Source organism: Comamonas koreensis, assembly GCF_021026195.1.
In the GTDB taxonomy this organism is placed as follows: Bacteria; Pseudomonadota; Gammaproteobacteria; order Burkholderiales; family Burkholderiaceae_C; genus Comamonas; species Comamonas koreensis.
Genome location: NZ_JAJNCT010000030.1, coordinates 56,709 through 113,136, shown reverse-complemented (window position 1 = coordinate 113,136; position 56,428 = coordinate 56,709). Strand labels below are relative to the sequence as shown.

The window sequence follows — 56,428 nt, the reverse complement described above, 5'->3', positions numbered from 1 at the left end:
CCGTGCTGCCGCAGGACCAGGAGGCCTCCCATGGTTAAGCAACTGGCCACCGAAGTAGTGGTGATCGGCGGCGGCATCATGGGCGCCAGCACGGCGCTGTTCCTGCGCCGGCGCGGTATCCAGGTGGTGGTGCTGGAGCGCGATCTCTGCGGCTCCCGCTCCAGCGGCGTCAACTTTGGCGGTGTGCGCCGCCAGGGCCGCTCGTTGGCGATGCTGCCGCTGTCCCAGCGCGCCCACCAGCACTGGGGGCGGCTGACCGAACTGATCGGCACCGAGGCCGAGTACGAGCGCTCGGGCCACTTCAAGATTGCCCGCTCGCAGGCGGACATGGAATCCCTCGTGCGCTATGCCGAGAAGACGCGCGACTGCGGGCTGGACCTGCAACTGCTCGACGGTGCGGCGCTGCACAAGCGCTTTCCGGTCGGTGGCGCCAAGGTGGTGGGCGGCTCCTTCTGCCCGGATGACGGCCAGGCCAATCCGCGCCTGCTGTCCCCGGCCTTTGCCACGGCGGCTGCGCGGGCCGGTGCCCACGTGTTCGAGCACACGCCGGTGCTGGAAGTGGCGCACAATGGCCAGCGCTTTGTGGTGCGCACGCCCGAGATGGAGATCCGTGCGAATGTGGTGGTCAACGCTGCAGGCGCCTGGGCCGGCCAGTTTGCCGAGCAGTGCGGCGAGCCGGTGCCCATGCGTATACGGCCGCCGGCGATGGGTGTGACCGAGCCCTTGCCCTTCTTCTTGCGCTGGAGCCTGGGCGTGGAGGGCGGCAGCATCTACTGCCGCCAGGTGCGCCGGGGCAATGTGGTGTTTGGTGGCGGGCCCGGCCTGGTGCTGGACGACACCCGCGCCCGCAACCGCCACACCACCGTCTGGGCACAGCTGCCGCAGCTGGTGGAGCTGCTGCCCCAGTTGAAGAACGCCCAGCTGATCCGCACCTGGAGCGGCAACGAAGGCGCCTTGCCCGACCACGAGCCCATCATCAGTGCCAGCAGCCGCCAGGCCGGCCTCTACCATGCCTTTGGTTTTGCCGGCGGCGGCTTCCAGCTGGGGCCGGGCGTGGGCGATGTGATGGCCGAGCTGATCGCCGAGGGCCGCAGCAGCACGCCGATTGACGCTTTCCGCATAGACCGATTTACCGACCCCGCATGTTCTACCTGAAAGGAATCCACATGTCTTCTTGGACGACGACCCTCAAAACCCCTGTGCGCGCCATCGCCCTGTTGGCCTCTGTGGTGGCTGCGGCCAGCGCGGTGCAGGCGCAGACCAAAACCATTTATATCGGCATGAATGGCGGCAACATGGAGCGCACCTACTCGCAGTTCGTGTTCCCCGCGTTCGAGAAGGCCAACAATGTCAAGGTGGTGGTGGTGCCGGGCACCTCGACCGACATCCTGGCCAAGGCCCAGGCCTCCAAGGACAAGGCCCAGATGCAGGTCATGACCCTGGATGACGGCGTGATGTACCGCGCCATCAGCATGGGCCTGTGTGAAAAGCTCAAGCCCGCTGCCAGCTACAGCGAGATTCCAGATATCGCCAAGATCAAGGACAGCGCGATTGGCCTGTCGATGGGCCTGACCGGCTTGGCCTACAACACCAAGATGTTTGCCGACAAGGGCTGGGCAGCACCCACCTCCTGGAACGATCTGGCCGACCCCAAGCTCAAGGGCAAGGTGGTCGTGCAATCGATGCCGGCATCGTCGTTTGGCCTGCATGCCTTCCTGATGTTCAACCGCCTGAAGGGCGGCACGGAGAAGAATGTGGACCCGGCCTTCAAGGCCTGGCCGACGACGATTGGCCCGAACGTGGTGGAGTACATCCCCAATTCGTCCAAGGTGGTGGAGATGATGCAGGCCGGTGATGCGGCCATCTTCCCCTACACCCTGACGCAGGCCGAGCTGATGAAGTCCAAGGGCATCCCCATGGAATATGTGGCGCCCAAGGAAGGCGCCGTCGTGCTGATGACCGCCATGTGCGTGCTCAACAACAACCCCGAGTCCGATCTGGCGCAAAAGCTGGTGGAATACCTAGTGAGCCCGGAAGCCCAGGCGCTGGCGATGGAAAACGGCAGCTACAACCCGGTGAACCCCAAGACCAAGCTGCAAGGCAAGCCGGCCGAAGAGCAGAACAAGATGAACGCCATCCTGAAGAACGCCGTGGCTGTGGATTGGGATGTGGTCAACGCCGACCGCCCCGAATGGAACAAGCGCTGGAACCGCACGGTGGAGCGTTGATAGCTGGCAGGTGCCTGGCGGCATAGCGCCAAGCATCTGGTGGGACCGATAGCAAAGCTGCCAACGCATGCCCTTCACCGGGTCGGCGTTGGCAGCTTTTTATTTTGTGCCCTGGCCCAGTGGCTGGCCGTTGACGGTCTGGCCGTAGAGCGAGAACGCGCTGTCGTGGAAGCGCTTGCGCGTGTCTGCGATATTGCCGGTAAAACGCGGGTCCTGCGGGCGCTCGTGGCTGTTGATGTAGGTGGCCACATCCCAGGCATCCTGGTCGCTGAGCGTATTGCCCTTGCCCAGCGGCATATTGGCCTGGATGAAGCCGGCCGCCTTGTCCACCTCATGCATGCCGGCGCCCCAGTTGTACGACTGCTTGCCCCAGAGGGGAGGGAAGACCTGCACATCGCCGCTGCGCTGGCCTTGGCCGTCATCGCCATGGCAGAGCGCGCACTGGGCGTTGAACACCTTCTGGCCGCGCGCATAGTCGGGCGCCTGGGCGGGTTTGGCCACCTTGGGGTAGCTGGCGCCGGGCAGCTTCTCCCCCACCGGCGCGCCCTTGGCCATCCAGTAGGCATAGGCCTCCAGTGCCACCAGCACCTCATCACCAGGGGGCGGGGCCTTGCCGTTCATGCTGTACATGAAGCAGCCGCGCAGCCGCTCGGAGAAGGTGTCCACGCTCTTGGTCTTGCTGCGGTAGGCGGGGTATTGGGTGTAGGCGCCCCACAGTGGCGCGGAGTGGGCGGCACGCCCTGCATCCAGGTGGCAGTTGACGCAGTTGAGCGTATTGCCGACAAAGGCCTTGGCCTGTGTGCTGGTGTGCAGAAAGATCTGCTCGCCCCGGCGGATCACATCGCCCATCGGGCCTTCGGGAATCGCATCGGCAGCGGGTGGGGCGAAGGCGGCAGGGCTGGCTGCAGCTGGCGCTTTGGCTGCGCTGGTGGCAGGCGTGGCAGCTGCGGGGGCTGGCTTGGCTGCATCCGCTGCGGCAGTAGCGGGTGTGGGGCTGGCGGGTACTGTTGCTGGTTTTTGCGCGGTCTGGGCGGGCGCTGCGGCGGGCCGCTCATTGACCAGCTCGCCCATGCTTTTGTTCACCTGCATGCCAAAGCTGATGGCGGCCACCAGCACGATGGCGACGACGACCACCACAAAGATCTTGAGGTACTGCCACTCGCTGCGCTGGACGCGGGCCTGCTCCTCGGGCGTTTCCACATGGTTGGGGCGCTGGTAATCCATGCTGTTCTCCGCTCAAGGCTTGGCGGCGCCCGAGGCACCGGCGTAATACTGGGCGATGGCGTTGACATCATCGCTGCTGAGCTTTTTGGCAATGCCTTCCATGAGGCCCAGCGGCCCGGGCGGGCGGCTGCCTTTTTTCCAGGCATCGATCTGCGCTTGCATATAGCTGGCGCTGAGCTTGGCAATGGCGGGGAAATGCGCACCCACCCCCGCGCCACCCGGCCCGTGGCAGCTGGCGCAGGCGGGAATGCCATCTTGCATGCGGCCACGTTCCACCAGCCAGACGCCCTTGTCTTTGGCATCGGCTTGGCCGGGAGTGGCTGCAATGCCCGATGGCAGGCTGGCAAAGTAAGCGACAACATCGGCACGCTGTTGCGAGGTCAAACCCTTGGCAATGGGCGCCATGATGGGGTTGCCACGCGAGCCATCGGCAAAGGCATCCAACTGGCTAGTCAGATAGCTGGTGCCCTGGCCGGCCAGCGGCGGGAAGGCGGCCATGCCCTGGCCTTTGGCCCCATGGCAACTGGCGCAGGAGGCCACGGTGGGCGGCAAGCCGTTGTTGGCGATCTGCTCGCCTTGCTGGGGGTTGGCCGTTTGGGCCTGGGCTGCGGCGCAGAGCAGCAGCGCCCAAGGCCAGGCAGCGCCAAGCCGGCGCAAAGGGCGTGTCGGGGTATGTCTCATCGTGTTATGGCTGTAGTTTGGCCCCATGGTAGGCAGGGATTGCCTGGGGCGGTGTCGGCCAATGTCGATGGTGTTACCCACCTTGCGCGCATGAAAAAAGCCGCTGGCGAGCGGCTTTTCTGGGGGCGGGTGGTGGCTGCGCTTAGATATTCAGCATCAGCTTGAGGTTTTGCACCGCAGCGCCGCTGGCGCCCTTGCCCAGGTTGTCCAGGCGGGCGATGACCACGGCTTGGCGCAACTGCTCGTTGCCGAACACGCGGATTTCCAGCTTGTTGGTCCCCGCCAGGGTATCGGCGGCCAGCTTGTTGTCGTCGGTGGGTGGCAGCACCTGCACCCATTTTTCGTCCTGGTTGGTCTTGGCGTAGTGGGCGGCCAGAGCGTTGTGCAGATCGCTCAGCAGCGGCTTGCCGGGGAGGTCATCCAGGTGCAGCGGCAGTTGCACCAGCATGCCCTGGGCAAAGTTGCCGACCGCAGGGATGAACACCGGGCGGCGGGTCAGGCCGGTGTACTTCAGGATTTCGGGGATGTGCTTGTGCGTCAGGCCCAGTGCATAGGCTTCATAAGGCGCGGCACCGCCGGCCTCGTAGGCTTCCATCATCTGGCGGCCGCCACCGGAGTAGCCGGACACCGAAGGCAGTGCCAGCGCGGCATCCGCAGGGATAAGGCCGGCATCGATCAGCGGGCGCAGGATGGCGATGGCACCAGTGGCATAGCAGCCGGGGTTGGAGACGCGCTTGGCCGCTTGCACGGCGCTTTTCTGACCGGCGCTCAGCTCGGGGAAGCCATAGACCCACTGGTCGTTGACGCGGTGGGCGGTGGAGGCATCGATGATGCGAATAGTGCGGCCGGTTTCCTGCTCGATGGCATCGACCATGGCCGTGGTGTCCTTGGCGGCATCGTCGTGCAGGCAGAGGATGACCAGATCCACGCCAGCGATCAGCGCGCGCTTGGCATCGGGGTCCTTGCGCAGCTCGGGCGCAATGCTTACCAACTCTACGCCAGGCATGTCCACCAGGCGTTCGCGAATTTGCAAACCGGTGGTGCCAGCTTCGCCGTCGATAAACACTTTTGCCATTGCCATCACTCCTGCTGTGCGTTGGCGCCTGCTGGGCAGCGGGCGCTGGGGTTCGGGAAAGCGCTTATTGTCATACAAAGCGGCGCCATGAGTGCAGGACAGTGGCAAATTTGCAGTCTGGTCTGACAAGGGCTTGCGCGATGCGGCGGATAGGCCGTTTTGGGGCCTGCGATGGCCGGGTGCTGGCCCAAAGCGCAGTGCGCACTAGCGCAAAAATGTGTCAGGACCGGGCGGTTGTGCCAAAAATCCTGCACTGCTCGGGTATTTATCGACATCTTTTGCGCCCGCCGCCGACAGGCCCTGGGCGCTTTGGCTGACAGACCGCCTGCACGGAGATGACTGCCCAACATGGCTGGTTAGCTATACAAATAATAGCTATAGGCATTCCGAGGGCCGCCAAACCCCGGACGGCGGTTGGGACTCCTGCGGGCGCTGCCTCGCATGGCGCAGTGCAGCATGGTAAATTCGCGGACTGCCAGGCCTTCTGCCTTGTTTGCGAGTTCTTTGTTCTGCGCGCTCGGCCGCCGGGTTTTTTCCCATTTTGTTTTACTGAGAGACATCATGAAAATTCATGAATACCAAGGCAAGGAAATCTTGCGTCAGTTCGGCGTGCCCGTTCCGCGCGGTATCCCCGCCTTCACTGTGCAAGAAGCAGTGGAAGCAGCACAGAAGCTGGGCGGCCCCGTGTGGGTGGTGAAGGCCCAGATTCACGCAGGTGGCCGCGGTAAGGGCGGTGGCGTGAAGGTTGCCAAGACCATCGACGACGTGAAGGCGCTGTCCGAGCAAATCCTCGGCATGCAGCTGGTGACCCACCAAACCGGCCCTGAAGGCCAGAAGGTGCGCCGCCTCTACATCGAAGACGGTGCCGACATCCAGCAGGAATACTACCTGTCTGCCGTGACCGACCGTGGCACGCAGAAGGTGGCCTTCATCGCTTCGAGCGAAGGCGGCATGGACATCGAGGAAGTTGCGCACAGCACGCCTGAAAAGATCATCACCGTGCTGGTCGACCCCATTGCTGGCTTCACGCAAGCCAATGGTGAAGAGCTGGCCAAGGGCATTGGCATGCCTGCTGATTCGGTGGCCCAGTTCATCGACATCTGCCAAAAGCTGTACAAGTGCTACATGGACACGGACGCATCGCTGGTTGAAATCAACCCGCTGAACCGTGACTCCAAGGGCAACGTGATTGCACTGGACTCCAAGTTCAACTTCGACCCCAACGCCCTGTTCCGTCACCCAGAACTGGTGGCCCTGCGCGATCTGGACGAAGAAGATCCCGCTGAAGTGGAAGCTTCCAAGTTCGACCTGGCCTACATCAGCCTGGACGGCAACATCGGCTGCCTGGTGAACGGCGCTGGCCTGGCCATGGCCACGATGGACACCATCAAGCTGTTCGGCGGCGAGCCTGCCAACTTCCTGGATGTGGGCGGCGGTGCCACCCCCGAGAAGGTCACCGAAGCCTTCAAGATCATGCTCAAGAACCCCAAGGTCAAGGGCATTCTGGTCAACATCTTCGGCGGCATCATGAAGTGCGACACCATCGCTACCGGCGTGATCACCGCTTGCAAGGCGGTGAACCTGAGCGTGCCACTGGTCGTGCGCATGAAGGGTACCAACGAAGAGCTGGGCAAGAAGATGCTGGCCGAATCGGGCCTGCCCATCATCTCGGCCGACACCATGGCCGAAGCCGCCACCAAGATCGTTGCCGCAGTGAAGTAAGCCCTGGAGAACACACATGTCTATCTATATCAATAAAGACACCAAAGTCATTACCCAAGGCATCACGGGCAAGACCGGCCAGTTCCACACTGAAAAGTGCCAGGAATACGCGAACGGCAAGAACTGCTTCGTCGCTGGCGTGAACCCCAAGAAGGCTGGCGAAAAGATTTTCGACATCCCCATCTACGGTTCGGTCAAGGACGCTGCCAAGGACACCGGTGCTACCGTGTCCGTGATCTATGTGCCACCAGCGGGCGCTGCTGCTGCCATCTGGGAAGCGGTGGAAGCCGATCTGGATCTGGCCATCTGCATCACCGAAGGCATCCCAGTGCGCGACATGCTGGAAGTGCGCAACAAGATGAAGGCCAAGGAAGCGGCTGGCGGCAAGAAGACCTTGCTGCTGGGCCCTAACTGCCCCGGTCTGATCACCCCCGGTGAAATCAAGATCGGCATCATGCCTGGTCACATCCACAAGCCAGGCCGCATCGGCGTGGTGAGCCGCTCCGGCACCCTGACCTATGAAGCCGTGGCACAGCTGACCGAACTGGGCATCGGCCAGTCTTCGGCTGTCGGTATCGGTGGCGACCCCATCAACGGTCTGAAGCACATCGACGTGATGAAGGCGTTCAACGACGACCCGAACACCGACGCTGTGATCATGATCGGCGAAATCGGCGGTCCAGACGAAGCGGAAGCCGCTCTCTGGTGCAAGGCCAACATGAAGAAGCCTGTGGTGGGCTTCATCGCTGGTGTGACTGCCCCTCCCGGCAAGCGCATGGGCCACGCTGGCGCGCTGATCTCCGGCGGCGCCGACACGGCAGATGCCAAGCTGGCCATCATGGAAGAGTGCGGTTTCACCATCACCCGCAACCCATCCGAAATGGGCCGCCTGCTGCAAGGCCTGCTGAAGTAAGCAAAATTACGCATGCCAGGGGCTGCGTGCCCCGCTAAACTGCGTACTCCATAAAAAGAAGACGCCAGATCGTTCAGGTCTGGCGTCTTTATTCATAACTACGGAGCGCAACATGGATTACGTCAATCATCCCGACTTCTGGATCGGGCTGGTCAAGATCATCTGGATCAACATTATTCTCTCGGGCGACAACGCCGTTGTCATCGCGCTCGCAGCGCGCTCCCTGCCCCCTGAACAACAAAGAAAAGCCATCATGTTTGGCTCCGGCGCCGCCGTGGTGCTGCGTATTTTGCTGACCGTAGTTGCGGCCAAGCTGCTGGAGCTGTCCTTCCTGCAGATCGTTGGCGGCTGCCTGCTGCTGTGGATTGGCCTGCAACTGCTGACCAGCCACGACGAAGAAGAGGGCGCGGGCAAGGGCACCGGCACAATGATGGCGGCCATTCGCACCATCCTGATCGCCGACCTGGTGATGAGCCTGGACAACGTGATTGCTGTAGCGGCTGCTGCTGGCGGCAATATGCTGCTGCTGATCCTGGGCTTGGCGATCTCGATCCCGCTGGTGATCTTCGGCTCCACCTTGATGATCAAGCTAATGGAGCGCTTCCCGGTCATCGTGATTCTGGGCGCCGGCCTCATCGGCTGGGTCGGTGGAGAGACCATCATGAACGACAAGCTGCTGCACGGCTTTGTCGCAGCCAACCCTGCATTGCACTACCTGGCTGCCGCTGCAGGCGCTGCGCTGGTGGTGGGCCTGGGGCTGTGGCTGCAAAAGCGCAATACAGCGCCTGCACACTGACCGGCTCATGCCATCATCCCAACACAAAGCGCCTTCGGGCGCTTTTTGCATTTCTGAACAGCGCCGTGGAAAGGAGCGTTTTTAGGAAGCCTAAAAGCTGCTGCAGCAGTCCAGGCATTGATCTGGATCAGCATTGAAGCGGAAGCAAGGGTAAACCCGTAACCAAAATCCGGTAGCACCCAACACATCGTGATCCTTTGTCAACCGCGTATCGAAAGTGTCATTCATATAGGTTAAGTGCATATAATCCGGTCGAGGTTTATCAATATGCCAAGACTCATAGTTTCGTTAGATGGGGTTGTGATTCAGGACTACATGCTGACCGAGTCCAGAGCCACCCTGGGGCGCCGTTCCACCAATGACATCGTGCTGACCGACATGGCGGTCAGCGGCGAGCATGTGGCGTTCACCTATGAGAAAAAGATCGGCATCGTCGTTGTCGAGGACCTGGGCAGCACCAACGGCACCAAGGTCAACGGAATCAAGGTACGCCGCCAGGTGCTGCAAAGCGGCGACCTGCTGGACATCGGCAAGTGCCGCATCCGATTTCTGATGAACTCGCTGGTGCCCGAAAGCCACTACCTGCACGCGAGCGAAGCCGGCAGCCTGACAGCCAAGCCCGCCCATGCCGACCACACCGAGGACAGCCCCACGGTTCCGGCCGACTTCCCCCCCGCAGAAGGGCAGCCCTACACCCCTAGCCCCTACCTGCGCGCCGTCAGCGGCGCCAGCGAAGACATCATCCTGTCCAAGGTCGTCACAACGGTGGGCCGCCCCGGTATCGCTGTCGCTGCACTGACCAAGCGCGGCAAGGGCTATGTTGCTACCAAGGTCGATGGATCGGCCGATGTGGTGCTGAACGGCCAGGCGCTGAATGGCGTGGCGTTGTCGATGCACAAGGGGGATCGGATTGAGCTGGCGGGGATGGCTTATGAGTTTTGGGCCTAGACGGGCCTAACGGTTTTAGGTTGGCTCACCTTAAACAATGGCACCTGCGGGTGCCATTTTTTGTTGGTTCTGCGCGGATCCATCGTACAGCGCTACTGATGGCGTGACAAAAATGGCAGAACAGGGCTGCGGCTGACATTTATGAACGTCTTCAACAATAAGTTAACAAAACGCCGCATTTTTGTCAGTCGAGGCCGCAAGATGCGTTGGCGCTAAAAGTTGGCACAGCACTTGCAATAAGTGATGCACGCCAAGTCGCTCGACAAGGCTACCTAATCACTGGTTACATAGAGAGGATTTAACATGCTGCGTAAGATGCAAAAGGGTTTCACCCTGATCGAACTGATGATCGTTGTGGCGATTATCGGTATTCTGGCTGCTGTGGCACTGCCTGCATATCAAGATTACACGGCGCGTGCTAAGATCTCTGAAGTAGTACTAGCTGCCTCTGCTTGCAAGACCAATATTCAGGAGGCTGCTGATTCTGGGTTGCCAACTACGCCTGTTGCGAATGGCTTCGGATGCGGTGAGAGCGGATCGACCAATCCAGTCGCTAGTAAGTATGTATCTTCGCTCACAACAGCTGCGAGTGGCGAAATTAAGGCTTTTGCACGAGCTATTAAGGCGACTGAAATTGACGGTAAGTATATCGTCTTGGTTCCTTACACCGACGCATCGGCTGCTACAGTGGCGGTGGCAGCGGACTACACGTCTGGCAGTAATAAACCTATTCGGGCTTGGAAGTGCAAGACTGATATGAATTTCAAATATGTTCCAGCAAACTGCCGCGAAGCCGGTTAATTTAATAATTATTTGATACAAAGGCGACCTTTTGGGTCGCCTTTTTGCTGAAGCGATTGCATGCAGTTGGAGGTGACATGAAATCGTGTAGTGAGGGGTTTACTCTAATCGAGGTTATGATTGCTGTAGCAATTGTAGGAGTTTTGGCTATGCTTGCCTTACCGCAATACCAGAACTATGCAGCGCGTACCAAAGTGAGCGAAGTATTGCTGGCTGCTATGATTTGTAAAACAACAGTACATGAAGCAGCACTGTCTGGATTGCCTAACACGCCGGCCGCTAACGGTTTCGGGTGCGGAGAGGCTGAAAGCAGCTCTTCCCAAGTCAGTCGCTACGTGGCTAAGGTTGAGACTACAGCCGAAGGGAAAATACGAATATTTGCTCGAAATATTCTCGCTTCTGAGGTAGATGGCCACTATCTTCAACTAGAGCCATATAGTGACGCTGAGGGTTTGATACCCATGACGAATACGGATTATACATTAGGATCACAAATCGCTATACGCAGTTGGCATTGCAAAACCGATATGAATTTTAAATTTGTCCCTGCAGCCTGCCGTAAAAAACCATAAATTAATTTTTGAAAATGGAACTTACTATTTTAATGCCTTGTTTAAATGAGGCACTTACTGTAGAGAAATGTGTGCGCAGTGCATTGGATTTTATTCAGCGCAGTGGTATTGACGGCGAAGTGCTGATTGCAGACAATGGTTCTTCGGATGGTTCGAAAATGTTGGCGAATCGTGCAGGAGCAAGGGTGGTTGATATATGTGAGCGCGGCTATGGTGCCGCCTTGCTGGGAGGAATAAAGTCAGCGCGCGGCAAATATATCATCATGGGCGATGCTGATGATAGTTACGATTTTTCTAATCTACAGGGGTTTGTGGCTGAGTTACGTGCTGGAGCTCAATTAGTGATGGGTAACCGCTTCAAAGGAGGCATTGAGCCCGGAGCAATGCCCTTTTTGCATCGCTGGCTGGGTAATCCTGTATTGAGTGCCCTGGGGCGCTTGTTTTTCCGCTTGCCTGTTGGCGATTTTCATTGTGGCTTGCGCGGTTTTGAAACGAAGGCCATTCGTGAAATCCATTTAACGGGTACAGGAATGGAGTTTGCGACTGAGATGGTGGCTAAGGCGGCCATGGCAGGCCTGCGCGTAGTTGAAGTAGCGACAACCTTGAAGCCGGATGGCAGAGACCGCCCTCCGCATCTGCGTACATGGCGCGATGGTTGGCGTCATCTGCGTTTTATGTTGCTGTTTAGTCCACTGTGGCTTTTTCTATTGCCCGGCGGCCTGTTGCTGATGCTCAGCGTAGTTGGTTTGTTGGCTCTATGGCAGGGGCCAGTGCGCTTGGGGCCATTGGGCTTGGATGTGCACACGATGATGTTCTGCAGTATAGGCACCATGCTGGGTTTTCTTGCCATTCAGTGGGGGAGCATGATCCAATGGCTAGGAGCGAAATCAGGTATGCGGCCACAGCCATCCAACCAATTAGTCAAAATGGTCAGTAGATTTTGTTCCATAGAAACAGGACTGTTTGCTGGATTAGCATTGTTTCTCCCAGGCCTATGGTGGGCTTTGGTACTGACCAATACATGGGCGCAGCAAGGATTTGGCACGATTTTCGAGGCAGATGTTCTACGTAATGTGATTCTTGCTGGAACGCTTATGGTGATTGGAGCGCAAACTATTGGAGGTAGCTTGTTCGCAGGTGCACTTCGGGCCGTAATTGACAGTGGATTCATGCGCTTACGCGCTGGTAACTAGGAATATCTCAAGGTAACATGTGTGTTCTTCTCGTTCAAATGTCATAAGATTTCCCATGTGGGAATTTTTTACTACCAGCTTGGTGTTCATGTTGGCCCCAATGTTCTGGTCTGCAATTCACGTCGGCGCAGTTACTTGGGATGCTTTTAATCACCATATTTATCTGGGCCGTCAAGCGATCGAAGGTTCTCGGCTCTCGTACGATTATTTTGCGACAGGTAGTATGTCGTGTCAATATCCTTTAGGATACGCTCCTTTGGTTTGGATGCTTGATAATGGTTGGCCCGGTAAATATATTTTTCAGGTTCTAGCATTTCTTGCCGCACTTAGTGCACCTGCAAGTTGGCTGATTATGTGGTCTGTGGTGCCAGGGCGTACTGCCTCAGCTGCAATGATAAGGATAGCTGCAACAGCATTGGCTATGAGTGGCGTTTTGTGGTGGAAGCTACAAGGACAAACTTCGAATGATGCACTGAGCATGTCTTTGGAAATTTGGGCCGTAGCACTTGCAATGCTCTGCGTGGAAGGCCAGAATGAAAAAAAGACCCGTTGGCAATTTATTTTTTGTGCTGTTGCAGGGAGCTTGGCTGGCCTAGGCTTTGTGATAAAACTTAGTCAATTTATTGGTATTGCTGCTGTGGCCTGCATTATTTTATTTATTAATGGAAAATGGGCCTATCGTTTCCAGCTTCTAAGTATATTTGGGTTGAGCGCATTGATCACCTTTGCGATAATGGGGGGAGCATGGGCGATTGCTTCATGGGATGCTTGCGGATCGCCAATATATCCATTTATGGTGGATTATTTTCGTAATTTATCTATGCCGTGGAGAATGTAATGAGCCGATTCTCACCGGATACCTGGCTGGATGCCGTACAATTGCCCTTCGCTATGGTGCAATTCGGCGGAAATGTATATGTGGAACCCATTGCCCCCGATTTTCGCCCCGCAGCATTTATTATCCTTGCAGCAATTGCAATTAAAGTTTCTTTTTTTGGAAACAGAAAAAAAGATACAAAAAATATCTCATTGATCTTTGGCGGGGTACATCGGCCGCGTGCGGCATGGGCGTTGATATGGGCATCTGCTCTGGCTTTGGTGCTGTGGATTGCAAGCTCCGCAAATGGAAGATATGGCTTGCTTGCGATCACTCTCAGTCCATTGGCCGCGATTGCTGCCTTACTGATAGGAACCAATTCTAAGCGTCTACGAATAACAGTATTATTGGTAATTGGTATGGTACAGGGGCTTTTTCTTGCTACAGCTGATCCTGATGACACCTGGTCTAAGCTCACCACCTATAAATGGGATAAGGAGATTCATGCAGATCTTTTGCCCATGCCTATGATAAGCCCTTGGCGAGATGAAGCGAATGAAAAGTCCGTGCTGGTTATAACTAGTCAAACGCTTACGGGAATGAGTACTCTTTATCAGGTTTTTGGACCCAAAGCACATTATATGAATCTTAGTTATATTGGTCAATTTTCGCATGATTCTGTGGAAAGGCAACATGCGAAAAATTTAATTGACTCTTCGGATGTTATATATTGGTCTAACGCTGTAGAGGCAAAGAGCTTTAAAAGAAATGAGATTCAAAACATTCCGGGTTTTTCTATTAATGCAAAAGCCTCAACAATTAAAAAATTTGGCCTTGTAGTACCTGATGATGCGAAGTGCAAAATACTCCCTGAGAGGATGGGGGCTCAGCTACAAATATGTTTGGCTAACAAAGTTATAGCACCCGATTTTGAGAGTGAATTATCAGTTCCCGACCAGCAGTTAAAATATTTAAAGTACTTGAGCGAGAAATGCCCCCGCATTTTTGGAGACCTATCCCCACTTGTTAGCGATGATGCTGGCGGAGTTCTGGCAAACACCCATGATGGTAAGTATTTTATAGAGATATTGCAGGATATGAGTATTTATATTCGCCATCGAGGCAATATTGATCATCGCCTTATTTCGACAGGCGACCAGATTGAATATGTACGTAAAGCATCATGTAAAGATATTATTCAGCCTGGCGCTCAATATTGGCGTTAATCTAGAATTAGATTTTACTTGGTAATCTTCTGAAGAAAAATTCAAAAATTAGAAGAATTTTAAAAAATATAATATCTGAATGGTTTTGAAATTCTAAATTTTTGTTGACAATTAAAGATCTCGCTATTTGAATTGAACTTCCGTGGCATAAATTGTGAATTTTTTCTAAATCTTTATTTGGTATTCTTTTGTGATGAATTTCGTAAAATAAATTCAATTGGTTTATTAATAAAGAAAACCAAGAATTTTTCAGAATTTTTTTGATTATTGTGTAATATCTACCTAGCCCGTCATTCATGCCGATTTGATTGAACTCATGCTGTCGATAAAGTACGGATGGTATAGGGTCGTGAACTACTGTTCCAAAGTAGCTAATATTTAGATAAAGCCACCAGTCGTGATAGTAAAGCCGGCCATCATAATATTTCTCTATTGGCATACTGCGTATAAGGAAAAGTGCAAGCTGATTGATTGCTATTGTACAGCCCGTGGCAATATTCTGGCAAATGGCATTATAAAATGATGGGGTTTTGGTATAGAGAGGAGATAAGCCGATGCTTTCTAGTTTTGAATTAACCAGTTCCAAACGACTGCAGTACATCATCGGGCAATTTTTATTGCGCAGTGCCTTTAGAGCGCGAGATACCCTGCCGTCGATCCATACGTCGTCTTGATCTGCAATAAAGTAAAAATCAAAAGTCTTTGGCACTTTGTGAATCAGTGTCATGAAGCTAGGGCCAAACCCTAGATTGCCGTCCGATTCAATAATTTCGATGCGAATGTCGTTAACGCTTTTTATTAGTTCAAGAGTTTTATCGGTTGATCCATCATCGCGAATAAATACGCGATCCTCTATCTTTAATTGTGATAGTATGGATTTCAATTGATCAGTTATGTAAAATTGACCATTGTATGTTGAAATCAGGACCGCAACTCTTTCTGAATTGCATAGGGATCCAGTCATAATTGCTCCTAAATTTAATGATTATATATGGGTGGTGTCAATATGAATGTGCCGGTTGTTGGTTACGAGACACTGTCTCGTTTGAGTGTTTGTAAGCCAGTGGATCGAATAGAATATATCACAAATTCGTGTATTGATAAAAAGGTTCTTGATATCGGTTGCTATGATGAGACTGCTCTGATAAAACGTGGAACTAATTTCTGGTTGCATGGCTGTATTGCAAATGTCGCGAAAGGTGTTATTGGAGTCGATGACTCCAAAAAGATCCCAGATGGAGGAATTGAAACCGGACCCAATTCCAGAATATTTCGTGGCAATGGTTTAAAGCTTGATGGCTTTTTTGATAAAAATATAGAGATTATTGTTGCCGGGGAGTTTATAGAGCATATTGAATCACCGTTGCAATTTATTTCTCAGTTGAAAAATATATTTCCGGGGCGGCGCATGATATTGAGCACGCCAAACGGAGTGTGCTTCGCGAATTCCGTTCTTGGGGCAATTTCTAGAGAGGCACAACATCCTGATCATATCCATGTATTTACTTATAAAATATTAAATACGCTGTGTCTTAGATCTGGGTTAACTGATTACAAGATAATACCGTATAGATTTTTCGCCACTCAAATGATTTTAGAATCCAATGGGTCAAAAAAGATTGCCGCCCAGCTTGCGCAAGGTGTAGTAAGAGGGGTGGAAAGATTTTTCCCTCTGCTCAGTTTTGGGTACATTATTGATGCCCGTTTGATATAAAATGAAATATTTGGATGGGGGAGTTTTGAGTGAATTGCTTCGTTTCTTGATTGTTGGTTTATTTAATACGGTCTTTAGCTTCGGGATATATTTTTTATGTTTGTATTTTGGAATGAATCATTGGGGGGCAAATTTTTTTGCGCTGCTATTTGGAGTCGTCATAGGATTCAGGGGTAATGGGGTATTGGTTTTTAGAAATTATAAAACCAGTCTGTGGTTGAGATTTTTGCTGTCATGGGTTGTTATATATGTTCTTGTTAGTTGTATAATTGGTTTTATTATAGACGAAGGTGTCGATGGCGCTTTGGCTGGGGTGTGTGCTTTGCCATTTAGTGCGATTTTTTCATTTTTGATGCAAAAATATTTTGTTTTTAGACGTTAGTTTGCTTGTTGGATTTTGATTTCTGCATCTATGCCATGCGCCATATGCAAATTGAATTTAAGAGGTCGTAAGTTTTCAAATGAAAATGTATAGATATAGAATATCAAGCCTCATATGTGTGAAGCTACAGGCATCCTTTTATCATTTGCTATTGAGCGTACTGCTCGCTGGTTTGGCAGCGGTGTTGGTATTTGGTTTGTGGTATCCATATCCATTTCGTGAAATCTCCGGAGGCCGAGAATTATTCATGTTGGTTGTAGTGGTGGATGTGGTGCTCGGACCACTCATAACCTTTGCTACATTCAACCCTGCCAAGTCGCTTCGTGAGACGAGAATGGATTTTGGTGTTATCGGTCTATTGCAGCTTGGGGCCCTTTTCTATGGTTTATGGTCCGTTGCGCAAGCTCGTCCGGTTCATGTTGCTTTTGAGTATGATCGTTTCCGCGTAGTACATACGGCCGACATCGATAGGCAGTCTCTGGATAAAGCACCAGAGTCTTTGCGTTCTCTTCCATGGACGGGACCCACTTATATATCGTTGCGTGCGATGAGGGTAGAAGAAGAAGTAGAAATGACGCTTGCTGCGCTCAATGGAGTCTCGTTGTCCGCTCGACCAGAGTTATGGCAGCCCTATGGGGATTCAACAGGAAATGTCCTGAATCGGGCACAATCAATTGCTTGGTTGAAAGAGCGATTTCCTACGCAACGCGGTGTAATCGATCGCTCTGTGGCGGCGACAGGACGCCGGGCGGAAAAATTGCGTTATATACCTTTGTTGTCGCGTGAGATTGCGTGGACCGTACTCGTTGACGGAGAGTCTGCCGAGCCCTTAGGATATATAGCATTGGATTCATTTTGATAGCCGCAGGGGTTGGCTGTTTGCCAGCGCCACGTGTCTGCGCACATATCTTCCAATGTGCGAGTTGCATGCCATTGCAGCATTTTTTGCGCTTGGGCCGCGTTAGCATAATATGCTGGAACATCTCCTGAACGCCGGGACACAATTTGATAGGGAACAGCCTGACCAGTAACAGCTTCAAAGGTATGCACCACCTCTAGTACTGAACGGCCTTCCCCTGTTCCGAGGTTCAGCGTCAATAACTCGCCCTCTTTTCTGGTCGCCAAATACTTCAGTGTAGCTACATGGCCTTCTGCTAGGTCCATGACATGTATGTAGTCACGCACACCGGTGCCGTCGGGCGTAGGGTAATCACCTCCAAAAATGGACAGTGTTGGGCGCACGCCGCTTGCAACCTGACTCACGAATGGCATAAGGTTGTTGGGTATTCCGAGTGGGCTTTCCCCAATGCGTCCACTCGGGTGAGCGCCTACGGGATTGAAGTAACGAAGTCGCGCTATTCGCCAATGAGGTTGAGCTAGATGTAGATCGGCAAGGCAACGCTCCACCATCCATTTGCTTGTGGCATAAGGGCTATGTGTTTGACCGCAGGGGGCTGTTTCTTTCAGTGGTAGATGCTCTGGCGCCGGATTGCCATATACGGTAGCCGTAGAGGAAAAAACCAGCGTGAATACATTTGCGCGTTGCATTGCCTCAATGAGATGAAGCGTGCCTACCACGTTGTTGTCGTAGTAGCGCACAGGCTCGGCTACAGACTCCCCCACAGACTTCAAGCCCGCAAAATGCACCACTGCGTCAACAGGAGTCGGGCCATTCAAGATGACATGGAGTGAGGCTGTATCACGCACATCACCTTCAACTACCTGGAGTCTGCGGCCCGCAAGCTCCTGTACTCGCCTCAAGGCGTCAGGAGAGCTGTTGCAAAAATTGTCGAAGGCAGTGACATCGACACCGTTTTCCAACAGATGAAGACAGGTATGTGAGCCAATAAAACCCGCACCTCCAGTCACAAGCACATGCATGTGGCAGCCTTTTTTGATTGTGGTAGTTTTGTACTAGAAAAAGTCAAGAGAGTAAATTCATGAATAGGGGTTCAGCTACTATGAATATACCCTGCATAGAGTCGTTATACGGTCCAACTCCCAGAATTTCCTCCATGCTTCTCTAATAATTGCAGCCTATCCATTACCATCCCCTTATCCACTGCCTTGCACATGTCATAAATGGTCAGAAGTGCTACCTGTACAGCAGTCAAGGCTTCCATCTCCACGCCAGTAGGCCCAACGGTTTCAGTTCGCACTTCGCAACGCACAGCATTCTTTTCAGGTAACAACTCAAACTCCACCGCCACCTTGGTCAGCGCAATCGGGTGGCACAGCGGTATCAGCTCACTGGTCTTCTTCGCCGCCATAATCCCGGCGATGCGTGCAATCCCCAGCACATCGCCTTTTTTGGCCGTGCCTGCGGTAATGATGTCCAAGGTGGTCGCCTGCATGGTGATGAAGCCCTCCGCGATCGCTATGCGATGGGTGTTAGGCTTGGCGCCGACATCGACCATATGGGCCTGGCCCTGGGCGTCGAAATGGGTGAGTTCAGTCATGGTTTTATCAGTGTTGAATGCGTCACAAGCCGCAATACAAGGTGCAACTTGTGCGGCGGTGCTTCATCATACGTGTTGGCGTTCATGCATGATGGCAAGGAGCGCGTTCTGGCCTCCAACCAGCCTTGATCCAGATTCAGTATCTGCTGCCGCACGGAATTTTGAATGAATACATGGTTTTTTAAACGCACAGCATGTGCCTTGCTCGCGGCCCATATGGCGGCAATGGCCGCCCTGGCCCCCCTGCAGGCGCGGGCCGACACCAGTTTGCCGGCGATGGGTGAGGGCGCCGAGATGACCACCAGCGAAGAGCGGCGTCTGGGGGATGACATTGCGCGCGAGATTTACCGCGATCCGCAGTTTCTGGATGATGCGATTCTGTATGAGTACGTTAACGGCATCTGGCAGGAGCTGATGCTGGCAGCGCGGCAGCGCGGCACCTTGACGTCTGAGCTGCAGGAACGTTTTGCCTGGCAGGTGATGCTGATCCAGGATGCGACCGTGAATGCCTTTGCGCTGCCGGGCGGTTTTATGGGCGTGCAGACCGGTCTGGTGGGGGTTGTCGGCAGCCGCGATGAGCTGGCTTCTGTGTTGGCCCACGAGATGAGCCATATCACCCAGCGCCATATTGCGCGCATGCTGGCCCGCCAGTCGCGCATGACGCCGGTGATGATTGCTGGCATGATTTTGGGCGCGTTGGCTGCTAGCAAGAACCCGGCTGCAGCCCAGGCGCTGATGGTGGGCAGCTCGGCCGCGGCCATCCAGTCGCAACTGAACTTCTCACGCGATATGGAGCGCGAGGCGGACCGTACCGGCATGAGTCTGATGCCGCCAGCCGGCTACTCGCAAGCAGGTTTTGTCAGCATGTTTGAGAAGCTGCAGCAAGCCAACCGCATGAACGACAACGGCAGCTGGCCCTACTTGCGCACCCACCCGCTGACGACCGAGCGCATTGCCGACATGCAGTCGCGCTTGCCCGCCGGTGCTGCACGCAAACCGCAGGACACGGGCATGGTGGCGCAGATGATGTCGGCCCGGGCGCGCATGCTGTCCAAGCCTGAGCCCCAGGTATTGCACCAATGGGTGCAATTGACCACGGCGGCCGATTTTGCCAGCCGCTCACTGGATCAGCGGGCAGGTGTCTGGTATCTGGCCGCCATGTCCCAAAACCAGCTGGGGCGCCATGCTGAAGCTTTGACTGCGCTGGACCAGCTGGATGCCACCGTACAGGCCCACCCCGATGCGATGCGCCAGGCGCAGTTGTTGCGCGCCGATCTGGCATTGCGGAACCGCCAGCCGCAGGATGCGTTGGCGGCACTGGCCAAGATCCAGCCGCTCAAGCCCGCAGCCAGCAAGGCGGGTAGCACCTCGGTGACGGTCAGCAATGCGATGACTGGCCTGGTCAACGAAGCGGTGATCACACAGGGCTCGGACAAGTCGCTGGGCATCCAGGACAGCAGCCGCGATGTGCTGCTGCCGGAGGTCAAGGCCGTGGTGGGAGATGATGCAGGCCAGAGCAGTGATCGGCCCGAGCTGGTATTGGCTGCGCAAGCCTTGGCGCAGCTGCCTGCCACGGGTTTGACGGCCTATGAAGGGGTATTGCGCCAGACCAGCAGCCGCCTGCAGACCCTGGTGGTGCAGTGGCCCAAGGATGCGGGGGCCTGGCTTGCGCTGTCATGGGTGTTGCGCCAGCAGAACCAGCCGCTGCGCTCCATCCGTGCTGAGGCCGAGAGCCGGGCTGCCCAGTATGACTATGCAGCAGCGGTCGACCGCCTGCGCGCCGGGCAGGACATGGCGCGCAACAGCCCAAACCGCAACGACTATTACGAGGCCTCGATCATCGACACCCGCTTGCGCGAGATGCAATTACTTGCCAAGGAGCAGGCGGCCCGTAAGTGATTCGATGACCAGGCTGATGATGGAGTAGAGCACAGAGCCGATCAGCGCTGCCCAAAATCCGTGCACCACAAAGCCGCTGCCTGCGATGCCGGAAGCGGCCCAGAACATCAGCGCGTTGATGACAAAGATGAACAGGCCCAAGGTCAGGATGGTGACGGGAAGCGTCAGCACGATCAGCACCGGGCGCACGATGGCATTGCACAGCCCTATAAGCAGCGCTGCAATCAATGCCGCGCCAAAGCTGCGCACTTCCACGCCACTGTAAAGGTAGGCGACACAGAGCAGGGCGACTGCGGAGAGCAGCCATTTGAGGATGAGTTTCATGGCTCCAGCATAGCGGATGGCAGGCGTGCTGTGTATAGGCCGCCATCCCATGATTGGTGGCGGGCTTGTCCCAATACGAAAAAAGCGCCCGAAGGCGCTTGATGTGGGGTGGTGGATTGATGGCTTACGCGCCGTCAAGCACCAAGCTGAAGCAGATACCCAGAATGCCCAGCAACGAGCCGGCCAGCTTGGCAGGGCGTGGCACAAAGTCGGCTGATGGCGGCTCGGAGATGGCCTTGGGGCGGCGCCAGTCCAGCACTTCGGCCTCGGGGTACTCGGCATGCAGTTGGGCGGTCATTTGCTGAACGCTCACTTCCGAGATATGGGTCGAGACGCGGGCACGCTGTAACTGGGTGCTTTGCGGGATCAGGCCCTCAAACAGGTTTTTGGCCCACTTGTTACGCCACTTTTCGAGGGTGCTGCGATTGCCCCAGCGGCTGGCCCTGCGGGTGATCTTGGGGGCGCAAGCCACCAGCACCCAGTGCTCGTCGTTGATGGTTGCGCGCTCGTTCAAGCGCTGCAGGGCAAAGGCGGCATCATCTACAAAGACTATTTTTACGTTCATCCAAGTGGCCTAAGTGGGGCTGGCAGCGCGGGGCTGCCAGCGGTGGTGATAGAGGGCGGGTATGGGCTTAGTGTACGTTGGCCGCCGGGAGTTCCTTGGCTTTTTTGCCGGCCAGCCATTTGCCCAGCACCAGCACGATCAGTGCGCCAGCGGCAGCGGCTGCATAGTGCAGGGTCTTGCTCTGGTCGATCTTGAACATCCAGGTCCACTTGTCCGGGTTGGCAAACACGGGGTCGGACACCAGCATGCCACCTGCAATCCAGCCCAGCAGCATGCCACCGGCGGTGATGACCATCGGAAAGCGCTCCATCAGCTTGATGACCAGCTGGCTGCCCCAGACGATGATCGGGATCGAGATCAGCAGGCCCAGGATGATGAGCAGCATGTGGTGCTCGTCACCGGCGTTCTGTGCGGCGCCGGCGATGGCGATCACGTTGTCCACGCTCATCACCAGGTCGGCAACGATGATGGTCTTGATGGCGGCAAACAGGCGGTCACTGCCCTGGATGTTGCCGTGGTCTTCGTCTTCAGGCACCAGCAGCTTGATACCGATCCAGAACAGCAGGATGGCGCCGACAAACTTCAGGAAAGGCAGGGCCAGCAGGAACATCGCGAACGCGATCAGGATGACGCGCAAGATGATCGCGCCAGCGGTACCAAAGATGATGCCTTTGCGGCGCAGGTCAGGGGGCAGCTTGCGGCAAGCCAGTGCAATCACCACCGCGTTGTCCCCGCCGAGCAGGATGTCGATGATGATGATTTGGCCCAGTGCAATCCAGAAGGGCGCGTGCGTCAGAAAATCCAAGTCCATGTAAGCACCTAATTTTTGAAAAAGCGGCCCATGCACCATGCACAGGCCAGCCAGTGGGGTGTCGTTACAAGTCAGGGAGGCGACGTTGTTCGGCGTTGGCGCTTGAAACGGCCAACAACCGGGGCAGTAGCTTCGAAGACCTGTGGTGCGGCACCATGGTTTTCAAAGGTCTTGCTCAGATCATGTGGGCCATGAACCTAACGCGCCGGAAGCCGTGAGGCTTCGTACTGACGACGCATTACATGTCTCTGCGCTTGCTGCTGGCAAGGCATCAACGGGAGCTACTCCCCTTCGTCAGCGCGTATTGGAACACAAACAAGGCACTTTGGGGCTACAAAGACCGGGCCAGGGCACAGAGTATTCCCGGATGTTTGTGTTTGCCCACACCTGTGGATAACAAGCTGTGTGCAAGTGGATGCGGGCTGGCCGTTTGGTGGTTTGTTCCGCGCAGGGCTATCATTCCCGCAGCTATGGAATCCATCCACCTGACCGATCTGGAAGCGGCCATCAACCACTGGCGCCAGCGCGCGCCCAGTGGCCCGGGCGCGTCGTTGTCGCCCCAGGTGGCTGCGTTGGCCGAGGTCTATGCGCTGCTGGTCTACCAGCGCCGGGATGCGGTGGCGGCCCGCGACATGGGGGATACGGCCATGCAGGCCTGGCTCGCCTGGTGGGAGACCACACCGGATACGCCCTGCATCGCCATCTGTTCCACCAGCCAGGGCGATGCGGTCTGCAAGGGCTGCGGCCGTAGTTTTGACGAGGTGCAGCACTGGCTGGCCTACACGCCTGTGCAAAAGCGGGCGGTATGGCGGCGCATCACTGTGCAGGGCACGGCCTGGCGCTTCAACCGCTACGCGGAACGTGCGCGTTCCGCAGGCGGCATCACTTCCAGCGAATAGGTTCTACAAAGACGGTGCCCTTGTCGCTGGACAAGGTCAGCTGGCCTTCCTGGATGGTGGCCTGCAGCTGCATGCTGCGCTCGGCCAGATCGGCCAGCGATTGTGAGACCTCGGTTGGCAGGCGGAACACTTCGAGCTTTTCCTGGCGCGCGAGCTTGCCTTCCAGCCCCTTCCACCAGATCTCGGCCGCATGGTTGAAGCAGTAGACCAGCATATGGTCGGACTTGTTGCAGGCCTTGGTGATCGGCTTTTCTTCGGGCTGGCCCACTTCGATCCAGATGCGCTTGGCGCCGGTGAAGTCGGTCAGGTGCACATCGGGGTTGTCCGGGTCGGACAGGCCGGCGCCAAAGCCCAGGGTGCCGTCGCCATTGCACAGGTCCTGCAGCTGGTGCGCATTCAGCGCCAGCGCCACCAGGCGCACCATCATGCGCTCGTCGGTTTCGCTGGGGTGGCGCGCCAGGGTCAGGTTGTGGTCGGCGTAGTAGTTGTGGTCGATATCGGCAATCGACAGATTGGCCTTGTAGATCGTGGATTTGATAGCCATGGGGCAGGGTCTGGTGACGAAGCCTGGGCTTCGGGGGGGGAATCCGGCGCGCCCGGCAGTCGCTGTGCGGTCTGCCGGGCGCTGAGAGGGAAAAGACAAGAGGCCAGGGAACGCCTGGCCTCTGGGGTCTAGGGGGCTTAGACGCGCTGGGCCAGCTCGGTGGCCTTGCCGATGTAGCTGGCCGGGGTCATGGCCAGCAGGCGTTCCTTGTCGGCCTGCGGGATCTCCAGGCTGTTGATCAGCTGGTGCAGGTCTTCGGCGCGCACGGTCTTGCCACGGGTGACTTCCTTGAGCTTCTCGTAAGCGCCTTGCACACCATAGCGGCGCATGACGGTCTGGATCGGCTCGGCCAGCACTTCCCAGGCATTGTCCAGGTCTTCGGCCAGGCGTTCCTCGTTCAGCTCCAGCTTGTTCAGGCCGGTCATCAGCGAGGTGTAGGCCAGCGCGGCATAACCGGTGGCCACGCCGATATTGCGCAGCACGGTGGAGTCGGTCAGGTCACGCTGCCAGCGGCTGATCGGCAGCTTCTCCGACAGGTGGCGCAGCAGTGCGTTGGCCAGGCCCAGGTTGCCTTCCGCGTTTTCAAAGTCGATCGGATTGACCTTGTGCGGCATCGTGGACGAGCCGATTTCACCGGCCTTCAGGCGCTGCTTGAAGTAGCCCACCGAAACATAACCCCAGATGTCGCGCGACAGGTCGATCAGGATGGTGTTGGCGCGGGCGATGCCGTCGAACAGCTCGGCCATGTAGTCATGCGGCTCGATCTGGATCGAGTAGGGCTGGAAGGTCAGGCCCAGGCCCTGGGGTTCGTGCTTTTCCACGACGTTCTTGCTGAAGCTTTCCCAGTCGAAGTCGGGCCAGGCCGACAGGTGGGCGTTGTAGTTGCCCACGGCGCCGTTCATCTTGGCCAGCAGCTTGACGTTGGCAATGCGGTCCATCGCGCCCTGCAGTCGCACCACCACGTTGGCCAGTTCCTTGCCCACGGTCGTGGGGCTGGCGGTCTGGCCGTGGGTGCGGCTGAGCATGGGTACTGCCGCGTACTGGTGCGCCATCTCGCGCAGCTTGAGCACCACGCGGTCCAGGCCCGGCAGGATCACCTGGTCGCGGCCGGCGCGGATCTGCAGCGCATGGCTGGTGTTGTTGATGTCTTCACTGGTGCAGGCAAAGTGCACAAACTCGGCCGCCTTGAGCAGCTCTGGGCGCGCCTCGAACTTGCTCTTGATCCAGTATTCCACCGCCTTCACGTCGTGGTTGGTGGTCTTTTCGATGTCCTTGATCGCCTGGGCATCGGCTTCGCTGAAATGGTCCACCAAGCCGTGCAGGTAGCTGCGTGCACCTTCGGACAGCGGCGAGAACTCGGCAAAACCGGCATCGGACAGCGCGATGAACCAGGTGATCTCCACCTGTACACGGCGATGCATGTAGCCGAATTCGCTCATGATCGGGCGCAGGGTGGAGAGTTTGGAGGCGTAGCGGCCATCCAGCGGAGAAAGGGCGGTAAGGGAAGACAGGCTCATGGGCCGCTATTGTAGGAGCGGGGCGTTTGCCGCATCTGCAGTCTGGATTTGCCTATTTACAATCTAAGGCTGCAAACGCCCCGAAGGGCTTGTCTGCCCCCTGCTGGCGCAAGGGCCTTGCCGACCGAATGGACGCCACCTGCCTGAGCCTGAAGCTATGAAATTGCTAGGAAGCCTGACCAGTCCCTATGTGCGCAAGGTGCGCGTGGTGCTGGCCGAGAAAAAACTGGATTACCACCTGGAGACCCTGGATGTCTGGGGCGACCGGTCCACGATTGCCGCAGTCAACCCGCTGGGCAAGGTGCCTTGTCTGGTGCTGGACGATGGCTCGGTGCTGGTCGATTCGCGAGTGATTGTCGAGTACCTGGACACCTTGTCGCCGGTGGGCCGGCTGATTCCCGGCCTGGGCCGCGAGCGCGCCGAAGTGCGCAGTTGGGAGGCTCTGGCCGATGGCGTGCTGGATGCTGCGGTGCTGGCGCGCATGGAACATGCTTTTGCCGGCCGCACAGCTGAGCAGCGCAGCTCCGCCTGGGTCGAGCGCCAACTGGGCAAGGTAGGGGCGGGCCTGGAGGCGATGAGCAACGGCCTGGGTCAGAAAACCTACTTTGCCGGCAGCGGCGTCCACATCAGCCTGGCCGATATCGCTGTGGGCTGCGCGCTGGCCTGGCTGCGCTTCCGCTTTCCGGAGCTGGACTGGGCTGAACGCCACCCCAATCTGGCGCAGTTGCTGGAGCGGCTGGAAGCCCGCCCCAGCTTTGCCGCGGCACCGCCTCAACTCTGAGGCGCACAAAAAAAAGGCCCAGTCGTCTTGACTGGGCCTGGGCATAAAAAAAGTTGCGAAGCGTCCCGAAGTGAATGATAGAGAGGGAGGGAGGAGAAGCACTTCAGGTTTGCAGTCATGCCTAAGGGCCTGAAAGACTTCGCAACATTAAAAAGGATACGTAAAAAACTGCGCCGGTCGCCTATGCATGGTTCACTGAGTAGGGGAGCGGTTTTAAGTTTCCGCCAGTCACTATAAATGTATTGTAAACAAATAAATAATTTGTTTCATTCCGTTATCATTTGTCAAATCAATTGGATTGAATTTTGCGATAGTACACTGTTTTGAATGCAATTGCACGTAAGTGAATGCTAGCGACGGACAGTGATGCAGTATAAACCCTTATGAATTCCCGAGTTCCATCGGTCTTTCTGCAAGCGTTATGTGGTCTGCAACACCGTTTTCCACAGCGCCCGCACCGTGTGTTGCTCTTCCAACAAGGCGGTCTCCGGCACCTGGGTGGGTGCCTCGTTCAGCCTGGCCAGATGTTGCACACGGCGCAAAGCGCGGTAGGCATTCGCCGTCGCCTCGCCCATACCCTCGGGCAGCAAACCAGCATTTTCAGCAAGACGCAGCAGGGTAATGTTGCCCAGGTTGGGACGCAATTGGGGATTGCAAGCCGAGTGCAGCAAGATCAGGTACTGGACGGCAAATTCCACATCCATCATGCCGCCCACGCTGTGCTTGACGTCGAACAAGCCGGCGGGCACTGCATGGGCGCTGCGCACGCGCTCGCGCATGGTGGCAATCTCGCTGCGCAGCGCTGCGGCGTCGCGCGGGGCGGTGATCACCGCTTCGCGCACCGCGTCAAAACGCGCTGCCAGCTCGGCGCTGCCCATCACAAAGCGGGCACGCGTCATCGCCTGGTGCTCCCAGGTCCAGGCGGTGTTGCTGCCACGCTGCTGCTGGTAGTTGGCGTAGGACTCAAAGCTGGTGACCAGCAGGCCGGAGTTGCCGTTGGGGCGCAGCGCGGTGTCGATCTCGAACAGGTCGCCTTCACCGGTCTTGACGGTGAGCCAGCTGATGAGCTTGCGCACAAAGGCGGAATAGACCTCGGGCGCACGTTCGTCGTCGTCATCGAACACAAAGACGATGTCCAGATCGCTGCCGTAGCCCAGCTCTTTGCCGCCGAGCTTGCCGTAGCCGATGATGCCGAACTGCGGCTCCTCGCGGTGGGCGCTCTTGAGCCGGCCCCAGCACCAGCGCGTGGTCACGCGCAGCACGGCATCGGCCAGTGCCGACAGGTCATCGGCCACTTGCTCGACCGTGATCTGCTGCTCGATGTCGCGTGCCAGGGTGCGGAAGGTCTCCGCATGGTGGGCGCGGCGCAGCAGGTTCAGCAGGTTCTCGTCATCGTCTTCTGCTGTAGATTGCAGCGCGGCACGGCGCCGCTCCAGGTCGGCCTCAAACTCCTGCGGGTTGAAGCGCTCGTGCATCAGCGCATCGCTGGCCAGCTCATCGATCACGCCGGGGTGTTGCAGCATATAGCGGGCCGGCCATTTGGCCGCACCCAGCATGTGCATCAGCTTTTCATGTACGGCCGGGCGCTCCTGCAGCATCGCCAGATAGCTCTCGCGGCGCAGCAGTGATTCCATCCAGTCGGCCAGCCGCACGGCAGCGATCTCGCTGACCTGGCCTTGGCTCAGCCACTGCGCAGTGCGCTGCAGCAGCAGGACCAGGCGTCCCCGGCCGGCATCGCTCAGGTAGCTGTAGCGGGGGTTGCGCTGCCACTGCAGCACGCGTTCGCGCACCGCTTCGGGCAGCTTGGGCAGCACGGTCTCCAGCTCGGGCGCGCTGGCAGCGGCCCCCTTGGCCCCGCCGCATTGGCCGCTCTTGCAGGCCTCGTTGCCGCCCAGCAGCTTGTCAAACTCCTGCGCGACCAGCTCGCGGTGGGCATCGAGCTGGTGCAGAAAGCGGCACTCGTCGTCATAGCCCAGGGTCTGCGCCATCCACAGCAGGTCGTCGTCGCGCGTGGGCAGCACATGGGTTTGCTGGTCGTCCAGGTACTGGATGCGGTGCTCCACCTTGCGCAGAAAGATATAGGCCTCGGCCAGTGCCTGTGCGGTCTCGGGTGCCATCAGGTTGGCGCGCTCCAGGCGGGGCAGGGCTTCGAGGGTGGCGCGGCAGCGCAGCTCGGGGAACTGGCCGCCCCGCACCACCTGCAGCAGTTGCACGATGAACTCGATCTCGCGGATACCGCCGCGCGAGAGCTTGACGTCATTCGCGCGCCCGGGGTGGCCCGCGCTGCGCTTGGCCGCATGCTCGCGGATCTGGCGGTGCAGGCTGCGCAGCGAATCAAAGACCGCGTAATCCAGATAGCGGCGGAACACAAAGGGCAGCACAGCCCCGCGCAGCGCCTGCACATTGGGCGTGCGAATATCGGCCAGCGGCGCCACGATGCGGCTCTTAAGCCAGGCAAAGCGCTCCCACTCGCGGCCATGGGTCTGCAGATAGTCCTCCAGTGCAGCCACCGAGATGGCGGCCGGGCCCGAGTTGCCATTGGGCCGCAGCATCAGGTCCACGCGGAACACAAAGCCGTGCTCGGTGGTCTCGCCAATCAGCTGGTAGATCAGCTTGATTGCGCGGATGAAGTATTCATGGTTGCTGAGCTTGCCCCGGCCATCGGGCTGGCCCTGGGTCTCGCCCTCTTGTTCGTAGATATAGATCAGGTCGATATCGCTGGAGACATTGAGCTCGCGCGCGCCCAGCTTGCCCATGCCGATCACCCACAGCTGCACCGGGTTGCCATCCGCATCGCGCGGCGCGCCATGGCGGCTGTCCAGCTCTGCGCGTGCAGCGGTGCAGGCGGCATCCAGGGCCAGCTCGGCCAGCTCGGTCACCCCCCTGGTGATGGTCTGCAGATCCGCTTGCTCGTCGCAATCGAGGTGCACCAGCCGCTCCATGACCAGCTGGCGAAGAATGCGCAGCGCTGCGCCCAGCGCATAGCCTTGGGCCTGCAGCGCCGCCAGGGTGGGGGCCATGGTGGCATGGGTAGGGGGGCCGCTGGGCAGCAGATCCAGCAAACCCTCGTAGCGGCGGTGCAGGCGCTGGACAAAGCGCGAATGCTCAGACAGAGGCAGGCTGGCCTGCGGGGGCGTGATATCCGTGTGTGCCATAGCGCTTTATCGACAATGTCCTGCGGCAGACCTGTTCAAATGCTCACATATGCAACGCGAGCGAGGGTCTTGCCGCGGGTCATAATTTCGCTTTCCCCTTACTGATTGGACTCGTTTGACTGTGCGCGCGCCCCGATTGCTCAAGCTCGCTGCCAAGCTCGCGCAATGGTCGCTGGGATTATTGCTGGGCTTGGTGCTGCTGATGGCCATGGCCGTGGCGGCGCTGCATTGGTGGATTGTGCCCCGTATCAATGACTTTCGCCCGCAAGTGGAATCTAGGCTATCGCAGGCGCTCGGGATGCCGGTGCGCATCGACCGTTTGCAGGCCGAAGGCAACAACAGTCTGGTGCCTGCGATCGCGGTGCAGGGCCTGCGCATCGAACAGGCCGATGGCTCCCCTGGGTTTACCCTCGATACGATCAAAGTCGCGTTGTCGGTGCCGTCGCTCTTGCGACTGCGGGCCGAGCAAATCGTCATCAACGCACCGCAGCTGACGGTGCAGCGCGCCGCCGATGGCAGCGTGCGTGTGGCGGGTGTGCTGGTGGAGACATCACAGAACAAGGACAGCGGCAGTGCTGGCGACTGGTTGTTCCGCCAGCGCGAAGTGTTGCTCCAAGGCGGCAGCATCATCTGGGATGACCAGCTGCGCGGCCTGCCCCCCGTCACTTTCAGCGATGTGCATCTGCTGCTGCGCAACCCGGGCCTGCGCCACGAATGGCAATTGCGCGTGCGCCCGCCCGAAGACTGGGGCGACGCGCTGGAGCTGCGCGGGCGCATGCACCAGCCGCTGTGGGCGCTGCACGATGGCAGCTGGAAGCACTGGAGCGGTCAGGTGTACCTTGAAGCGCTGCAGCTCAATGCTGCGGCGATGGCGCCCTATCTGCCGCCTGCAGTGGGTCTGCAGCAAGGCCAGGGCTCGGCACGCCTCTGGCTGGATGTGACGCGGGGCAAGCTCAGCAATGGCACCGCCGATGTCGCCTTGCGCGATGTGGGTGTGCGCCGCCAGGCCACCGCTGCCGGTGATGACAAAGCGGCGCAGGGCTCGGTGCTGCTGCTGCGCTCGGTGCAGGGCCGCATCGGCGGCGCCGCCGATGACAGCGGCTTTCGCTTGCTGACGGAGAACCTGGCGGTCGAATCGGCCAACGGCGAGCAATGGCCCGGCGGCAGCGCACGCATCAACCACGTCTATGCCCAGGGCAAGCAGCCCAGCGAGACCGAAGCCAGCGCCCAGTCGCTCGACATTGCCTCCCTCGCCCAGCTGGCGCGGCTGCTGCCGATCCCTGACAACGCCCGCCAATGGCTGCAGAGCAACCGGCCTGCGGGACTGGTCCGCAGTGCATCGGCCCATTGGCGCGGTGATATGGACAGTTTGAAGGACTGGCAGGTCAAGGCCGATATAGGGCAGCTGGCCTTCGGCATGCCGGCTGCGGCGCCCCGTGCCAATGCAGCGCGTGACAGCCATGGTGGCCTGGTGCTGGCTGCCGGGCAACCGCATGTGGGCCTGCGCGGGCTGAATCTGGCCATCGATGCGCGGGCCGGTGGCGGCCAGGCCAAGCTGAGCTTTGCCGATGGTGCGCTCTACCTGCCGTCGGTGTTTGAAGACCCGCAGATCCCCATCACTTCGGCCAGCACCCAGCTGCAGTGGACGGTGCAGGGCGAGCGCATCCAGATGCAGTCCGAGCGGCTGGAATTCGCCAATGCCCATGCGGCGGGCCATGCGCGCTGGACCTGGCAGACGGCAGACCCGCAGAAGTCCGGCTCGCAATCGCGCTTCCCCGGCATTCTGGAACTCAAGGGTGTGCTTGACCGGGCCGATGGCACGCAGGTGCACCGTTATCTGCCACTGCATATTCCGCCCGATGCGCGCCACTATGTGCGCGATGCCGTGCTGGCCGGCCAGGCCAGCAATGTGCAGTTCGAGATCCAGGGCGACCTCTGGGAAGTGCCTTTTCCCGATTCGCGCCACGGCCTGTTCCGTATCGTCGCGCCGGTGCGCGACGTGCGCTATGCCTATGTACCCAACTCGCACCTGCACCCGGGCGAAAAGCCCTGGCCCGAGCTCAACCGCCTCTCGGGCGAACTGGTGTTCGAAGGCAATGGCATGCAGGTCAACAAGGCCAAGGGCATTCTGGATGGCAATACGCGCATCGTGGTGGACCAGACCAGCGCTCAGATTCCGGACTTTCATGAGACGCGGGTCCTGGTCAATGCGCAGGCCAATGGGCCGCTGGCCGATATGCTGGCCACCGTGCGTGGCAGTGCCATCGATGCGCTGACCCAGCACGCGCTGGCGCAGACCCAGAGCGATGGCGATACCCAGTTGCAGCTCAAGCTGGACCTGCCGGTCCATGACATGGCCCATTCCAAGGTCGATGGCAAGGTGCTGCTGGCGGGCAACCGCATCCAGTTCCATGATGATTCGCCGGTGGTGGAGAAGGTCACCGGGGCAGTGCAGTTTTCCGAGCATGGTTTTGCGCTGCAGGATGTGCAGGGCCAGGCGCTGGGCGGCGCGGTCAAGTTCTCGGGCGGCATGGATGTCAGCGGGCTGCCTGCGGGCGCGGACCACGGCCCCCGCCTCAAGGTGCGGGCCAATGGCGTGGCCACGGCCGATGGCCTGTTGCGCGCCAAGGAACTGGGCCCGGTGGTGCAGCTGGCGCAACTGGCCCAAGGCCAGGCCGCCTACCAACTGGACATCAGCATGGGCCAGGGCGTGCCGCTGGTGGAGGTGCGCAGCGATCTGGCCGGCATGGCGCTGGCGCTGCCGCCACCGCTGAAAAAAGCCGCCGACGAGGTCTGGCCGACCCAGTTTGCCAGTACCGTGCCCGATGCCCCGCGCGCTGCGTTGGTGCGCCAAAACATGCAGCTGGATGTGGGTGGCCGCCTGCAGCTGCGCTATGTGCGGGATATCAGTGCCGATGACAACATCCCTGACAAGGTCGTCAGCGGCGTGCTGCGCTTGGGTGCAGGCGCGCTGACCTTGCCGGCCAAGGGGGTGATTGCCGAGGTGCAACTGCCCCAGGTTGATGTGCAGGAGTGGCAGGCGCTGGCCCAGCGCCTCAAGGCCATGGCACCGCCTGCGCGGGCGTCCGCTGCCGAGGGCGCTGCGGCCTCGCTGCCCGCCAGCGACGCCTATCAGGCTTTCCTGCCAGACCATTGGGATATTCGCCTGGGCACCGTGCAGGTGCGCGGGATCGACATCCATAACCTGCACCTGAGCGGCTCGCGCACGGGTCAGCGCTGGCGCAGCCAGGTCAGCTCCAGCCTGCTCGATGGCCAGCTGGAATACGAGCAAGAGGCCAAAGGCCCGGGCACCATCCGTGCGCGCCTGAGCCAGCTGCGCGTGGGCCAGGACGGCGCCGACAGCAAGCCCGGTGCCAGCCACGATGACGCGCCCGAGCAGGAGCCGGGGCAGTTGCCGGCGCTGGATGTCGTGGTCGAGGACTTGCGCTGGCGCCAGCATTCGGTGGGGCGGCTGGAGGTGCAGGCGGTCAACCAGCGCCAGTCCGACAGCTCCTGGTGGCAGCTGAAAAACATGGTGCTCTCGAATGACGCGGCCAGCCTGCAGGCCAGCGGTGATTGGGGCGCCAAGCGCAGCAGCTCTGGCGGGCGCCGCACCGAGCTGGAAATGCGCCTGGACCTGAAAGACACTGGCGCTTTGCTGGGCCGCCTGGGCATGGCTGGCGTGGTGCGCCAGGGCAAGGGCTCGGTGCAGGGCCGCATCGGCTGGACGGGCAGCCCCGTGAGCCCCGACTACAACAGCATGGATGGCAAGCTGCACATCGATGTCGGCCAGGGCCAGTTCCTGAAAGTGGAGCCCGGTGCGGCCAAGCTGCTCGGGGTGCTCAACCTGCAGGCCTTGCCGCGCCGCCTGACCCTGGATTTCAAGGACGTGTTCAGCGCCGGTTTTGGCTTTGACTTTGTGCGCGGTGATGTGGGAATCAGCGACGGCGTGGCCTCGACCACCAACCTGCAGATGAAGGGCGTGACCGCCGCTGTGCTGCTCGAAGGCAGTGCCAATCTGCGCGACGAGACGCAGGACCTGCATGTGGTCGTCATCCCCGAGCTGAACACCACCACCATGGCCCTGGTGACCACCGCCATCAATCCGGTGATCGGTATCGGCACCTTCTTGGCACAGGCCTTGTTCAAGGGGCCGTTGACCGATGCGGTGACCCAGGAGTTTGAGGTCAGCGGCTCCTGGTCGGAGCCCGAGGTCAAGCGTCTCAACCGCCGGCAAGAGGCCGAGCCGAGCGTTGTCGGTACCCCGCATTGAACGCCCAGCCCCTGCTGCGCTGAGTCACCTGTGATATCCGCAAGCGCCGCACTAGGTCGGGGCTTACGGATAATAGCTGCCAGTTTCTCTTGCAGGATGCATCGATGAAAGTAGCCGCACTCCAAATGGTGACCAGCACAGACTGGGAGCACAACCGCGCACAGGCCTGGCAACTGCTGCAGCAGGCGGCGGCCGCTGGTGCGGAGCTGGCGCTGCTGCCCGAGTACTTCTGCCTGATGGGCCAGCGCGATACCGACAAGCTGGCGCTGGCCGAGCCTTTTGGCGAAGGCCCCATGCAGCAGTTCCTCGCTGATAGCGCCCGCAGCCTGGGCCTGTGGATCGTCGGCGGCACCCTGCCGCTGCAGGGGCCTGATGCAGAGCATGTTTACAACAGCAGCTGCGTCTACAACCCGCAGGGTGACTGCGTGCTGCGTTATGACAAGATGCATTTGTTTTGCTATGCCAACGAGCGCGAATCCTATGACGAGCACCGGGTCATCGCGCCGGGCAACACGCCAGCGCAGTTTGACCTGCCCAGCCGTGATGGCCAGCGCTGGCGCATTGGTTTGAGCATCTGCTACGACCTGCGCTTTCCCGAGCTCTACCGCCTGCATGCACAGGCCGGCGCGCATCTGATGCTGGTGCCCAGCGCCTTTACCTACACGACGGGCCAGGCGCACTGGGAGCTGCTGCTGCGCGCGCGGGCGGTGGAAAATCTGGCCTATGTGCTGGCCGCAGCCCAAGGCGGCCAGCATGAAAACGGCCGCCGTACCTGGGGCCACAGCATGGCCATCAACCCCTGGGGCGAGGTGATGGCGCTGCAGGCCAGCGAGTCTGGTGTGGTGCTGGCCGATCTGGACTGGGCGCAGATGCAGCGCTGGCGCCAGCAGCTGCCGGCCTTGCAGCACCGCGTATGCTGATGGCGCATTGGGCGCAGACCCTGGCGCAGCGCTGGCACCAAAGCTGGCGGCGCTGGTCGCTGTGGTCGGCGCTGGTGCTGCTGGTGGCGGGCACCCTGGTTACCCAGGTCTGGCTGGCTGGGCGCTATGAGATCTCCGAGGTGCAGCAGCGCCTGGACCGCGAGGCCCAGGATGCCGTCGGCGACATCCGCAGCCGTTTCAACGACAACGTCAACCGCCTGCGCAGCATGCCGCGCTACGACAGCGATGTCATGGCCTGGCAGTCGACAGCGGCGACCATCTTGCGCAACCAGCGTGACCTGGCCCATATCGAGTGGCGCAACCCGCAGCTGCAGATCGAGGCCAGTGAGGAGTCGCCCTACCTGAACCTGCAGTGGTCGGCCATCGACCGCACCGGTATGAACACCGAGAGCCATACCGCCTGCCTGCGCGCCCGCAACACCGGCGCCGCCTCGTATGCGGGCAGCTATTTTCTGTCGCAGGGCAATGGCACGGGGTTGGAGCTGCTGGAGCTGTGTGTCCCGGTGATCACCGGCGACCAACTGCACGGCTTTGCCGTGGCCACCTACATCCTGCAGAACGTGCTGTCGGACCTGGTCAGCGAGAACCTGCGCCGCAACCATGAGCTGTCCTTCACCGAGACCGATGGCACGCGCCTGGCGATTGTCAGCACGCCCCGTCGCGGCACGCGGGTGTTCACCTCCAACCAGCTGCTTGATCTGCCCGGCGTGGCGCTGATGCTGCGGGTGGACAGCTGGCATGCAGCGCCCAATGTCTTCCCCAATGTGCTCACCGCCCTGGTCACCGGCATGTCGATTGCGCTGATCACCGTGCTGGTGGTGCTGGTGCGCGACAACCGCCGCCGCCTGAAGGCCGAGCGCGATCTGGGCGATGCGCTGGCCTTTCGCAAGGCGATGGAAGACTCGCTGGTGACGGGGCTGCGCGCGCGCGACCTGCATGGCAAGGTCACCTATGTGAACCCGGCGTTTTGCGAGATGGTGGGGTTCTCGGCCGAAGAGATTCTCGACCCGAGCAAGGCCACGCCTTACTGGCCGCCCGAGATGGCGCCCGAATACGCGCGCCGCCAGCAGATCCGCCTGTCGGGCCATCTGCCGCCGCCGCGCGAAGGCTACGAATCCACCTTCATGCACAAGGAAGGCCGGCGCTTTCCGGTGCTGATTTTCGAGGCACCGCTGATCAATGCCGCTGGCATGCACACCGGCTGGATGAGTGCCTTTGTCGACATGAGCGAGCAGCGCCGGGTCGAGGAGCTCTCGCGCGCCTCGCAGGAGCGGCTGCAGGCCACCGCACGCCTGGCGACGGTGGGCGAGATGGCCTCGCTGCTGAGCCATGAGCTCAACCAGCCGCTGGCCGCCATCTCCAGCTATGCGACGGGCATCATGAACCTGCTGCCCGATGGTGCCTCGCCGGGCGAGGTGCAGGAGCACCTGCCCGATGTGCGCATGGCCGTGCAGCGCATGGCCTTCCAGGCCGAACGCGCAGGCAAGGTCATCAAGAGCGTGCATGGCTTTGTGCGCCGGCGCGACCAGTCGCGCGAGTTTGTGCAGGCCTCCGAGTTGATGGACGCAGTATTGCCCTTGGTGCGGCTGCAGGCGCGTAAACTCTATGTCGATGTGGCCACCGAGCTGGCGCCCGGCTTGCCGGCCGTCTTCTGTGACCGGACCATGGTCGAGCAGGTGCTGCTCAACCTCAGCCGCAACGGCATGCAGGCCATGGACTATGGCGGCACGCACCCCCGGGTGCTGCAGATGCTGGTGCGGCTGGCGCCCAGTGACGATGGCCGGGCCTGGGTGGAGTTTGTCGTGGCCGATGTGGGCGAGGGCATCACGGAGGAGGTAGCCGAGCGTCTGTATACGCCGTTCTTCACCACCAAGGACGAAGGCATGGGGCTGGGTCTGAGCCTGTGCCGCACCGTCGTGGAGCAGCATGGCAGCCATTTGCGCTACCTGCCCAACCAGCCCCGTGGAACCATCTTCAGTTTTACCCTGCCAACCTGGCGCAACGATTGAAAGTTCAGAGATGCAGCCGCTAGTGAATGCGACCGTGTATATCGTCGATGATGATGCCGAGGTGCGGGATGCGCTGGCCTGGATGCTGCGCTCGCGCCGCTTGCTGAGCGAGAGCTTTGCCTCGGCCGAAGCCTTTGAGGCCATGCTGCGCAGCCGCCCGCCGCAGGTGGACCCGGCCTGCGCTCTGTTGGATGTGCGCATGCCCGGCATGAGCGGGCTGGCGCTGTTTGACCGCTTGGTCGAGATGGACGTGATCGCTGCCTTGCCGGTGATCTTCCTGACCGGCCATGCCGATGTGCCCACCGCCGTGGCCACCGTCAAGCGCGGTGCCTTTGATTTTTGCGAAAAGCCGTTTTCCGACAATGTGCTGGTCGACCGCATCGAGCATGCGCTGCAGGCATCGAGCGCTTACCTGGAAACCCTGCGCTCGCAGCAAGGCGTGCGCGAGCGCGTGGCTGAGCTGACGGACCGCGAGCAGGCCGTCATGCGCCTGGTGATCGATGGCCTGCCCAACAAGCTGATTGCCGATGAGCTGACCATCAGCGTGCGCACGGTCGAAGTACACCGCGCGCGAGTGTTCGACAAGATGCAGGTCAAATCGGCGGTAGAGCTGGCCAACCTGCTGCGTGATCTTTCTTGAGGCCGCCGCCCGGCGGCAGGCCCGCAAAAAGGGCGCCAGTCCTTGAACGGGCGCCCTTTGTGCATTCTGCAAAGGCCGGTGTTAGCGGCCTTGCTGCACTTCACCCACATAGATCTCGACGCGGCGGTTGTGCGCGCGGCCGGCGGGCGTGTCATTGCTGGCAACCGGCTGGCGCGAGCCCATGCCTTGCACCTGGATGCGCGCGCCGTTCACGCCGCGTTGCGTCAGGTAGTTGCGTGCGCTCTCGGCACGGGCCAGCGACAGCGGATCGTTGATGCCGTCGTTGCCAGTGCTGTCGGTGTGGCCGATGATGCGCACCTGGGCATTGGGGTTGTTGCGAAGGCCTTCGGCAAAGCGGTCCAGGATGGGGGCGAAGTTGCCCTGGATGTCCGAGCGGTTGGTCTGGAACGAGATGTCGCTGGGGATATCGAGCTTGAGCTGGTTGTCCGGCGTCTGGGTCACTACTACACCGGTACCCTGGGTGGCCTGCTCCATCTCCTGCTTTTGCTTTTGCATGTGCTGCGACCAGATGTAGGTGCCCAGCGCGCCGATGCCCGCGCCGATGACGGCGCCCGAGCCTGCATGGCCGCCGGCAATCGCGCCTACGGCCGCACCGCCCAGTGCGCCCACGCCAGCGCCGGTGGCGGTTTGGCGCTGGGTATCGGACATGTTGGCGCAGCCGCTCAGAATGGCCAGACTGGCAACGGCAGAGACTAGAATTTGTTTACGCATGCTTGAACTCCTCTGATGCAAGGGCCGCCCCTGAAATGGAGCAGGCCGTGGATGCAAATTGTGGGCAGTAGAACTGCCAAATGCCAGAGACAAAGTTCAAAAATGGTAAAAATGACGGCAATGAGCGGCCATGTCCTACGATCTGCGCAAGCTAGTCGCGAGGGGGCTGCTCATCTTTGCTTACGATTTCCCCTTTTTTGCGACCGGCAAACATCGTCCACCAGACGATCGCCACCAGTATGACCAACGCCAATAGCGCTTCCAGCAATATCAGTTCCATCGGTACCCGCTCCTTACGTACGCTGTCGATGGCTGCGATTGTAGGAATTCTGGCCGCCTGCTCCAGCCAAGTCCCTTTGGACCAGCCGTCTTCGCCGACCACCCGCCCGCCGGTATCGGGCAGCATTGAGGTGCTGCCGCCCGATGCCAACGAGCCGCTGCCCCCGGCGATCCAGCAGGCCAAGAGCCGCTGGATACCGGTGCACTGGTCGTCGGTGCCCGGTCTGGAGCAGGACAACCTGGCCGATGCCTGGAACGCCTGGATCAAGAGCTGCAGCCGCCCGCCCGTGCCCTTTGCGCAGTTCTGCTCCGAGGTGCGGCGCATGAGCCTGGCTTCGACCGAAGAGCAGCGCGCCTGGATGGTGTCGCGCTTTCAGCCCTACCGGGTCGAATCGCTCGACGGCAACCCCGACGGCATGCTGACCAGCTATTTCGAGCCCATGCTCGATGGCACGCGCCAGCCGGGCAATGGCTATTCGATCCCGCTGTACCGCTCGCCGGCCTCGCTGGGATCGCGCAAGCCCTGGTTCAGCCGCCAGCAGATCGAGACCCTGCCGCAGGTGCAGGCCGAGCTGCAGGACAAGGTGATTGCCTGGGTCAACGACCCCGTCGATGCGATGGTGCTGCATATCCAGGGCTCGGGCCGGGTGCGCATCCAGGAGGCCGATGGCTCGGTGCGCCTGATCCGCGTGGCCTATGCCGCCACCAATGACCACCCCTACAAGAGCATTGGCAAGTGGCTGCTGGACCAGGGTCTGGTGCGCGATGCCACCTGGCCGGGCATCAAGGCCTGGATTGCCGCCAACCCGACCCGTGTCAATGAGCTGCTCTGGAGCAACCCGCGCTATGTGTTCTTCAGGGAAGAGCCACTGTCGCCGCTGGATGCCGAGTTTGGCCCCAATGGCGCCCAGGGTGTGCCGCTGACCCCGGGCCGATCGATTGCGGTGGACCGGGGCAGCATTCCCTACGGCACCCCCGTCTGGCTGTCTTCCACCGGGCCCACGGTGCAGCTCAACCGTCTGGTGATGGCGCAGGACACGGGCAGCGCCATCCTGGGTGCCGTGCGCGCCGACTACTTTGCCGGCTGGGGCCACGAGGCGGGCGATTTTGCCGGCCGGGTCAAGCAGCCGCTGCGCCTGTGGGTGCTGTGGCCCAGGGGCGTGGCCAAGCGCTGATCTCCGGAGATGGTGCCGCCAAGGCCAGCCCCCAGGCTGGCCTTTTTGCACGGTGGCGACTCGGATAGGAAAGGGATCAACGCGAAGGCGTGCCCTTGGGGTTGACCGTCATCGGCAGCGGCAGGGCGCTGCTGGATTTGACCTCGCCCAGCGAGAAGGTGGTGTGCACGTCTTTCACGTTGGGCAGGTGCAGCAGCACGTTGCGGATAAAGCTGGAGAAGCTCTCCAGGTCCTTGGCGACCACCTGCAGCTCGAAAGTGCCCGCGCCGCTGATGTAGTGGCAGGACGTGACCTCGGGCAGCAGGCGGATCGATTCTTCCATGCGCAAGGTGATGTCTGCCGTGTTCTGCGCGGCATCGACGCGCACAAAGGCCAGCACGCCCAGGCCGAGCTTGTGGCGGTCCAGGGTCGCGTGGTAGCCGGTGATGTAGCCGGCCTCTTCGAGCGCACGCACCCGGCGCCAGCAGGGCGCGGCCGACAGGCCCACGCGCTGGGCCAGCTCGGCATTCGTCAAACGGGCGTTTTTTTGCAGCTCGTAGAGGATGGCCCAGTCGAATTTGTCAATTTGGTTCATTTATCGCCATTATTGAGCAAGATTCTTTCAAATACTAGGTAAACCCCGGCAAGGAAAAGAATACTTTATTCTCGCTGCCCGTCATACACTGCATCGATGAAAGCCAGGGTGTTTTGCCGTGGCTGCTGGACTTGGTTCCAGATTCCTATAACGCCCCACAATCCCGGACCTGCCACAAGCGGCCACCGGGTGCTCTCCCCAGGAGACAAGACGATGAATGCCTCACTCCCCGAGTCCGTCCGCAAAGCGCTGGAAACCGTCACGCTTGAGGACAACCTGCAACGCAGGTTGCAACACAAGTATGCAGCGGGCGGCGCAGCCGCACGTGGCGTATTTGGCGACGAGCTTGTTTGCCAAGGAGGTGTGTGATGAACGCTTCACTACCCGAGTCCGTTCGCAAGGCGCTGGAAACCGTCACGCTCGATGACAACCTGCAACGCGGGTTGCAACACAATAATGCAGCGGGCGGCGCAGCCGCACGTGGCGTATTTGGCGACGAGCTTGTTTGCCAAGGAGGTGTGTGATGAATGCTTCATTGCCTGACCACATCCGCAAGGCGCTGGAAACCGTCACGCTCGACGACAAATACGCACTGGCCCATGGCCGTGCCTTCATGAGCGGGGTGCAAGCCCTTGTTCGCCTGCCCATGCTGCAGCGCCAGCGCGATGCCTTGCAGGGCCTCAACACCGCAGGTTTCATCAGCGGCTACCGGGGATCGCCACTGGGCGGTTACGACCAGGCGCTGTGGGCGGCCAAGAAACACCTCAAGGAAAACAACATCGAGTTCCAGCCCGGCGTCAACGAAGAGCTGGGCGCCACCGCCGTCTGGGGCACGCAGCAGCTCGACCTGTACCCGCAGAGCAAGAAGTTCGACGGTGTTTTCGGCATCTGGTACGGCAAGGGCCCGGGTGTGGACCGCAGCGTGGACGTGTTCAAGCATGCCAACATGGCGGGGACGGCCAAGCACGGCGGCGTGATTGCGCTGGCCGGCGATGACCACATCAGCAAGTCCTCGACGGCGGCGCACCAGAGCGACCACATCTTCAAGGCCGTGGGCTCGCCGGTGTTCTTCCCCTCCAGCGTGCAGGACATCCTGGATATGGGCCTGCATGCCTTTGCGCTGAGCCGTTTCTCCGGCGTCTGGTCGGGCATGAAGACGATCCAGGAGATCGTGGAGTCCTCGGCCAGCGTCTCGGTGGACCCGGACCGGGTCAACATCATCACCCCCGATGACTTTGTGATGCCGCCCGGCGGCCTGCACATCCGCTGGCCCGATGCGCCGCTGGAGCAGGAAGCGCGCCTGATGGACTACAAGTGGTATGCGGCACTGGCCTATATCCGCGCCAACAAGCTCAACTACAACGTCATCTCCACCGCCAATGACCGCTTTGGCATCATCGCCAGCGGCAAGGCCTTCAATGACACGCGCCAGGCGCTGATCGACCTGGGCCTGGACGACGACACCTGCCGCCAGCTAGGCATCCGCCTGCACAAGGTCAACGTGGTCTGGCCGCTGGAGGCCTCCATCACCCGCGACTTTGCGATGGGCCTGCAGGAGATTCTGGTGGTCGAGGAAAAGCGCCAGATGATCGAGTACCAGCTCAAGGAGGAGCTGTACAACTGGCGCTCCGATGTCCGCCCCCATGTGCTGGGCAAGTTCGACGAGACCGATGGCGACCATTCCGGCGGCGAATGGTCGGTGCCCAATCCCAGTGACCACTGGTTGCTGCGCCCCAAGGCCGATCTGACCCCGGCGCTGATTGCGCAGGCGCTGGCCAAGCGCCTGAAGAAACTGGGCGTGCCCGACGACATCGTGCGCCGCATGGATGCGCGCCTGCAGGTGATTGCTGCGCGTGAACAGGGTCTGAAGGACAGCAAGCAGGAGTCGGTGGACCGCCTGCCCTGGTTCTGCAGCGGCTGCCCGCACAACACCAGCACCCGCGTGCCCGAAGGCAGCCGCGCGGTAGCCGGTATTGGCTGCCACTACATGGTCAACTGGATGCCGGACCGCAACACCAGCACCTTCACGCAGATGGGCGGCGAAGGCGTGACCTGGGTCGGCCAGGCACCCTTCACGACCGACCAGCATATCTTCTCGAACCTGGGCGATGGCACCTACTTCCACAGCGGCCTGCTGGCCATCCGCCAGAGCATTGCCTCGGGCGTGAACATCACCTACAAGGTGCTCTACAACGACGCGGTGGCGATGACCGGTGGCCAGCGCGTGGGCGAGCGCCCCGAGGGCCACTCGGTGCTGCAGATCATGACCAGTCTGTTGTCCGAAGGGGTCAAGAAGCTGGTCATCGTCAGCGACGAGCCGGAAAAGTATGACGGCGTGCAGCTGGGCGCCGGTGTGACCGTGCACCACCGCGACGAGCTCGACCGCATCCAGCGCGAGTTCCGCGAGATCAAAGGCACGACAGCCATTATCTATGACCAGACCTGCGCGACTGAAAAGCGCCGCCGCCGCAAACGCGGCACGCTGGCCACGCCGGCCAAAACCGTCATCATCAACGAGGCAGTCTGCGAAGGCTGCGGTGACTGCTCGGTGCAGTCCAACTGTCTGTCGGTGGAGCCGGTAGAGACTGATTTTGGCCGCAAGCGCAAGATCAACCAAAGCACCTGCAACAAGGATTTCTCCTGCGTCAAGGGCTTCTGCCCGAGCTTTGTCACCATCGAAGGCGGCCAGCTCAAGAAAGCCAAGAAGGAGAAAAAGGGCGACATGGCGAAGCTGCCGGCCTTGCCCGATCCCGTCCTGCCCGTGGCCACCCAGGCCTGGGGCATTGTGGTGGCGGGTGTGGGCGGCACGGGCGTGATCACCATCGGCTCCTTGCTGGGCATGGCAGCCCACCTGGAAGGCAAGGGCGTGGTTACGCAGGATGCGGCTGGTCTGGCGCAAAAGGGCGGCTCGACCTGGAGCCATATCCAGATCGCCAACTCGCCCAATGCCATCTACACCACCAAGGTGGACACGGCCAAGGCCGACCTGGTCATCGGCTGCGACCCCATCGTCGCGGCCAACAAGACCACCTTGGCTGCCATGCAGCAGGGCCGCACCTTTGTGGCGCTCAACACCCATGGCGCGCCCACGGCGGCCTTCGTGCACAACCCGAACTGGCAGTTCCCCGAGGCAGGTTGCGAATCGGCGATCCTGGCGGCCGTGGGCCAAGAGGGTGTGGGCATGTTCGATGCCGAGCACATTGCCACCCAGGCGCTGGGCGACAGCATCTACACCAACCCGCTGATCCTGGGCTATGCCTGGCAAAAGGGCCGGGTGCCGCTGTCCCATGCCGCGCTGATGCGGGCGATGGAACTGAACGGCGTGCAGGTGGACAACAACAAGGCCGCGTTTGAGTGGGGCCGCCAGTGCGCCGCCAACCTGCCCCAGGTGCAGGCCATGTTTGCCGCTCAGCAGGTGATCCAGCTGGTGAAAAAGCCCTCCTTGCAGGAGCTGGTGGCCAAACGCGTGGCTTTCCTGACCGACTACCAGGACAGCGCCTACGCGGCCGACTACCAGGCCTTTGTGGACAAGGTGCATGCGGCCGAAGCCAAGTTGGGCAGCAGCACGCGTCTGTCGCAAGCGGTGGCGCGCTATCTGTTCAAACTGATGGCCTACAAGGACGAGTACGAGGTGGCGCGCCTGCACACCACGGCCGAGTTCAGCGAGAAGATTGCCAGCATGTTCGAGGGCGACTACAAGATCGTGCACCACCTGGCGCCGCCCACCACGGCCAAGCGCAATGACAAGGGTGAGCTGGTCAAGAAAGCCTATGGCGGCTGGATGCGCAAGGCCTTCGGTGTGCTGGCGGGGCTCAAGGGCCTGCGCGGCGGCGCGCTCGATGTCTTTGGCCGCACCGAAGAGCGCCGCACCGAGCGCGCACTGATCCAGGAGTACCGCGCTTGCATCGAGGAGCTGCTGCAGGGCCTGAGCGCCGAGCGCCTGGCGCTGGCCGTGGAAATCGCCAGCATCCCTGAAGACATCCGCGGCTACGGCCATGTCAAGGAACGCCACCTGGCCGCTGCCCGTACCAAATGGCAGCAACTGATGGCACGCTGGCATGCCCCTGCGGATGCGGGTGGCGCCGCGCCGGTTGCGCCACAGCCGGAACCGGCCCGGGTCTAAAGCCCAGCAAAGTGGTCTGCAAAGGCCATCACACCCAAGCCGCCTGCGCACGATGCCAGGCGGCTTTTTTGTCAGCGTGGTCGGTGAGAACGCGTGACAAATTTGTCATGCTGAACGCGTCTGAGCCGGGTGTCTAACTATTTTTGATGCGTAAATACCACCTAAGCAGCCGCATTCGCCATAGTGGCTTCTACCAATGCACTGGCATGAAAGCTGCTTAATTCCATGAAAACAACCGGAAAAACCAGAGGCATCCAAGGTATTGCCTGGGTGTTCGCAGAGGGGCACGCATACAATGCTTCTCTTTGGGCCTTGGTTTTGGTCAACTAGGCAAGGCCTGCATCCACGTTGGGAGCTTCATTTGTTTATCTCTTCTGCTTTTGCCCAGACCGCACCGGCTGCTGCTGCCTCCGGCGGCATGACCTCCACCCTCACCAGCATGCTGCCTTTGGTGCTGATGTTTGTGGTGCTGTATTTCCTGATGATCCGTCCTCAGATGAAGCGCCAAAAGGAAGCCCGTGCCATGATCGACGCGCTGGTCAAGGGCGACGAAGTGGCAACCAATGGTGGCCTGGTGGGCCGCGTGGTGGGTCTGGACGAACAGTTCCTGCAAGTAGAGTTGGCCCAAGGCGTCGTCGTGCAACTGCAGCGTGGTGCTGTGGTGCAGGTGCTGCCCAAGGGTACGCTGAAGTAATCCATCGTTGAAACAGCAATTGGCGCAGCATGGCTGCGCCTTCTATTTTGCGTAAGGTAAGAGCGCGATCATGAACCGTTATCCGGTCTGGAAGTACGCGATCATTGTGATCGCGCTTCTGGTAGGGGTTGTATACACCCTGCCCAACTTTTTTGGTGAGGCGCCTGCTGTCCAGGTGGCCTCGGTCAAGGCGACTGTCACTGTGGATTCTGCGTTGCAGCAGCGTGTGGAATCGGTGCTGGCCGATGCCGACGTCAAGCCGCTGAGTATCGCGCTGGAAAACGGCTCGATCCGCGCCCGCTTCGACAAGGAAGACGAGCAACTCAAGGCCAAGGGCGTGCTTGAGCGCGCACTGATCCCTGACAGCAACGACCCCTCCTATGTGGTGGCGCTGAACCTGATCTCCCGCTCGCCCGCCTGGCTCACTGCCCTGCATGCCAAGCCCATGTACCTGGGTCTGGACTTGCGTGGTGGCGTGCACTTCACCTTGCAGGTGGACATGCAGGCGGCGCTGACCAAGCGCACCGAAGCGCTGACCAGCGATGTGCGTCTGGCGCTGCGCGACAAGAAGATTCGCCATGGTGGTGTGAACCGCGAAGGCCAGTCGCTGGAAGTGCGTCTGCAAGACGAGGCCACGGCCACGACGGTGCGCAACCTGATTGTGGACACCATGCCTGACCTGCAGGCCAATGTGGTCAGCACGGGCGGCGCCTATCTGGTGCGTGCCAACATCAAGCCTGAATCGCTGCGCAGCGTGCAAGAGCAAGCGCTCAAGCAGAACATCACCACCTTGCACAACCGTATCAATGAGCTGGGCGTTGCCGAGCCGGTGATCCAGCAGCAAGGCTCCGACCGCATCGTGGTGCAGCTGCCCGGTGTGCAGGATCCGGCACAGGCCAAGGACATTCTGGGCCGTACCGCTACTTTGGAAGTGCGCATGGTCGACGACAGCTCGGACGCGCGTGCCGCCGAAATGGGCGCGGGCCCCGTGCCATTTGGCTCTGAAAAATACAGCGACCCGCATGGCCAGTCCATCGTCGTGAAAAAGCAGGTCATCCTGACCGGCGAGAACCTGAACGACGCCCAGCCCGGCTTTGACAGCCAGACCCATGAGGCGACCGTCAACCTGACCCTGGATGGCAAGGGCGCGAACATCTTCAAGCAAGTCACGAGCGAGAACATTGGCAAGCGCATGGCCATCCTGCTGTTTGAAAAGGGCAAGGGCCAAGTGGTGACCGCACCGGTGATCCGCTCCGAAATCGGTGGCGGCCGCGTGCAGATCTCGGGCAGCATGAGCACCAAGGAAGCCAGCGACACATCGCTGCTGCTGCGCGCCGGCTCGCTGGCCGCGCCGATGGAAATCATCGAGGAATACACGATCGGCCCCAGCATGGGTAAAGAGAACGTGGAAGCCGGTATCAAGAGCATCGTGGGTGGTTTCATCGCGATCGCCGTCTTCATGTGCATCTACTACATGGTCTTTGGTGTGGTCTCGACCATTGCGCTGGGCGTGAACGTCCTGCTGCTGCTGGCGATTCTGTCGATGCTGCAGGCTACGTTGACCCTGCCGGGCATTGCCGCCATGGCGCTGGCCATTGGTGTGGCCATTGACTCGAACGTGCTGATCAATGAACGGGTGCGCGAAGAACTGCGCGCCGGTGCGTCGCCGCAGGCGGCCATCCATGCCGGTTATGAACATGCCTGGCACACGATTCTGGACTCCAACGTCACCACCCTGATCGTGGGCCTGGCGCTGCTGGCCTTTGGCTCCGGCCCGGTGCGCGGCTTTGCCGTGGTGCACTGCATCGGCATTCTGACCAGCATGTTCTCGGCCGTGTTCTTCTCGCGTGGCCTGGTCAACCTCTGGTATGGCCGCCGCAAGAAGCTCAAGAGCGTGTCGATCGGCCAGGTCTGGAAGCCCGAGGGCGAAGACGTACGCTCCGTGGCATCTGCTAAACGTTAAGGAGGAAGACCATGGAATTCTTCCGTATCAAAAAAGACATCCCTTTCATGAAATACGCGTTGGTGCTCAACGCGATTTCGGTCATCACTTTCGTGCTGGCGGTGTTCTTCCTGACCACCCGTGGCCTGCACCTGTCGGTGGAGTTCACCGGCGGTACCGTCATGCAGGTGGCCTACGAGCAGCCCGCTGACGTGGGCAAGATCCGCGAACAGGTCGCCTCGCTCGGCTACCAGGACATCCTGGTGCAGAACGTGGGCAGCGCCGACCGCGTGATGATTCGCCTGCCTATCGAAAAAGGCGTGACCACGGATCAGCAGGGTGAGAAGGTCATGGGCGCGCTCAAGGCGGCCGACCCTGGCGTGACCTTGCTGCGCAGCGAGTTCGTGGGCCCCTCTGTGGGTGAGGAGCTGGTGCACGGCGGCCTGATGGCGCTGGGCGCTGTGGTGCTGGGCATCGTGATCTACCTGGCCATGCGCTTTGAGTGGAAGTTCGGTGTGGCTGCGGCCGTGGCCAACTTGCATGACGTGGTGATCATCCTGGGCTTTTTCGCCTTCTTCCAGTGGGAGTTCTCGCTGGCGGTGCTCGCCGGTGTGCTGGCGGTGCTGGGGTATTCAGTCAACGAATCGGTGGTGATTTTTGACCGGATCCGCGAGGCATTCCGCAAGTTCCGCAAGCTCAGCACGCCCGAGGTGATTGACCACGCCATCACCTCGACGATGAGCCGTACCATCATCACCCACGCCTCGACCGAGGCGATGGTGCTGTCGATGTTTCTTTTTGGCGGTGCCAGCTTGCATTACTTTGCGTTGGCGCTGACCATTGGTATTCTTTTTGGTATCTACTCCTCGGTGTTCGTGGCAGCGGCCATCGCCATGTGGCTGGGTGTCAAGCGGGAAGACTTGGTCAAGGTCAGCCAGAAGGACCTGGACCCGAACGACCCCAATGCCGGGGCTACGGTATAAGCAAGACCGATAAAGGGATGGGATTTCTGTGGCTGTTGCACCTTCGCACCATCGCACCTGGCAAAAAAAACTCGCCCGTGAAGCACGGCTGAGGTTTGTCGGTGGCTTGTGCGCGGGTCTGCCCGGGGTGGCGGCGCGCCTGCGCGCCGAGCTGCTCCAGATCATGGCGCGGCCCAGCACCGATCCCGCCCGCTCCCATGTAGCGCTGTCGACCGCCATTGCCGAGTTTGACAACCACCAGCAAGCCTGGCTGGACAGCGCCAACAAGCTGCTGCGCCAAAGCCTGCTGGCCGGCGAGCCGGCCTCCGAGCCGGTGGCAGCGCCCCCTACCTTGACCAGCTTGGAGCTGGTCAGCAATGAGGCCATCGAAGGCCGCATCATCGCATCGCGTCTGGCAGCCCAGCTGCTGGAGCTGGTCGCGCTGGAGCTGGACAGCGTGCGCCGCGTCACCCAGTTTCTGGAAGACCAGGAACTGGGCCCCGCTGATGCGCTGCGTCCCGAGACCTGGTGTCTGCGCCTTATCGAGGGCTGGGAAGCCGCCGGCCTCAGCCGCAAGACCCTGGACCTGCTCTGGACGCCGATGCTCGAAGCGCTGGCGCCCCTGGGTATCAGCGGCTACACGGCCGTGCGGCGCTTCTATGACGAACAAGGCGCGGCGAGCGAAGACGAGCTGCGCAGCTACCGCATCAAACGCACCGAAGGCGAACGCCATGCGCCGGCTGCTGCTGCCGCTCAGCAGATGGGCGGCATGGCGGCTGGCCAGGTTGCGGCCGCATCAGCCGCTGCAGGCACAGCTTCGGGGGCCGCCAGCATGCCTTCGGGACTGGTGCCCGCAGGCGGAGTACCGGCCCCTGGTTTGATGGCCATGGGTGCAGCGCGCCAAAAGAACCAGGGCGTGCTGGCACAGTTGCGTGGCTTTTTGCAAAACGTGGGCGGCGGCCGATCCAATGGCGGACAGACTTCCGTGCGCGCATCATTGAGCGCAGCCGGTGGCTATGTGATCTCGCCAGCGCTGCAGCATGCGCTGGTATCGCCGCCAACCGCGATCCAGTCGGCCTGGTTCCATACCGCGCCGGCGGATGACGATTTTGACGCTGTCCAGGTGGTGGCACCGGTGGCGCTGGCCGTGCGCCAGCAGTCCTCGGCACTCAAGAGCGTGGCCTCGTCCGACGAGGAAAAGGCGATCATCGAGATCATCGCCTTGATGTTCCAGAGCATCCTGAACGAAGACCGCATTCCCGCAGGTATCCGTATCTGGTTTGCGCGCCTGCAGGTGCCCGTGCTGCGCGTGGCGCTGGCCGAGCCGGCCTTCTTCAACGACACAGAACACCCAGCTCGCCAACTGATCGACCGCATGGGTGCCTGCGTGCTGGGCTTTGAGGCTGCCGCGCTCAATGGCACGACCTTGGAGGCCGAGGTCAAGCGGGTCGTGCAGGTGATCGAACAGTACCCGGATACCGGCAGCCGCGTGTTCCAGCTGGTGCTCAAGGAATTCCAGAAGTTCCTGGAAAAGAACCTGACCGGCCAGACCGCGACCGCGCGCGAGCTGGTCAGCCTGGCCCAGCAGATCGAACAAAAGGAAACGCTGGCCATCCAGTACACCATCCAGCTGCGCGACATGCTGCTGGAGATGCCAGTAGACAGCGATGTGCGGGAGTTCCTGTTCAAGCAGTGGTCCGATGTGCTGGCGATGTCGGCCATCCGCTTTGGCGCCGAGCACGAGAACACGCAAAAATTCAAGAAAGCCGCGCTGGACCTGGTCTGGTCGGCATCGGCCAAGCCCAGCAAGGAAGAGCGCGCCAAGGTGATCCGCCAGCTGCCTTTGTTGCAAACCGTGCTGCGCCAGGGACTGACCTTGTCGAACATCGTCGGCGAGCGCCAGGACGAGATGATCAAGAGCCTGATGGATATCGTGGCCGAGGCCTTCCTGGCCAAGACTAATGAGATTCCGCAGGAGCGCATTATTGCGCTGGCAGAGCGCCTGGCCCATCTGGAAGACGCGCTCGACGAGGTGGTGACCGAGGAATACCCGCTCAGCGCCGAGAGCATCGAGCTGATGCTGGGCATCGACACCAGCAGCATCCAGGTGATTGCCGACGATGGCGCGCTGGTGCAGCCCGAGGTGCTGGAGTGGGCGAAGAACCTGTCGCTGGGCAACTGGTTCATGCTGGACCACAATGCCAGCCCGCTGCAGGTGCAGTACGTCTGGCACAGCCAGCACAAGCAGCTGCAGCTGTTTGCGGCGCTGAGCGGCTCCTGCTTCCTCTTCCAGATGCGGCGCATGGGCCACTACCTGCAGGCCGGCCTGCTGCTGCCGCGCGATGCCGAAGGCATCACCGCCCGCGCTGCGCGCGATGCGCTGGCCAAGATCGAGGCCAACCCCGAGCGGCTGCTGCAGTAACCGGCAGCGGGGCCTAGCCTGCCGCCAGGCGCTGAAACAAGCCGCCTGGCAGGCGCGCTACCTGGCCTTTGAGCTCCAGCTCCAGCAGCTGAATCTGCAGACTGGCGATATCGATGCCGGTACGGCTGCACAGGCTGTCCAGATCCACCGGATCAAATCCCAAGGCTTGCAGCAAGCCCTGGTCTTCTGTGCTGGCACTGATTGCCGCTGCGCCACGCGCATCCTTGGGCTTGGATTCTGTGGGTGTGGGTGTGGGTGTGGTTGCCATACCCAACGCCGTCAGTTCTTCCAGAATATCTTCCACCGATTCCACCAGCTTGGCACCCTGGCGGATCAGCGCATGGCAGCCCTTGCTTTGCGGCGCATGGATGGAGCCGGGGATCGCGAAAACCTCGCGCCCCTGTTCGCTGGCGAGGCGGGCGGTGACCAGGGAGCCGGAGGCGGTAGCGGCCTCGACCACCAAGGTGCCGCTGGCCAGGCCGGCGATCAGGCGGTTGCGTTTGGGAAAGTTCTGCGCCAGTGGGGGTGTGCCCAGGTGGTATTCGCTGACGATCCAGCCCTGCTCGGCAATCTGCCCGGCCAACGGGTGGTTGGCGCGGGGGTAGACCCGGTCGATGCCGGTGCCGATCACGGCAATGGTGGCGGGCTGCTGGCCGGTTGCGGCTTCCAGCGCACCGGCATGGGCGGCGGCATCGATGCCCAGCGCCATGCCGGAGATGACGGTGATGCCCTGGCGCACGAGGGTCTGCGCAAAAGCACGTGCATTCTGCACGCCCTGCGGTGTGGGGTTGCGGCTGCCGACCATCGCCAGCGCCTTGCGCGGCCATGCCAGGCCTTGCGCGCCAAACCAGCGGCTGTGGCCGGTGATGTAGAGCAGCACCGGCGGGTCGGCGGTTTCAAGCAGGGAAGGGGGGTAGTCCGCATCGCCCAGCGTGAGCACATGCCGTTGCAAGGGGGCGGGAGCCGTGCTCAGCCAGGTCCAGGTCGCTGTCTGCAGCGCCAGCAGCTCGGGGCTGGGCGTGTGCAGCGCCTGGGCCTGCGCGGGGGTGATACAGCTCTCCAGTTCTGCGCGGGTCTGGGCCAGCACCTCAGCCGGCAAGCCAAAGCGCGTCAGCAAGCGCCGGATGGCGGTATTGCCCAGGCCGGGCGTGGCGCTCAAGCGTAACCAGTCATGCAGCTCTTGTTCAGTCATGGGCAAGAGCCGCTTTCCCGGTCCAACCTGTCAGGGGCGGTAGTCGGGCGAGATCAGGGAGTCGCCGACCTTCACGCCTTCCTTGGCTTCCAGAATCAGCGCGTAGGACACCTTGTCGAAAGTGCGGAAGACCATGGCCAGGCCATTGGCCTCGTTGGGCAGCTTGATGACGGTCTGGTCACTGTCGGTCTTGTCCTTGATGCGCGCGCCGCGTGTCATCAGGCGGAAGACATGGCCCAATTCAACGCCGTCGGCCTGGCCGCGGTTGATGGCGATCACATTGTTGCGTGATGCATAGGCCACGCTGTTGCTGCCATAGATGGACAGGACGCTGCCTTGCAGGTGCTCATCGGGCGCATGCGGCACATAGCTGGTGACATTGACGCGTGGCATCGGCAGCAGCTTGTCGCCGATGCGGATTTCTTCCTTCACCGAGGTAATGTCCAGCGATGCCGGCACCGGATCGGTGTGGGCATTGCCCTTGACGTCCAGGGTCGTCTCTTGGCGTTCGCCCGCCATCAGCTGCACCTTGCCCAGGTACTGGGCTTCATAGCCCAGTACAGCATTGGTTTCGGGGTCGACCATGGGCACGGCATTGCGGAACACGCGGTAGTACTGGCGCTCCTGGCCCATTTCCAGCGACTGGTCGGCCGAGCGGCCATAGACGCGGTCGCCGGGCGACAGCAGCGCGCGCTCCTGCGAGGCGCCGACCAGGCGCGGGGCTTTTTCGCTCTCGCCAGCGGCCAGCACCTCGGGTTCGACTAGGAAGGCCTCGATCAGGCGCTGGTTGACGGCAGGCAGGGCGGTGCCCGACAGGCTTTCGCTGCGCACGCGCGGGGAGATGCGGATGACCTCGTCCTCCCCCGAGCGCGAAGTGACCAGGCGCGCCATGCCATTGCGGCGCTCCAGGTACAAGGTCTGGCCGGGGTAGATCAGATGGGGGTTGGCGATGGACTGCAGGTTCATGCCCCACAGCGCGGGCCAGCGCCAGGGCTGCTGCAGGTAGACGCGGGAGATGTCCCAGAGCGTGTCGCCACGCTTGACGACATAGGTATCGGGTGCATTGGCGGCCAGCTCGGCCTCGGGGATGCCCTGCGCCGCCACTTGCTGGGCGGTGCTGCGCTGCTGCGCGGTGACCGGCAGCTGCGCAGCCGGGGTGGCGGCCCAGGCACTCATGCCTGCGCAGGCCATGCAGGCGACTGCAACGGCGCTGCTGCGCAGCTGGTGGAACAGGGGCGTGGTGGATGCTCGCATGGCCGGGTGACTCCCTCTCAGTCGCTGTCAGGCCACAGTGGGCCTGCTGTCAATGTTTGTAATTGCCTCTGATTCTCGGGCCAAGCCCTTGATCGATCAATGATTATTGCAAGCCATATGGGCACTGAAGCGCAAAAGTGGCGAAAATAACGACATTCAAGAGCGAAAACTATGTCTATCCTCCCGATTCTCTGCTACCCCGATCCCCGTCTGCACAAAGTCGCCAATCCCGTGGCCGTGGTCGATGACCGCATCCGTACCCTGGTCCAGGACATGCTGGCCACCATGTACGACGCCAGCGGTATCGGCCTGGCAGCCACGCAGATCGACGTGCACGAGCGCGTGGTGGTGATCGATGTCTCCGAAGAGCGCAACGAGCCCATGGCTATCATCAACCCGGAAATCATCTGGGCCAGCGATGAAAAGCAGGTGGGCGATGAAGGCTGCCTGTCCGTGCCCGGCATTTATGACGGCGTGGAGCGCTCGGTGGAGGTCAAGATCAAGGCCCTCGACGAGAACGGCAACAGCCGCGAGATCGATGCCGAAGGCCTGCTGGCCATCTGCATCCAGCATGAAATGGACCACCTGCTGGGCAAGGTGTTTGTCGAATACCTGTCGCCGCTCAAGCGCAACCGCATCAAGTCCAAGCTGGTCAAGCAACAAAAGCGCGAACTGGCCGACGCCAAGGGCTGATATGGGCACGACGCGATCTTCACGGAGCTGGCTGCCTGGCCGCGCGTGGGGCGCGATGGCGCTGTTCGTACTGTGCGCAGCCCTGGCTGGCTGCGCCTATCCCACCCAGTTCAAGCCCGGCACCCCGCAGCAGGAAGTGCTGGGCAAACTGGGGCCTGCCAATACCGTCAAAAAGCTCGATGGCGGAGGTGAGCGCTGGCTTTACACCACCCAGCCGATGGGGCGCGAGGCCTACCAACTGCAATTTGGTGCCGATGGCCAGTTGCAGACAACCACCCAGGTGCTGACGGCCGGGAACTTTGGCGCGATCCCACTGGGCCAGTTCAGGCAGCAGCAGCTGCTGCAGGATTTTGGCCCGCCGATGGAAATCACCTCGGTCTGGAGCTTCAAGGGACAGGTCTGGACCTACCGATTCTGGGACAATGGCATCAAGCGATTCGCGCATGTGCATGTCGATCCGCAAGGTGTGGTTCAAAAGCTGATGTTCATCGATGAACCTTTGCCCGAGCCCCGCCAGCGAGACTGACGCCCCCGCTGCGCGCCCCTGATCGCAGCTTGCCCCCTATCCTCAAAAGACATGAAAGTAGTTTTTGCCGGCACGCCGGAATTTGCCCGTGTGGCCTTGGAGCAGTTGCTGGCCGCCGGTCACGAAGTGCCGCTGGTGCTGACCCAGCCCGACCGGCCCGCCGGCCGTGGCATGAAGCTGCAAGCCTCCCCCGTCAAGCAATGCGCGCTGGCGCACGGCATTGCCGTCAGCCAGCCGCTCAGCCTGCGTCTGGATGGCAAATACCCCGAAGAAGCGGCTGCCGCACGTGCGGCGTTGATCGCCGCCCAACCCGATGTGATGGTGGTGGCGGCCTATGGCCTGATCCTGCCGCAATGGGTGCTGGATTTGCCCGCCAAGGGCTGCCTCAACATCCACGCCAGCCTGCTGCCACGCTGGCGCGGTGCCGCGCCTATCCACCGTGCCATCGAAGCCGGCGACACTCAGACCGGCGTCACCATCATGCAGATGGATGCGGGCCTGGATACCGGCGATATGTGCCTGGTGGAAGCGCTGGACATTGCCGTCCAGGACACCACCGCCAGCCTGCACGACAAGCTGGCAGCGCTGGGCGGCCGCATGCTGGTGCAGGCACTGGCCTTGAGCGCCGAGGGCCGTTTGCAGCGCGAGCCGCAGCCGGCAGAAGGCATCACCTATGCGCACAAGATCGAAAAGGCCGAAAGCGCGATTGACTGGGCGCTGAGCGCCGAGCAGATCGACCGCCGCGTGCGCGCCTTCAACCCCTTCCCAGCTGCCTCGACCCGCGTCGGTGATGAGGTGGTCAAGATTTGGGCAGCGCAGCCCGAGCGACATTCGCCCGCCGATGCTGTCCCCGGCCAGGTGCTGGCGGCCGATGGCCAGGGCATTGTGGTGGCCTGCGGCGAAGCTGCCTTGCGCATCAGCGAGCTGCAGCGGCCCGGTGGCAAGCGCTTGCAGGCGGCAGATTTTCTGCGCGGCCATGCGCTGCAACCCGGCCAGGTTCTGGGTGACGACAGGCAGTCTGTGGCGGCTCCATGAGCCTGCACCACCGGCGCCGCGCCATCGACCACCCCAGTTTCCGTGCCGGCGTGGTCGACATGTCGGGAACGGCCGTGGGCATTGCGGCCTGGGCGCTGGTGACCGGCGTGGCCATGGTCAAGGCGGGTATCTCTGCCCCTATGGCCATCTTCATGTCCCTGGTGGTCTATGCCGGCAGCGCCCAGCTGGCGGTGCTGCCGCTGATGGCCATGGGCTCGCCGATGTGGGTGGTCTGGTTCACCGCCGCCTGCGTGAACCTGCGCTTTGTCATTCTGTCGAGCATGTGGCGCAGCTATTTTGCGCACCTGCCGCTGTGGCACCGGCTGTGCATTGGTTACTTCAGCGGTGATGTGATCTTTGTCGCCTTCATGCGCCGCTACACCGCGCCGGTGGCCAAGCCCCAGCAGGTGTACTACTTCTGGGGCGCCTCGTCGCTCAACTTCATTACCTGGCAGGGCTTCTCGATTGCCGGCATCTTGCTGGCCAATGTGGTGCCGCTGGAGTGGGGCCTGGGCTTTGCCGGCGTGCTGGCGCTGTTGGGTGTGCTGTACTCGATGCTGATCGACCGCGCCACCAAGGTGGCGGCGCTGGTGGCCGCGACGGCGGCGATTGCGGCCTACGGCATTCCGCTCAAGCTCAACATCCTGGTGGCGATTGCCTGCGCCGTCACCATCGGCCTTCTGGTCGAGGCGGTGGACCAGCGCGGCCGCAAGCCCAAGATCGTGGTCGTGGCCAAGAACAAGCCGCTGCCTTCTCCTGGGCCCGAGCAGCCCGACGATGGCACCACGGCCGTGCCCGTGCGTGAGGAGCATGTGCGATGAGCCAGGACGACTGGGATCTGCTGTACCAGCTGACCGCCATTGTGGGTCTGACCATCATCACCGTGGTCACCCGTGCGTTCTTCATGATCCCGAAGAACGAGCTGCCGTTGCCCGACTGGCTCAAGCGCGGCCTCAAATACGCACCGCTGGCGGCCTTGATGGCCGTTATTGCGCCCGAGCTCCTGATGGTCAAGGGCGAGCTGACCAAGACCTTGCTCGACGCCCGCATTCCGGCGGTGATCTGCGCGACCCTTTATTACTTCAAAAAGCGCGGCATCCTGGGCACGATTGTGGTGGGCATGGCGGTGTACCTGCCTTTGCACATCGGCTTGGGCTGGTAATTGTTCAGACAGACGCGGGCGCGACTGGCAGCTTGGGAGCGGCCGGGCAGGCCTCTACAATGGCGGCCATGCTCGGCCGCTCGTTAGGCCTGTGCCCCAGTTTCTAGACTCTTTGGTAGCCATTCCCATGAACATCCTTCGTTTCTCCGACCTGTGTGCCCAAGGCAAGGTGCAAGGCCAACGCGTTTTCATCCGCTCCGATCTGAATGTGCCGCTCAATGACGCGGGCGAGATCACCGAAGACACGCGCGTGCGTGCCTCGGTCCCCGCGATCGAGATGGCGCTGAAGGCCGGCGCCGCCGTGATGGTGACCAGCCACCTGGGCCGCCCCACCGAAGGCGCCTTCAAGCCCGAGGACTCGCTCGCCCCCGTCGCCCAGCGCCTGGCCCAGCTTCTGGGCCGCGAAGTGCCGCTGATTGCCGACTGGGTCGATGGCGTCCATGTGGCACCCGGCCAGGTCGTGATGCTGGAGAACTGCCGCACCAATGTCGGCGAGAAGAAAAACCTGCCTGCGCTGGCGCAAAAGCTGGCCCAGCTCTGCGACATCTATGTGA

The 56,428-nt window shown here is 60.5% G+C and carries 53 protein-coding genes (2 of these 53 only partly in view); 36 read left to right on the top strand and 17 right to left on the bottom strand.

Annotated features, from left to right (window positions below; translation table 11 throughout):
• The 3 genes in view from LPW39_RS21140 to LPW39_RS21130 are tightly spaced (at most 11 nt apart) and all read left to right on the top strand, a layout consistent with a single transcriptional unit that may run on beyond the window.
• Window positions 1-38, top strand: the 3' portion of a protein-coding gene (locus LPW39_RS21140) for an FAD/NAD(P)-dependent oxidoreductase (RefSeq protein WP_230779842.1). Its footprint begins 1,396 nt before the window's first position; 38 of the gene's 1,434 nt are visible here — the last part of the coding sequence; its start codon lies off the left edge, out of view; the stop codon is at window positions 36-38.
• Window positions 31-1,155: an NAD(P)/FAD-dependent oxidoreductase gene (locus tag LPW39_RS21135; protein WP_230779839.1), complete on the top strand. Its 1,125-nt coding sequence runs from the start codon at window positions 31-33 to the stop codon at window positions 1,153-1,155. The genes LPW39_RS21140 and LPW39_RS21135 overlap by 8 nt, the downstream gene beginning before the upstream one ends.
• 11 nt (window positions 1,156-1,166) lie before the next feature.
• Window positions 1,167-2,228 (top strand): ABC transporter substrate-binding protein, encoded by a 1,062-nt coding sequence (locus tag LPW39_RS21130; RefSeq protein ID WP_230779836.1) that lies wholly within the window; start codon window positions 1,167-1,169, stop codon window positions 2,226-2,228.
• Window positions 2,229-2,327: 99 nt separating this feature from the next.
• Here the strand turns inward: LPW39_RS21130 and LPW39_RS21125 are convergent, their stop codons facing one another.
• The 3 genes from LPW39_RS21125 to argC all read right to left on the bottom strand — a co-directional run bounded on the left by LPW39_RS21125 (window position 2,328) and on the right by argC (window position 5,208).
• Window positions 2,328-3,299, bottom strand: a complete 972-nt coding sequence (locus LPW39_RS21125) for a c-type cytochrome (RefSeq protein WP_230780307.1) — start codon at window positions 3,297-3,299, stop codon at window positions 2,328-2,330.
• A 165-nt stretch (window positions 3,300-3,464) separates the two neighbouring features.
• Window positions 3,465-4,133, bottom strand: a complete 669-nt coding sequence (locus tag LPW39_RS21120; protein WP_230779833.1) for a c-type cytochrome — start codon at window positions 4,131-4,133, stop codon at window positions 3,465-3,467.
• Window positions 4,134-4,275: 142 nt separating this feature from the next.
• Window positions 4,276-5,208 carry an N-acetyl-gamma-glutamyl-phosphate reductase gene (gene argC, locus LPW39_RS21115; protein WP_230779830.1) on the bottom strand — a complete coding sequence of 311 codons (933 nt, stop codon included), beginning with the start codon at window positions 5,206-5,208 and terminating at the stop codon, window positions 4,276-4,278.
• Between the two features lie 561 nt (window positions 5,209-5,769).
• On the opposite strand from argC, the gene sucC reads away from it, so the two are divergent.
• The 9 genes from sucC to LPW39_RS21060 all read left to right on the top strand — a co-directional run bounded on the left by sucC (window position 5,770) and on the right by LPW39_RS21060 (window position 14,196).
• Window positions 5,770-6,930 (top strand): ADP-forming succinate--CoA ligase subunit beta, encoded by a 1,161-nt coding sequence (gene sucC, locus LPW39_RS21110; RefSeq protein WP_021026617.1) that lies wholly within the window; start codon window positions 5,770-5,772, stop codon window positions 6,928-6,930.
• Window positions 6,931-6,946: 16 nt separating this feature from the next.
• A complete protein-coding gene (sucD, locus tag LPW39_RS21105) occupies window positions 6,947-7,843 on the top strand; it encodes a succinate--CoA ligase subunit alpha (protein WP_021026616.1) in 897 nt (298 codons plus the stop codon).
• A gap of 112 nt (window positions 7,844-7,955) precedes the next feature.
• Window positions 7,956-8,639, top strand: coding sequence for a TerC family protein (locus LPW39_RS21100; protein ID WP_230779819.1), 684 nt, complete (start codon window positions 7,956-7,958; stop codon window positions 8,637-8,639).
• Between the two features lie 300 nt (window positions 8,640-8,939).
• Window positions 8,940-9,587, top strand: coding sequence for an FHA domain-containing protein (locus LPW39_RS21095; protein ID WP_230779817.1), 648 nt, complete (start codon window positions 8,940-8,942; stop codon window positions 9,585-9,587).
• Window positions 9,588-9,890: 303 nt separating this feature from the next.
• On the top strand, window positions 9,891-10,388 hold the full coding sequence (locus tag LPW39_RS21085; RefSeq protein ID WP_330166627.1) for a pilin: 498 nt from the start codon (window positions 9,891-9,893) through the stop codon (window positions 10,386-10,388).
• 77 nt (window positions 10,389-10,465) lie between these two features.
• Window positions 10,466-10,960 (top strand): pilin, encoded by a 495-nt coding sequence (locus LPW39_RS21075; RefSeq protein WP_330166626.1) that lies wholly within the window; start codon window positions 10,466-10,468, stop codon window positions 10,958-10,960.
• A 14-nt stretch (window positions 10,961-10,974) separates the two neighbouring features.
• On the top strand, window positions 10,975-12,153 hold the full coding sequence (locus tag LPW39_RS21070; RefSeq protein WP_230779815.1) for a glycosyltransferase family 2 protein: 1,179 nt from the start codon (window positions 10,975-10,977) through the stop codon (window positions 12,151-12,153).
• Between the two features lie 55 nt (window positions 12,154-12,208).
• Window positions 12,209-12,991: a hypothetical protein gene (locus tag LPW39_RS21065; protein ID WP_230779813.1), complete on the top strand. Its 783-nt coding sequence runs from the start codon at window positions 12,209-12,211 to the stop codon at window positions 12,989-12,991.
• Window positions 12,991-14,196 carry a YeeE/YedE family protein gene (locus LPW39_RS21060; RefSeq protein ID WP_230779811.1) on the top strand — a complete coding sequence of 402 codons (1,206 nt, stop codon included), beginning with the start codon at window positions 12,991-12,993 and terminating at the stop codon, window positions 14,194-14,196. The genes LPW39_RS21065 and LPW39_RS21060 overlap by 1 nt, the downstream gene beginning before the upstream one ends.
• A 7-nt stretch (window positions 14,197-14,203) precedes the next feature.
• Here LPW39_RS21060 and LPW39_RS21055 read toward each other — a convergent pair whose 3' ends face one another.
• On the bottom strand, window positions 14,204-15,160 hold the full coding sequence (locus tag LPW39_RS21055; protein WP_230779809.1) for a glycosyltransferase family 2 protein: 957 nt from the start codon (window positions 15,158-15,160) through the stop codon (window positions 14,204-14,206).
• A gap of 27 nt (window positions 15,161-15,187) precedes the next feature.
• Between LPW39_RS21055 and LPW39_RS21050 the strand changes: the two genes are divergently transcribed.
• The 3 genes from LPW39_RS21050 (at window position 15,188) to tfpZ (ending at window position 17,151) form a co-directional block, all read left to right on the top strand.
• A complete protein-coding gene (locus LPW39_RS21050) occupies window positions 15,188-15,910 on the top strand; it encodes a methyltransferase domain-containing protein (RefSeq protein WP_230779808.1) in 723 nt (240 codons plus the stop codon).
• A 1-nt stretch (window position 15,911) separates the two neighbouring features.
• On the top strand, window positions 15,912-16,292 hold the full coding sequence (locus LPW39_RS21045; protein ID WP_230779806.1) for a GtrA family protein: 381 nt from the start codon (window positions 15,912-15,914) through the stop codon (window positions 16,290-16,292).
• A gap of 118 nt (window positions 16,293-16,410) precedes the next feature.
• Window positions 16,411-17,151, top strand: coding sequence for a TfpX/TfpZ family type IV pilin accessory protein (tfpZ, locus tag LPW39_RS21040; RefSeq protein ID WP_230779805.1), 741 nt, complete (start codon window positions 16,411-16,413; stop codon window positions 17,149-17,151).
• Here tfpZ and galE read toward each other — a convergent pair.
• Both galE and moaC read right to left on the bottom strand, forming a co-directional pair.
• Window positions 17,055-18,173 (bottom strand): UDP-glucose 4-epimerase GalE, encoded by a 1,119-nt coding sequence (gene galE, locus LPW39_RS21035; protein ID WP_230779803.1) that lies wholly within the window; start codon window positions 18,171-18,173, stop codon window positions 17,055-17,057. The genes tfpZ and galE overlap by 97 nt on opposite strands.
• A gap of 104 nt (window positions 18,174-18,277) precedes the next feature.
• Window positions 18,278-18,751 (bottom strand): cyclic pyranopterin monophosphate synthase MoaC, encoded by a 474-nt coding sequence (gene moaC, locus LPW39_RS21030; protein WP_230779800.1) that lies wholly within the window; start codon window positions 18,749-18,751, stop codon window positions 18,278-18,280.
• 225 nt (window positions 18,752-18,976) lie between these two features.
• On the opposite strand from moaC, the gene LPW39_RS21025 reads away from it, so the two are divergent.
• Window positions 18,977-20,650 (top strand): M48 family metalloprotease, encoded by a 1,674-nt coding sequence (locus LPW39_RS21025; protein ID WP_230779784.1) that lies wholly within the window; start codon window positions 18,977-18,979, stop codon window positions 20,648-20,650.
• Here the strand turns inward: LPW39_RS21025 and LPW39_RS21020 are convergent.
• The 3 genes from LPW39_RS21020 to LPW39_RS21010 form a co-directional block, all read right to left on the bottom strand.
• A complete protein-coding gene (locus tag LPW39_RS21020; protein ID WP_230779770.1) occupies window positions 20,618-20,974 on the bottom strand; it encodes a phage holin family protein in 357 nt (118 codons plus the stop codon). The genes LPW39_RS21025 and LPW39_RS21020 overlap by 33 nt on opposite strands.
• 124 nt (window positions 20,975-21,098) lie before the next feature.
• On the bottom strand, window positions 21,099-21,539 hold the full coding sequence (locus LPW39_RS21015; protein ID WP_230779768.1) for a hypothetical protein: 441 nt from the start codon (window positions 21,537-21,539) through the stop codon (window positions 21,099-21,101).
• A gap of 67 nt (window positions 21,540-21,606) precedes the next feature.
• Window positions 21,607-22,350: a TerC family protein gene (locus LPW39_RS21010; protein ID WP_230779765.1), complete on the bottom strand. Its 744-nt coding sequence runs from the start codon at window positions 22,348-22,350 to the stop codon at window positions 21,607-21,609.
• Between the two features lie 470 nt (window positions 22,351-22,820).
• On the opposite strand from LPW39_RS21010, the gene LPW39_RS21005 reads away from it, so the two are divergent.
• Entirely contained in the window at window positions 22,821-23,249 is a 429-nt protein-coding gene (locus tag LPW39_RS21005; RefSeq protein WP_230779764.1) for a DUF3717 domain-containing protein, read from the top strand.
• On the opposite strand, the gene LPW39_RS21000 is transcribed toward LPW39_RS21005, so the two are convergent.
• Both LPW39_RS21000 and purB read right to left on the bottom strand, forming a co-directional pair.
• Entirely contained in the window at window positions 23,233-23,793 is a 561-nt protein-coding gene (locus tag LPW39_RS21000) for a YaeQ family protein (protein ID WP_021026607.1), read from the bottom strand. The genes LPW39_RS21005 and LPW39_RS21000 overlap by 17 nt on opposite strands.
• Before the next feature lie 137 nt (window positions 23,794-23,930).
• Entirely contained in the window at window positions 23,931-25,310 is a 1,380-nt protein-coding gene (gene purB, locus LPW39_RS20995) for an adenylosuccinate lyase (RefSeq protein ID WP_230779761.1), read from the bottom strand.
• A gap of 157 nt (window positions 25,311-25,467) precedes the next feature.
• Between purB and LPW39_RS20990 the strand changes: the two genes are divergently transcribed.
• Window positions 25,468-26,091, top strand: a complete 624-nt coding sequence (locus LPW39_RS20990) for a glutathione S-transferase family protein (RefSeq protein WP_230779757.1) — start codon at window positions 25,468-25,470, stop codon at window positions 26,089-26,091.
• A gap of 419 nt (window positions 26,092-26,510) precedes the next feature.
• Here the strand turns inward: LPW39_RS20990 and glnE are convergent, their stop codons facing one another.
• Window positions 26,511-29,246, bottom strand: a complete 2,736-nt coding sequence (gene glnE, locus LPW39_RS20985) for a bifunctional [glutamate--ammonia ligase]-adenylyl-L-tyrosine phosphorylase/[glutamate--ammonia-ligase] adenylyltransferase (protein ID WP_230779754.1) — start codon at window positions 29,244-29,246, stop codon at window positions 26,511-26,513.
• Window positions 29,247-29,367: 121 nt separating this feature from the next.
• Here glnE and LPW39_RS20980 point away from each other — a divergent pair, with 121 nt between their 5' ends.
• The 4 genes from LPW39_RS20980 (at window position 29,368) to LPW39_RS20965 (ending at window position 37,109) form a co-directional block, all read left to right on the top strand.
• Window positions 29,368-33,519, top strand: coding sequence for a YhdP family protein (locus tag LPW39_RS20980; protein WP_230779740.1), 4,152 nt, complete (start codon window positions 29,368-29,370; stop codon window positions 33,517-33,519).
• Window positions 33,520-33,623: 104 nt separating this feature from the next.
• Window positions 33,624-34,439 (top strand): carbon-nitrogen hydrolase family protein, encoded by an 816-nt coding sequence (locus LPW39_RS20975; protein WP_230779722.1) that lies wholly within the window; start codon window positions 33,624-33,626, stop codon window positions 34,437-34,439.
• Complete coding sequence (locus LPW39_RS20970) at window positions 34,433-36,469, top strand: two-component system sensor histidine kinase NtrB (protein WP_230779719.1); 2,037 nt, start codon at window positions 34,433-34,435, stop codon at window positions 36,467-36,469. Before LPW39_RS20975 ends, LPW39_RS20970 begins: the two co-directional genes overlap by 7 nt.
• Window positions 36,470-36,479: 10 nt before the next feature.
• Window positions 36,480-37,109: a response regulator transcription factor gene (locus tag LPW39_RS20965; protein ID WP_021026475.1), complete on the top strand. Its 630-nt coding sequence runs from the start codon at window positions 36,480-36,482 to the stop codon at window positions 37,107-37,109.
• Between the two features lie 81 nt (window positions 37,110-37,190).
• Here the strand turns inward: LPW39_RS20965 and LPW39_RS20960 are convergent, their stop codons facing one another.
• Both LPW39_RS20960 and LPW39_RS23485 read right to left on the bottom strand, forming a co-directional pair.
• Window positions 37,191-37,841, bottom strand: coding sequence for an OmpA family protein (locus LPW39_RS20960; protein ID WP_133856321.1), 651 nt, complete (start codon window positions 37,839-37,841; stop codon window positions 37,191-37,193).
• A 151-nt stretch (window positions 37,842-37,992) separates the two neighbouring features.
• Window positions 37,993-38,121, bottom strand: a complete 129-nt coding sequence (locus tag LPW39_RS23485; protein WP_269075907.1) for a hypothetical protein — start codon at window positions 38,119-38,121, stop codon at window positions 37,993-37,995.
• Here LPW39_RS23485 and mltA point away from each other — a divergent pair.
• On the top strand, window positions 38,081-39,295 hold the full coding sequence (gene mltA, locus LPW39_RS20955) for a murein transglycosylase A (RefSeq protein ID WP_230779716.1): 1,215 nt from the start codon (window positions 38,081-38,083) through the stop codon (window positions 39,293-39,295). The genes LPW39_RS23485 and mltA overlap by 41 nt on opposite strands.
• A 76-nt stretch (window positions 39,296-39,371) precedes the next feature.
• Here mltA and LPW39_RS20950 read toward each other — a convergent pair whose 3' ends face one another.
• Complete coding sequence (locus LPW39_RS20950; RefSeq protein ID WP_230779714.1) at window positions 39,372-39,869, bottom strand: Lrp/AsnC family transcriptional regulator; 498 nt, start codon at window positions 39,867-39,869, stop codon at window positions 39,372-39,374.
• A gap of 213 nt (window positions 39,870-40,082) precedes the next feature.
• On the opposite strand from LPW39_RS20950, the gene LPW39_RS20945 reads away from it, so the two are divergent.
• From LPW39_RS20945 to LPW39_RS20915, 7 genes are all read left to right on the top strand, one after another.
• Window positions 40,083-40,238, top strand: a complete 156-nt coding sequence (locus LPW39_RS20945; RefSeq protein ID WP_230779711.1) for a hypothetical protein — start codon at window positions 40,083-40,085, stop codon at window positions 40,236-40,238.
• Window positions 40,238-40,393, top strand: a complete 156-nt coding sequence (locus LPW39_RS20940) for a hypothetical protein (protein WP_230779708.1) — start codon at window positions 40,238-40,240, stop codon at window positions 40,391-40,393. The genes LPW39_RS20945 and LPW39_RS20940 overlap by 1 nt, the downstream gene beginning before the upstream one ends.
• Window positions 40,393-43,992 carry an indolepyruvate ferredoxin oxidoreductase family protein gene (locus tag LPW39_RS20935; RefSeq protein WP_230779705.1) on the top strand — a complete coding sequence of 1,200 codons (3,600 nt, stop codon included), beginning with the start codon at window positions 40,393-40,395 and terminating at the stop codon, window positions 43,990-43,992. Before LPW39_RS20940 ends, LPW39_RS20935 begins: the two co-directional genes overlap by 1 nt.
• A gap of 361 nt (window positions 43,993-44,353) precedes the next feature.
• Window positions 44,354-44,686, top strand: a complete 333-nt coding sequence (gene yajC / locus LPW39_RS20930) for a preprotein translocase subunit YajC (protein ID WP_021026469.1) — start codon at window positions 44,354-44,356, stop codon at window positions 44,684-44,686.
• 70 nt (window positions 44,687-44,756) lie between these two features.
• Window positions 44,757-46,649 (top strand): protein translocase subunit SecD, encoded by a 1,893-nt coding sequence (gene secD, locus LPW39_RS20925; RefSeq protein ID WP_230779700.1) that lies wholly within the window; start codon window positions 44,757-44,759, stop codon window positions 46,647-46,649.
• Window positions 46,650-46,660: 11 nt separating this feature from the next.
• Window positions 46,661-47,611: a protein translocase subunit SecF gene (secF, locus tag LPW39_RS20920; RefSeq protein ID WP_230779697.1), complete on the top strand. Its 951-nt coding sequence runs from the start codon at window positions 46,661-46,663 to the stop codon at window positions 47,609-47,611.
• Between the two features lie 28 nt (window positions 47,612-47,639).
• Window positions 47,640-50,012, top strand: coding sequence for a DUF1631 family protein (locus LPW39_RS20915; RefSeq protein WP_230779694.1), 2,373 nt, complete (start codon window positions 47,640-47,642; stop codon window positions 50,010-50,012).
• Between the two features lie 13 nt (window positions 50,013-50,025).
• Here the strand turns inward: LPW39_RS20915 and dprA are convergent, their stop codons facing one another.
• Window positions 50,026-51,204 (bottom strand): DNA-processing protein DprA, encoded by a 1,179-nt coding sequence (dprA, locus tag LPW39_RS20910; protein WP_230779691.1) that lies wholly within the window; start codon window positions 51,202-51,204, stop codon window positions 50,026-50,028.
• 30 nt (window positions 51,205-51,234) lie between these two features.
• On the bottom strand, window positions 51,235-52,458 hold the full coding sequence (locus tag LPW39_RS20905; protein ID WP_230779675.1) for a LysM peptidoglycan-binding domain-containing protein: 1,224 nt from the start codon (window positions 52,456-52,458) through the stop codon (window positions 51,235-51,237).
• 171 nt (window positions 52,459-52,629) lie between these two features.
• On the opposite strand from LPW39_RS20905, the gene def reads away from it, so the two are divergent.
• From def to LPW39_RS20875, 6 genes are all read left to right on the top strand, one after another.
• The gene (gene def / locus LPW39_RS20900) at window positions 52,630-53,151 is read left to right on the top strand and encodes a peptide deformylase (RefSeq protein ID WP_230779672.1); all 522 of its coding nucleotides are present in this window, start codon (window positions 52,630-52,632) and stop codon (window positions 53,149-53,151) included.
• Window positions 53,152-53,206: 55 nt separating this feature from the next.
• Window positions 53,207-53,677 carry a hypothetical protein gene (locus LPW39_RS20895; RefSeq protein ID WP_230779670.1) on the top strand — a complete coding sequence of 157 codons (471 nt, stop codon included), beginning with the start codon at window positions 53,207-53,209 and terminating at the stop codon, window positions 53,675-53,677.
• A 51-nt stretch (window positions 53,678-53,728) separates the two neighbouring features.
• On the top strand, window positions 53,729-54,712 hold the full coding sequence (gene fmt, locus LPW39_RS20890; protein ID WP_230779668.1) for a methionyl-tRNA formyltransferase: 984 nt from the start codon (window positions 53,729-53,731) through the stop codon (window positions 54,710-54,712).
• Window positions 54,709-55,533, top strand: coding sequence for an AzlC family ABC transporter permease (locus LPW39_RS20885; protein WP_133856333.1), 825 nt, complete (start codon window positions 54,709-54,711; stop codon window positions 55,531-55,533). The genes fmt and LPW39_RS20885 overlap by 4 nt, the downstream gene beginning before the upstream one ends.
• Window positions 55,530-55,874 (top strand): AzlD domain-containing protein, encoded by a 345-nt coding sequence (locus LPW39_RS20880; RefSeq protein ID WP_230779665.1) that lies wholly within the window; start codon window positions 55,530-55,532, stop codon window positions 55,872-55,874. The genes LPW39_RS20885 and LPW39_RS20880 overlap by 4 nt, the downstream gene beginning before the upstream one ends.
• Window positions 55,875-56,001: 127 nt before the next feature.
• Window positions 56,002-56,428: the beginning of a phosphoglycerate kinase gene (locus LPW39_RS20875; protein WP_230779662.1), read on the top strand. Its footprint extends 767 nt past the window's final position; only the first 427 of its 1,194 coding nucleotides appear in the window; the start codon lies at window positions 56,002-56,004; its stop codon lies off the right edge, out of view.

Coding starts and splice junctions, on each gene's coding strand:
- LPW39_RS21135 (WP_230779839.1), top strand. CDS start 31: ATGGTTAAGCAACTGGCCACCGAAGTAGTGGTGATCGGCGGCGGCATC.
- LPW39_RS21130 (WP_230779836.1), top strand. CDS start 1,167: ATGTCTTCTTGGACGACGACCCTCAAAACCCCTGTGCGCGCCATCGCC.
- LPW39_RS21125 (WP_230780307.1), bottom strand. CDS start 3,299: ATGGGCGAGCTGGTCAATGAGCGGCCCGCCGCAGCGCCCGCCCAGACC.
- LPW39_RS21120 (WP_230779833.1), bottom strand. CDS start 4,133: ATGAGACATACCCCGACACGCCCTTTGCGCCGGCTTGGCGCTGCCTGG.
- argC (WP_230779830.1), bottom strand. CDS start 5,208: ATGGCAAAAGTGTTTATCGACGGCGAAGCTGGCACCACCGGTTTGCAA.
- sucC (WP_021026617.1), top strand. CDS start 5,770: ATGAAAATTCATGAATACCAAGGCAAGGAAATCTTGCGTCAGTTCGGC.
- sucD (WP_021026616.1), top strand. CDS start 6,947: ATGTCTATCTATATCAATAAAGACACCAAAGTCATTACCCAAGGCATC.
- LPW39_RS21100 (WP_230779819.1), top strand. CDS start 7,956: ATGGATTACGTCAATCATCCCGACTTCTGGATCGGGCTGGTCAAGATC.
- LPW39_RS21085 (WP_330166627.1), top strand. CDS start 9,891: ATGCTGCGTAAGATGCAAAAGGGTTTCACCCTGATCGAACTGATGATC.
- LPW39_RS21075 (WP_330166626.1), top strand. CDS start 10,466: ATGAAATCGTGTAGTGAGGGGTTTACTCTAATCGAGGTTATGATTGCT.
- LPW39_RS21070 (WP_230779815.1), top strand. CDS start 10,975: ATGGAACTTACTATTTTAATGCCTTGTTTAAATGAGGCACTTACTGTA.
- LPW39_RS21065 (WP_230779813.1), top strand. CDS start 12,209: ATGTGGGAATTTTTTACTACCAGCTTGGTGTTCATGTTGGCCCCAATG.
- LPW39_RS21060 (WP_230779811.1), top strand. CDS start 12,991: ATGAGCCGATTCTCACCGGATACCTGGCTGGATGCCGTACAATTGCCC.
- LPW39_RS21055 (WP_230779809.1), bottom strand. CDS start 15,160: ATGACTGGATCCCTATGCAATTCAGAAAGAGTTGCGGTCCTGATTTCA.
- LPW39_RS21050 (WP_230779808.1), top strand. CDS start 15,188: ATGGGTGGTGTCAATATGAATGTGCCGGTTGTTGGTTACGAGACACTG.
- LPW39_RS21045 (WP_230779806.1), top strand. CDS start 15,912: ATGAAATATTTGGATGGGGGAGTTTTGAGTGAATTGCTTCGTTTCTTG.
- galE (WP_230779803.1), bottom strand. CDS start 18,173: ATGCATGTGCTTGTGACTGGAGGTGCGGGTTTTATTGGCTCACATACC.
- moaC (WP_230779800.1), bottom strand. CDS start 18,751: ATGACTGAACTCACCCATTTCGACGCCCAGGGCCAGGCCCATATGGTC.
- LPW39_RS21025 (WP_230779784.1), top strand. CDS start 18,977: ATGGCCGCCCTGGCCCCCCTGCAGGCGCGGGCCGACACCAGTTTGCCG.
- LPW39_RS21020 (WP_230779770.1), bottom strand. CDS start 20,974: ATGAAACTCATCCTCAAATGGCTGCTCTCCGCAGTCGCCCTGCTCTGT.
- LPW39_RS21015 (WP_230779768.1), bottom strand. CDS start 21,539: ATGAACGTAAAAATAGTCTTTGTAGATGATGCCGCCTTTGCCCTGCAG.
- LPW39_RS21010 (WP_230779765.1), bottom strand. CDS start 22,350: ATGGACTTGGATTTTCTGACGCACGCGCCCTTCTGGATTGCACTGGGC.
- LPW39_RS21005 (WP_230779764.1), top strand. CDS start 22,821: ATGGAATCCATCCACCTGACCGATCTGGAAGCGGCCATCAACCACTGG.
- LPW39_RS21000 (WP_021026607.1), bottom strand. CDS start 23,793: ATGGCTATCAAATCCACGATCTACAAGGCCAATCTGTCGATTGCCGAT.
- purB (WP_230779761.1), bottom strand. CDS start 25,310: ATGAGCCTGTCTTCCCTTACCGCCCTTTCTCCGCTGGATGGCCGCTAC.
- LPW39_RS20990 (WP_230779757.1), top strand. CDS start 25,468: ATGAAATTGCTAGGAAGCCTGACCAGTCCCTATGTGCGCAAGGTGCGC.
- glnE (WP_230779754.1), bottom strand. CDS start 29,246: ATGGCACACACGGATATCACGCCCCCGCAGGCCAGCCTGCCTCTGTCT.
- LPW39_RS20975 (WP_230779722.1), top strand. CDS start 33,624: ATGAAAGTAGCCGCACTCCAAATGGTGACCAGCACAGACTGGGAGCAC.
- LPW39_RS20970 (WP_230779719.1), top strand. CDS start 34,433: ATGCTGATGGCGCATTGGGCGCAGACCCTGGCGCAGCGCTGGCACCAA.
- LPW39_RS20965 (WP_021026475.1), top strand. CDS start 36,480: ATGCAGCCGCTAGTGAATGCGACCGTGTATATCGTCGATGATGATGCC.
- LPW39_RS20960 (WP_133856321.1), bottom strand. CDS start 37,841: ATGCGTAAACAAATTCTAGTCTCTGCCGTTGCCAGTCTGGCCATTCTG.
- mltA (WP_230779716.1), top strand. CDS start 38,081: ATGACCAACGCCAATAGCGCTTCCAGCAATATCAGTTCCATCGGTACC.
- LPW39_RS23485 (WP_269075907.1), bottom strand. CDS start 38,121: ATGGAACTGATATTGCTGGAAGCGCTATTGGCGTTGGTCATACTGGTG.
- LPW39_RS20950 (WP_230779714.1), bottom strand. CDS start 39,869: ATGAACCAAATTGACAAATTCGACTGGGCCATCCTCTACGAGCTGCAA.
- LPW39_RS20945 (WP_230779711.1), top strand. CDS start 40,083: ATGAATGCCTCACTCCCCGAGTCCGTCCGCAAAGCGCTGGAAACCGTC.
- LPW39_RS20940 (WP_230779708.1), top strand. CDS start 40,238: ATGAACGCTTCACTACCCGAGTCCGTTCGCAAGGCGCTGGAAACCGTC.
- LPW39_RS20935 (WP_230779705.1), top strand. CDS start 40,393: ATGAATGCTTCATTGCCTGACCACATCCGCAAGGCGCTGGAAACCGTC.
- secD (WP_230779700.1), top strand. CDS start 44,757: ATGAACCGTTATCCGGTCTGGAAGTACGCGATCATTGTGATCGCGCTT.
- secF (WP_230779697.1), top strand. CDS start 46,661: ATGGAATTCTTCCGTATCAAAAAAGACATCCCTTTCATGAAATACGCG.
- dprA (WP_230779691.1), bottom strand. CDS start 51,204: ATGACTGAACAAGAGCTGCATGACTGGTTACGCTTGAGCGCCACGCCC.
- LPW39_RS20905 (WP_230779675.1), bottom strand. CDS start 52,458: ATGCGAGCATCCACCACGCCCCTGTTCCACCAGCTGCGCAGCAGCGCC.
- def (WP_230779672.1), top strand. CDS start 52,630: ATGTCTATCCTCCCGATTCTCTGCTACCCCGATCCCCGTCTGCACAAA.
- LPW39_RS20895 (WP_230779670.1), top strand. CDS start 53,207: ATGGCGCTGTTCGTACTGTGCGCAGCCCTGGCTGGCTGCGCCTATCCC.
- fmt (WP_230779668.1), top strand. CDS start 53,729: ATGAAAGTAGTTTTTGCCGGCACGCCGGAATTTGCCCGTGTGGCCTTG.
- LPW39_RS20885 (WP_133856333.1), top strand. CDS start 54,709: ATGAGCCTGCACCACCGGCGCCGCGCCATCGACCACCCCAGTTTCCGT.
- LPW39_RS20880 (WP_230779665.1), top strand. CDS start 55,530: ATGAGCCAGGACGACTGGGATCTGCTGTACCAGCTGACCGCCATTGTG.